Origin of the sequence: Segetibacter koreensis DSM 18137 (assembly GCF_000374045.1) — a bacterium.
GTDB classification, from domain to species: domain Bacteria; phylum Bacteroidota; class Bacteroidia; order Chitinophagales; family Chitinophagaceae; genus Segetibacter; species Segetibacter koreensis.
The window spans coordinates 288,357-346,027 of record NZ_KB893348.1 but is presented as its reverse complement, the minus strand read 5'-3'; the positions used below and the strand labels follow the sequence as shown (position 1 = coordinate 346,027).

Below are 57,671 nucleotides of genomic sequence, written 5' to 3'. Positions count from 1 at the left end.
CATTATGAAAGGTTGCTGGAAACCAGCAAAACGCCCGGGACGATATCACGCAACGATCTTGACCAGGCTCTTGCACAAGTTAACTCTGAAAATGCACGGTTGCAGGGAGCCAAAGCTGCATACGAAGCCATAGCAGCTTCAAAAAATTATTTGAACATCCAGGCTCCATTCAGTGGAGTGATTACCACCCGCAATGTTAATCCCGGTGCCTATGTAGGGCCTTCAGGAAAAGGTTCAGACCAGCCGTTATTTGTTTTGCAGGAACAAAAAAAATTACGACTTGTAATTTCAGTTCCGGAAATATACACAGGTATTTTAACTCACCTGGATGCTGTTTCCTTCAACGTAAAGTCTATACCTGACCATACATTTACCGCTAAAGTAAAACGTTTGGCAGGAGCGCTTGATGACCGTTTGCGGTCTGAACGTTTGGAAATGGACGTAATGAATAACGATAAAAAACTATTGCCGGGTATGTATGCCGAAGTGAACATACCGCTGCCTGCAAAAGACAGCACATTTATAATACCCAAAACAGCACTTGTATCTTCAACAGAAAAGGTTTTTGTAATACGGGTTGTAAACCAAAAGACAGAATGGGTAGATGTAAAGAAAGGGCGTGAAGCAAATGATAAGGTAGAAGTCTATGGAAATTTGAACGAAGGTGATGAGATTATAAAAACAGCTACTGACGAAATCAGAAACGGTGCAGATATAAAGAATATAAGGCGGGTATAAGAACGTAGAATTTTGACATTAACAGGTTTAGATTAGCGAAAAACAGGACCAGGATGGGGCTCAATACTTGGCTGTGAATTATTAATAAAGGGCCAGCCTTCTTTCCATTCAATTTTATCTAATAGCATAACCCTGCGGTTAGGTTGTTTTTTATCGAAAGCGTGATAAATCATCCACGTTTGGCCGGCTTTATCAGTTATAAGATCGCCATTATGACCTGGTCCTACAAATCCTTCCTTGTCGGGATTTTTTCGCAGTAGTAACGTTCCGCCATTTTCCAGTAACAGCTTGCCTTCCTTATCTGCATAAGGCCCTTTAAATGTTGCTGACCGGGCTACTTTTACGGCGTATGTGCTTTTTTCGCCTTCACAGCAACTGCCGGTTGAGCCAAAATAATAATAATAGCTATCTTTTTTATAAATAAAAGACCCTTCATAAGCATTTCCGCCTATCTGAAATTTCTCCCCCTTTACATGCAAACCGTCTGCAGTTAGCTCTACGCCGTAAATACCATTAAAGCTGCCCCATACGATGTATGGTTTCCCTTGTTCTTCAAAAAAGAAGGGATCTATAGAATTATTTACGCCAATCTCTTTGCTAAAAAATAATTTGCCATAATCTGTAAAAGGACCTTCGGGTTTCTTTGAAGCAGCTACACCAATACCCGGATTGGGATCTCCCCACGTAGAATAAGAATAATAAAGAAAATAAGTATTATTATAGAAAGTAGCATCTGGCGCCCATATTCCCCCCTCTGACTTCCAATCAGGTTTTTTAGCCAAGGCATCTCCAACTACTTCCCACTTAACTAAATTTTTAGAACGGATAATTGGCAAAAAATACGCGCCCCCGAAATTTTCATTCTTCCAGCTTGCCTGTGTAGAATAGGCATAAAAAAAACCATCTGTAGATTCAACTAAATTAGGATCTGGGAAATCATGATTAAAAACAGGGTTTTGATAAATTAACTTGCTTGCATTAGTAGTATCAGCAGGAGATTGGCTAATTGTTTTTTCATGGGTACACGAAAAAGCAAACACACTGAAGAAACTAATAACAATTAATTTGACGATGTATTTATTTGTAAAGGTCAGAAACATATAAAGCAAATTATGAGGTGACAAATGGCTAATACAATAATTAATATTTAAGCCGAACTAACACAACTATCGCTCATACATCTGGCGTCACTTTTAATATTTATGTTGTAAACAACACTGCTATCACCACAATTTCTTTTAGCATTACCCAACCTAAGCCTCAACTACACGGGTTTTACTAAGAGCGTCATGTAAAGTCCGGTCTAAAAAAGGAATGAAAAAGCAATCAATAATTGTTAATCGAAGTATTGACCTTAATACAACCTGGTACCACTTGGGTCTTCCGCCCGCTACGTTTCTGACTTTTGACATCGAAAGCCATTTTCCCGGCGTTCTGCTCCAGATCAATTCAAAAACTGTATAGTAAATAACAATAGTCGCATCAAAAAAGATGTAGAAAGGAAAATATGTATATTCCCAATACATAACGTAAAAGCTATACCACTTAAACAAGCCAAAAGACAATAAAAAAATAAGGAATGTATCTACCAAAAAGTTTATAACTCGTGTACCAACGCCAGCTTCCTTCATGTAAATCTTGTTTTTGATAAATTGTCACCTCAATATCAATTTTAATAAATGATTTTTGTATAAGTAAGAATAAAAAAGGTGTAGGCAAAGATATCATGAAAAGAAACGCAGATGTAACTGATATAAATTAATGATGAAGGCCGACCTTTAGAAGATACAGAAAGAATGTGATGCAACTTAAACTACATTCAGCATTGTAATTATATATGCATATCATAATCTGGTAATAAAGCCATTAGACTGACTGCCCTTCACCTATCGCATTAAATACATTTTTCCATATCCTTTATTGAAAAACTTATCTGTATCGACCTTATCGCCATTTGCATCAAGTGTATTAAACTTATCCAGCGAAGCTCCATTAAGATTTGTAATGACCCTGTACAGGTAAACGCCATTTGCCAGTCGCTGCCCGTACTGGTCTGTTCCGTCCCATTTGTATTCGGTAATATTTCTACCTATATGCAGAGGCCCTAATTCCAGCTTTGTTATTTCTTTTACAATCTTTCCTGTAATAGTCATTATTTGTATACGAATGTTTTGAGGCACATCACTGCCGGTAACAGTAAAGACAAATGCAGTGGAAGTAGTAAACGGATTTGGATAATTGAACATGTTTGAGATCATCGGCTTATTATACACTTGGAAACTTACTCTGTACTCTATGTTTCCTGCAGAGTTGCCACTTTTATCTTTTGCCTTTACTATCAGTTCATAAAAATCTCCTTCGCTATCTTGCAAAAAAGCGGGACTAAACTCAATAGTTGCTTCATTTTTACCTGTAGAAAGATCGGCAGGAATAAACCTGACGGTATCGGTTCCAAACGCATAACGAACCGTTGCTCCGTTATTACCGGGATAGCGAACAAAAACAGTTGTCAGCGAGGTATCGTCAAGGGCAAGATATTTTGATTCGTCCTTTAGTTTAATGACAATCTTAGGTCTTGCTGATACTATATCGCCATTTAAAATATGCACTCCGTCAAATGTTACATCCATTAATGGATTGTAAGTATCACCTTTTACAAAAAAGTTTTTATACAGGAAATTATTAAAATGATACTGTTCAGGCTGAGCATTATCAGGATTAACATCTATATATAAAGTGTTGTTGCCGGCAAGGGTTTTGGTATCTATAGGGTAACTGATATTTGTAGTATCACCAGGCTTAAGGTTTTTATGATTAGGCACAGGAATAATAGTCTGCACATTATTTTTATCAAACAATACCATTTTTACTTTTAGACTGTCGGGAAATGCAGCATCTGCTATATTTTTAAAAGCGACTGAAAAATCCATTCTTTCACCAACTTCAAGCGTATCTTTTGCACGATAGTTAATATTTGGGGCAATTGCACCTTCGGGAACAGGATCATACAATAACCGCCAGTACCGTAACTGGTACGGAGTAAGGGCAGCCGTATCTAAATCCTGGTTTTTCATACTTAGTCTTATATATGGATACTGCAGAGGATTTACATTGGTCAGACTAAAATCCTGCTGGTTAGGCTGAAGAGTGTACAGCGTATCCTCCCTACCTGTAGATGTAATGCCGATAACGTTTACAGAATAAACATCACGAGGCCTGCTCTCGACACTTGATCCACGCCACTGTACCTGTTTCCATGCTTTAGCAGGACCAAATTGCGGAGAAGTTATGGTGCCTGCTGAAGAAGGCACATAAATGGTAGTATTGAGCGTTATCCTATCAGATAAGCCATTACTCATTTTTGATACGGGCTGAAAAGATGGATTATTTTTTCTATAGATAAAAGCCCAGGTACGTGGATAGGTATAAGAGTCTATATCTGAAAAACCTGAGGTTTTTAACCTATCATACAAAGTATTTCCTGCTCCATAAACCTGAGCATCGTTTTTCCATACACCCACAAAAGGGTTTTTATCATAAGGTGCATCGAGAATTAGTCTTGCGGTCACATAATACCCGGCAGGTATCCAATCAATAAAATCGCGCATTTTCCTTCTTCCTGAAGTATCCATGTATGAGAACTCAAAATTAAATTCTCTTGTCGGTTTGCAATAAGGGGCACTTTTCATAAACCCGCCTAACTCACCAGATCGCACAACAGATGGTGCTGCCTGGTTGTAAAGCGGCTTTAAAGTAATGGGATCAAATACATTAAAAATTACAGAATGTCCTAAACAAGCACTTTGCGTTTCTAAAATTCCATTTACTGATATGCTGAAGTGACTATCCTCATCGCCACTAACAGGAAAGATTGAGTTAACGATTGTCAGTGTGTTAGGCTGACGGCTAAATTTCCATTTGCGGGATGAACTATCTATCTCGATATTTTTAGTTGAAGATTTTGTATGCTGGAAAAAATGAGATTGGTTAAAACCAGTACTACTTCCTGCCAAATAAACAAAAGAGGAAGTATTCCACCGAATGGCACCTGAAGTGGCAGGTGCAACTCTCCAATAGTAAACGGTGCTGTCGGTAAATGAAACCCCAGGATCAAATTCTATTAGGCCACCGACAGACGTAGTATTGCGGTTTACTTTAAAAGGAGAATTAAATAGCTCGGTAGTATCCATTTCCATCAGGTATTCCCTGCTTTGTACCAAAGGGTTTGCAGTGCTTGCTGAAAGCTTAATATTGCTATGATTTACTATAGAAAAATTATAAGGATAAACAGGGGTCAGTTCATCTTCAAAAATGGTAAATGTTTTTGAAGATGTATTATTCAGCTCATTTATTTCGGCATACTTATTATCAACATCAACAGATACTGATATTTTGTTTTCTCCCTTGTCTCTATTACTAACAATTGGCACTTCTATAGAAACAGAATCGATATATCTTATTGACCTAATCTTTTTGTTGAATATCAAAGTGTCTGTACCATTGGGGTAGATGTGTTTAACCTGAAGTGACACAGAATCACCGGCAGCTTTACCAATATTGTAAACCTGTACTTTTACTGTAAACTTATTATCAGCAACAGAAAGGATATTGGGAACAACTCGTATCTGTGGCTCTTCTACCACAAAATCAGGTTGAGGAAAGCTGTTCATTTTGAGGGCAGGATCTCCATCAAGAGTAGTTTCTTCAGCATGTAATCTACCACCGATATTATCAGTTCCATAAAATGAATTCATTGCCTTAATAGCTTCATTCATATTATAAGTTATGCTTTTTCCATAACCTGTAACACCTATAGATCTGTACAAATTACGATTATAATAATCAAGATAAGTATCAATACCAAAGTGAGTGCTTGCTATAAAACCTATTGCTCCTTTATTTTTTGCCAGTACATACCTTTCAGACAATGTGCCTAACACTGAGAACCTGGAAGTATCAAAAGAATATAGATTTCCTGCATTGCAGCCGCCAACTAGAAACATTGGATATTTGCCAGTATTATTATAAGCAGCAGGATCATCAAGGTTGTAATCGAGCGAAGAAGCGGAAGAGTGACCAAAATAATTTAACAAGCTTATCCCTTGCTGAAAAAGCTGGCTCATTAAACTATTAACTATTGGAGTAACAGGACCTGTAGTGGTTTTATTGAAATTGGTAACAGTAGCTCCATATAGAGTATCTTCAATAATAGACTCATAATTTCTCATAAATGAAGACAAACTAAGATCGAGGTTGGCATCGTTAGCACCCACAACGTGCACAACATTTTTCATCCATGCCTTGCTTTCAATTGTTTGGGAAGTATTTTGTTGAGCCTGTTCATATTGTTTCACCTTATCTAAATAGTCTGCCAGTTCCCTCGGGTACAAAACAGAAATGCGGCTGATAAGCGTATTCATTACAGGATCGAGACTGTTAGAAGCAAGTAGTATGTCAGAAGCAGGATAGCCAAATGTCGGAACCAGGTTGAGCCTGTCTGAGTTTGGATTTAACTCATTTTCCCTGTACTCTGCGTATGTTAAGCCCCTCCCAATTAGGAAAGCATATTTAGGAGCAACCGAAAAGCTCGTTCTCGCAAAACGAAGAAAATTTCGAATTCCCATAGGGTTCTTCTTTATGCCATAACCAAACTGATCAGTCAACTGCTCAACATCGTAGATTTTGGCATTAAAACTACCGCCCGGTACAGAGCTTCTATAGGCACGGTATTGGTCAACCTGGTTAGCACCTGAATAAGGTGTTTGTAAAGACGGATGTGTAATTATGAGGTAATCTCCCTGGTTAGCAGGAATTCGAAAGTCTGTAAAAGTTCTGCGTTGAAATGCTGTTACTGCTGTTGCTGTAGTTACAGCTTGTGAAACTATAACGAAGTTTGCGGGTGCAGAAGAAGGTAATACCACAAACCGTATTTTTCCTTGCGCGGAAACATCCGCTACGTATCTTCTAAAATTTGTTAGGTCATATAAAACCGGCGAGCCGGCGGCAGAATTGAAATTGGAAATTTCAAGGTATTTTGATGATACAGAAGCAGCAAGAGAAAAAGCAAAAGTTGATTGGTTATCAAAATTAAACTGGCGCGGATAGCTTAATTCAACAAAGCCACATACAATCCTGTCATTAACGTTGCCACTTTTATTTGAAATTTTAATAGTAGCATTGCTTGAGGCCAAGGCAGACAGTGGAACAGATAGATTATTATCGATTCTCGCTTCAAAAGAACTAATCTTTTTTGCTATTATTTGTGTACTATTAAGGTCTGCAGTATAATCTCGCTGATTCGGTGCATTTCCTGCTACTGACATGCTAAATATGGCTGCAGGACCGCTTGAAGCAACATGTAAATTAGTAAAGCTGATTGAAAGAGGTGAAGCGGGATAAATATCCTGGCTTGACCACATTTCTCCCTGGTCGTAAGTGCTTGAATACACATATTCACTTCCCGCCACCAGCGCCATTCCCCTATTAATGCGATTTTTAAAATTATTCCTTGCGGAAAACATAAACCAAGGCTCTGCAGGAATTGTATTTCCGGCTACGTTATTTGCCGTCGCTAAAAAACGCAAATTATTTCCTGCTGGATTAATCGTTAAAAAAAAGGCGGCGGTATCCGTTAAAAGGCTTTCTCTGTCCGATAGCTGATTGGCTTCAATCTTATACAAATCCCTGTCGGGTACACCATCATTTTTTTCGCCCCAAAATTCCAGGTAGCCCTCAACACCTAAAGCTCCTGAAACCGCACTGGTATACAATGGCACTTCTTTACCATTTCGCCATAACTGAAAACTTTGAGCAGCTTCATTCGCCAAACCTATTGTGTTTAAGTCACTGCTATTTATGCGGTACAAACCTGTTGAGCCAACTTTAAACTTATAATAAGTCTTATTGTAATCAATCCACTCGTTGTAATAAGACTGGCATATTGCAACAGAGGTTATAAAGATCAGAACAATAAAGACAAAAAATCTTTTCATGCTTTTTTAAATTGTATAACTGCTATGCTTCCTTTATTCGTTGTTTTTCCTTAGATCAAGTTTTAATGAAAAAATGTGTGTATACAAAGGGTTTGATTGATTTGCAAGGTTTGTAAAGGCATAATCTATTCTTACATTTTTTATTTTGAAACCTGCGCCTATTGCAGGTTGAAATATCCATACTTTTTTTTGATTAAGGGTATCACCGTCTGATAACGCTCTTTGAAAATTAGAGACACCCGCCCGAAAGAAAATGCTGTTTTGATAACTCGCTTCAAACCCAACATGTGGGTCTATATTGACAACCTTACTACTAACTACAGTGTTTCTGCGCCCATCAAAAGTCAGATCAAGGTTTGCCTCTGCAGTTAGACTAAATTTATCGTTGAAAGGAAAAATATGTGCTGCACCTGCTATCAATCTTGGTGCAGTAAGCTCCGTAGATTTTACCGGAATGTCGTTTTTGGTAAGGTACAAAACCTGTTTTTCCTGCTCGGTAAAAGAAAAAGACCATGCATTGAAGGTAGTAGTTATGTCTCGTGCAGCTAATCCAAACTGCCAGTTATTTATTTTATACTGTATTCCGGCATCGAGGCCAAACCCCCATGCTGTAGCAAATGAACCTACCTTTCGGTATATTATTTTTACGTTACCACCAAAGCTTAGCTTCTCATCGTCCTCATCTTTTACTTTCTGGGCATACGATAACAAAAAAGCATAATCTGCAGAAGAAAAACTGCTTATATTATTATAATTTATAGAACCATCTGGTTCAACCAGGAATAATGTATTCGGAATATCATCGACTGCAAAACGTAAAAGAGAAAGTGCCACTACTCTTTTTTCGTCATGCAATGGTACTGCTATGCTGGCATAATCGTATTTACCAATGCCCGCAAAGTATTCTGCATGCATTACATTTAGTGACGGATAATCTTTAACCCCAACCAGCCCTGCAGCGTTCCAGTAACCTGCGGTTCCATCATTTACAGAAGCTACCTGCGCACCACCCATTCCAAGCCCCCGGGCACCGGCTCCAATATTTAAAAATTCGTTTGAGTATTTTCTAAATTGCCCCGATACATTCACGCACGCAATTAAAGCAATCGCACAAACAATTAGTTTTTTTAGATTCATTTACAAAAGTTACAAAATCAATAATGATTAATAAAAATAACAGATATATCTAATTTTTATTTAAATCGAATAAAATATAATTTCAATTACTCCTAAAAGATTTTTTTAAGTAATTGATCACCATACCAACAGTACATTTTTTCAACATCGTTGTCACTCCCTTGTACTGCATCTTTCCACTCGGCCCACTTACCGTTTATAATAGATCACATTTAATTATTAATTCATTTAAATGAATCGCATTCAGTTTCACTCATTCGCAATACTGTAAAGGAATATTATGTAACGGTTAAAACACCAATCTATTATAATCGACATATAAATTTTACTTTTGCCCGAAAGCACTAAAAATACATGAACCTGATAGATGAACTACGTTGGCGGGGAATGATCCAGGACATGATGCCTGGAACCGAAGAGCAGTTACTAAAAGAAATGACTACGGCTTACATAGGTTTTGATCCTACTGCCGACAGCTTGCATATTGGAAGTCTTGTTCCAATATTGTTATTGGTTCACCTGCAAAAAGCCGGACATAAGCCAATAGCTCTTGTAGGCGGAGCAACGGGCATGGTAGGCGATCCTAGCGGAAAAAGTGAAGAAAGAAACTTGCTGAGCGAAGAAGTTCTTCAGCAAAATGTGGCGGGTGTAAAAAAACAACTTGAACAATTTCTTGATTTTAATACTACAAGACCAAACGCTGCAGAAATTGCCAATAACTTCGACTGGTTCAAAAACTTTTCTTTTCTCAATTTCATTCGCGACGTCGGTAAGCACATCACTGTTAACTACATGATGGCTAAAGACAGTGTAAAGAAAAGACTGGAAGGCGAAACGGGTATGAGCTTTACTGAATTTACTTATCAATTGGTTCAGGGCTACGATTTTTATTACCTGTACAAACACAAAAATTGCAAACTGCAGATGGGTGGCAGCGACCAGTGGGGTAATATTGTTACGGGTACTGAACTGATTCGCCGTAAAGCAGGCGGAGAAGCCTTTGCATTTACCTGCCCTCTAATAACCAAAGCGGATGGAAGTAAATTTGGAAAAAGTGAAAAAGGCAATGTATGGCTCGATAGCTCAAGAACTTCTCCGTACGAATTTTACCAGTTTTGGTTAAATACTTCAGATGAAGATGCGGCTCGTTATATAAAAATATTTACTTTTTTAAGTCCGGAAGAAGTGAATGAGATATTGGTACAGCATAAGGGAAATGAATATCAGCGAAAACTGCAAAAAAAGCTTGCAGAAGAAATAACTGCATTTGTTCATGGACGAGATGCACTTGCAAAAGCCATACAGGCAACTGATCTTTTATTTAGCAAAGAGACCTTGCAAATTATTGCCACCCTTTCCCACGACGAACTTGATGCGACACTTACTGGTGTTCCCGCTGTAGAAATAAGTAGAGAAAAAATAACTGCCGAAAGCCCAGACATTGTTACTTTCCTTGCTGAAACCGCCGTTTTTGCCAGTAAAGGTGAAGCCAGAAAAATGGTGCAGGGAAATGGGATAAGTCTTAATAAACAAAAAGTGTCAGATGTATCTGCTAAAATTGATTTGTCCTCGTTCATACATAATAAGTATTTATTCGTTCAAAAAGGAAAAACAAATTATTATCTTATAAAAGCTGTTTAAGCTGATTGATATCGTTATGAAGCAACTAATAATAATAGTTGCTTTTTTTATTTCCATTCAGACATCTAAACGAATTCAAAAAAATATAATCAAAGTAAATCATTGTATTTTTTGGTTCATGTCTTAGTTGAAATACTGGTACTAACTTTATAATAACGTGAAGTACCCGAAAAAAATATCTTGGCTCATAACGACTGCTACAGTGTTGAGATTGATTGTAGCAAGTACTGTAGAGCTCGGTAATGATGAAGCCTATTATTGGACCTATGCGCAGCATCTTCAATGGAATTATTTTGATCATCCTCCAATGGTTGGCTGGCTTATAAGACTAACAACCGCTAATCTTTTATTGCATACCGAACTTTTTGTACGCTTAGGAGCCGTTATATCTTCTGCTATTTGCACGTTTCTTATTTATAAAATAGCAACTGTTATTAAAGACTCGCAAGCTGGTTGGTATGCAGCGTTATTATACACAGCTTCCATTTATAGCAGTATTATAGCCGGAACTTTTATTTTGCCAGACAGTCCTCAAATGGTGTTTTGGTTATTGAGTATTTTGTTATTAGTACAGATTGTAAAGTTGCCGATTGATGATTTATACAATCAAAAGCTATGGCTATTGTTTGGCCTTACTGCGGGTCTATGTATTATGTGCAAACTGCACGGCATTTTTATTTGGTTAGGTGTAGCAGTTTATGCAGTTGGTTTCAATAAAAGCTGGTTAAGAAATAAAAATATTTATTTATCTATTGCTATTACTTTAATTATCATCTCTCCCATTATCATTTGGAATATACAAAACAACTTTGTTACCTATTCCTATCATGGCAGCAGAGTAAGCTTATCAGGATCGGCGATTCACATAGATGGATTTGCGAGAGAGCTAGCAGGAGAAATTTTTTATAACAATCCTATTAACTTCTTTTATGCAATAAGTACGATCTGGTGGATTTGGAAAGGGAATCTTACCAGTTACAGAAATGAAAACCGTTTATTATTATGCTGCAGCCTTCCCCTGATTGGGATGCTGCTAATAATATCATTATTTAAAGATACGCTTCCGCATTGGTCCGGACCTGCTTATAGCAATCTCGTTATTTTCTCAGCTATTAGGTTAACATCAGTTTCAGCTAGTGGTAAAATTTTAAAATCATCATTAACGTTTATTGTAATAATCTCGCTTTTAGGAATACTTATAATCAACTTTTTCCCTGGAACTTTGTCTCCCGAAAAATCTGGTGAAAAAATCGGAGATGGTGACCCTACCTTAGAAATGTATGGCTGGAAGCATGCCGCAGTACTGATAGATTCAGTATACAAAAGAGATACTAGCGAAAATATAATGCCTCGCAATGCTTCAATTATCGTCAACAAGTGGTTCCCGGCTGCTCACATAGATTTTTATATAGCTACTTTAACTCGTCAACAAACTTACGCAATTGGAAAACTATTTGATTTACATCAATATCATTGGCTTAACCAATACAAGAGACCCTTAAAACAGGGGGATGCGGCTTATTTTATCATACCCTCTAATCTATACAAACAGGAAGATATAACTCAACTAAAAGAAGACTTCTCCAGTATTTCTTCTCCGTTAGCCATACCAATTTATAGAAGCGGGGTTGTTTGTAAGACGTATTTTATTTTCAGGTTAAAAGGCTATCATTTAAATAACGGCTATAGTCATTAACTCATTTTTCTAATGGCAGGAAAATTGTAAACTTTTTATAAAAACAGTGAGAAAAAATACTTTATTAATTTTCGTAACTCTCTTTTGCTTCGCCTGCAATAACGGTAAAGTTGATGAAAGAAAACTAGATGAAGCGGGAGATAAATTGCAAAAAACAGTCAAAAAAACAGTCGACAGCGCAGGAGCTACAATTAAACGCCTAAAAGACAAGTTAGATAAAGATAGCATGGACACAATTCGTTAATTAAATTAAATTGACTGCCTTGGATAATTCATAGAAAAACAGACAACTGCTGGATTGAGGCGATTAATAGCTCTTATTAAAAAACAAGAGGACGTTTATTTCTAAACACCCTTTTGCTCGAAAATATTTTATTTCTGCAGATAGTCCTCATCTGCTATATTTTTTGTTCTACTAAGTTAAACATCCTTACCATGGCAGTTCTTGTACTTCTTGCCGCTGCCGCACGGGCAAGGGTCGTTTCTGCCAACTTTTGGACCTACAACAATTGGCTGTTGCTTAACAGCTGTAGCGGTAGGATCGAAATAATCGTTTTCATTAGCAGCATAATCCTGGCCGGCAGCGTCAATTGCATCTTTGTTCACCCTCATTTTGCTCATGTCGGTTTTTTGTTCCCTGCCTTCGTGAATTACCCTTTCCGGAGCTTGCTCTTGTTCTACCGGTATACCTGCGTGACATAAGAAAGAAATGATGTCCCTGTTTATCTGCTCATCTAATTTTTTAAATAATCCAAAGGCTTCCATCTTATAAATTACCAGCGGATCTTTTTGTTCGTAAGATGCAGTCTGAACACTCTGTTTCAAATCATCCATTGCTCTGAGGTGCTCTTTCCATGCATCATCAATAAGACTTAATGCTACATTTCTCTCAAGAGCCTGGGTCAGTTCGTACCCGTTACTTTCGAGTGTCTTATCAAGATTGGCAACTACCTGCATTCCTTTACGGCCATCTGTAAAAGGAACAACTACATTTTCAATATGACGTCCCTGTTGTTCGCGAATGTTTTTAAATACAGGTAAAGCATTTGTTGCTACTTCAGCTTTTTTAGCATGGTAATTTGAAATAGCTTCCTGATACAATCTTTCAGTAAGCTCCCTTTCATTTATTTTATAAAGCTCATCCTGTGTAATAGATGTATCGATGCCAAAGTTCACAATCACAGCCATACGGAAACCTTCAAAATCTTCCTGCTGTTTAAACGTGTTAATTAATCCTTCTGAAACGGAATAAAATCCGTTATCTAAATCAAGGGCAAGCCTTTCTCCAAACAAAGCATGGCTGCGTTTAGTATATATAACAGTACGCTGCTTGTTCATTACGTCATCATACTCAAGCAGCCGCTTACGAATACCAAAGTTGTTTTCTTCCACTTTCCGCTGAGCTCTTTCAATGCTCTTGGTAATCATACTATGCTGTATAACTTCCCCTTCTTTATATCCGGCGAAGTCCATCACCTTAGCTATACGTTCGCTACCAAACATACGCATTAAGTCATCTTCAAGAGAAACAAAGAAAATACTTGAACCTGGATCTCCCTGGCGACCTGCACGACCACGTAACTGCCTGTCTACACGACGGCTTTCATGTCTTTCGGTACCAAGAATGGCCAGACCACCTGCTTCTTTAACGCCTGGTCCAAGTTTAATATCGGTACCACGACCAGCCATGTTGGTTGCGATGGTAACATTACCTGCCAGACCTGCTTCCGCAACTACTTGTGCTTCCCTGGCATGTTGCTTTGCATTCAATACATTGTGCGGAATTTGTTTCTGCTTCAACATTCTGCTAAGCAATTCACTCACCTCAACACTTGTAGTACCCACCAGTAATGGACGACCTGCATTCCGATGCTTTTCTATTTCCTCAATTACTGCCTTGTATTTTTCTCTCTTCGTCTTAAATACGAGATCTTGCTCATCTTTACGAATCATGGGCATGTTGGTCGGAATAGTAACAACATCCAGTTTATAAATGTCCCAAAGCTCTGCTGCTTCTGTTTCCGCAGTACCTGTCATACCCGCCAACTTGTGGTACATACGAAAATAGTTTTGCAAGGTGACCGTCGCGTACGTTTGAGTGGCAGCTTCAATTTTTACATCTTCTTTTGCCTCAATTGCCTGGTGCAAACCATCACTATATCGCCGGCCTTCCATAATACGGCCAGTTTGCTCATCCACTATTTTTACCGCACCTTCAATGACTACATATTCTACGTCTTTTTCAAACAAAGTGTATGCTTTCAACAATTGCTGTACAGTGTGAATTCGGTCAGCTTTTAAAGAGTAGTCATTCAGTATAGCTTCTTTTTGATGAAGTTTCTCGTCAGGGGTTAGGGTATCATCGGTGTCAATTGCATTTAGCTGAATACTTATATCAGGAAGTATGAAGAAGTTAGGATCTTCACCGCTTTTTGTAATCATCTGGATGCCATTGTCAGTCAACTCAACGGAATTATTTTTTTCATCTATATAAAAATACAATTCCTCATCGACCTTTGGCATTTCGCGCTGCTGGTCAGCGAGATAATAATTTTCTATCTTTTGCAGTTTTGTACGTACACCGGGCTCACTTAAAAATTTTATAAGCGCACTCGTTTTAGGTAAACCGCGCGATGCTCTCATCAATGCAAGTCCGCCATCCTTTGGGTCATCGTTTCCTTCTGCAAATTTTTTCTTCGCTTCATTTAAAAACTGGTTAGTTACTCTTTTTTGAGCCTCTATCAGTTGCAACACTCTTGGCTTTAAAAGATGATATTCCTGCTCATCTCCGCGAGGTATAGGTCCACTGATAATTAGAGGTGTTCTTGCGTCGTCGATCAACACGCTATCCACCTCATCCACCATGGCAAAATGATGTTTGCGCTGCACCATTTCGTCGGGAGTATGCACCATATTATCTCTCAGGTAATCAAAACCAAATTCATTATTAGTGCCGTAGGTAATATCGGCATGGTACGCCCTTCTGCGCTCAGGGGTATTTGGTTGATGCTTGTCGATACAGTCAACTCTAAGTCCCAGAAATTCAAATATTGTTCCGTTCCACTCACTGTCTCTTCTTGCCAGGTAATCATTTACCGTTACAATATGCACGCCTTCGCCAGCCAATGCATTAAGGTAGGCTGGCAGAGTTGACACAAGTGTTTTACCTTCACCTGTGGCCATTTCTGCTATCTTTCCCTCGTGTAAAACAGAGCCTCCAATCAGCTGCACGTCATAATGTACCATATTCCAGGTAACAGTATTTCCTGCAGCGTTCCAGGTGTTACTATAAATAACATTGTCGCCTTCTATTCGGATGTGTGGTTTACTCACACTTAGTTCACGATCAAAATCAGTTGCTTTCGCTATAATTTCAGTATTATTAGTAAAGCGACGTGCAGTTTCTTTTACTACCGCAAAAGCTTCAGGCTGTATTTCGCTAAGTGCCTCTTCTATTTTTTCATTACGTTGTTTTTTTAATTTGTCAATGTCTTGGAAAATACTATCGCGACCACCAATATCATCAACAGATAAAGCATCGGCTTCTTTTCCGAGATTTTCTATTTCGGTATCAATCTCTTTCAGATGATCTGCTATCCGTTGTTTAAATTCAATGGTTTTGCCACGAAGTTCATCATTGCTTAACGATTGATATCGATTAAAAAATTCATTTGTCTTTTCTACTATCGGAAGCAACATCTTCACATCTTTCTGAGATTTGCTTCCACCAAATAATTTTGATATAAAACCTAACATAATGTATGCGTTGGGTATTGGTATAAATTCTTATTAAAAAATTCTTTTTGTCAAATTTGATGCTAATTGTTTTAATTAGTCAATTTGACAGGAAAGCAAAGTTAACAAATGAGTTCGAGACGAACGAAAAGACGAGAAAGGGAGTAGTGTTAATATTTTTAGACATAAATATGAGTTTTTGAAACTATTTCAAACAGAGGTGCAGGTTTAAAACGTATAAATGAAAGAAATCAACAAAACAATATAGATTGTAGAATATAAATATTAACTTTAGATGTTATTTGGCGATAGTTTTTCTTCTTTAGTCACCCTTTATCAATCGCTATCCTATAATGTAAGATTGTAATTCTTTTCTTAGTCGTAATTGGGCTCGTTACTTACAATATTTTTTCTTTCTTATTAAATTCTAATTGGCCGGAATTGGAAATGAAGTTTAGCTGGGTTATTTATCATAAGTGTTTATGAACTTCTTCAGCAGTTACTGCATCTGTCACATCTGGTATTGCAACCTCCGAAAGATACTGATTATAGAATAATCTGTGTTTTCAGTAAATAAGGCTATTTATTTTTTCTATTTAAACTAACTACTATTATGAAAAAGATTTTTCTACTCACAGCAGCGATGTCTTTTCTATTAATTGCCTCTTTAGGCCAAAACTCCCTGCCCTATTGGAGATTGACCGGCAATAATAATACAAATGGCTCGTCCAAACTCGGCACGACCAATGCACAGAACTTAAGAATAGTTACCAATAACATTGAGAGAATAAGAATAAATGCTTCTGGCAATGTTGGTATTGGTACGACTAACCCTGGGTATAAGTTAGAAATTAAAAGTTCAGTTATTGAATCAAATAATAATACTAATGTGTTGAAATTGACAGGTCGTAATCCCGTGCTGTTGCTTAGTAACGAAAATAATTTTGCTAACGGCTATATAAAATCGTGGACAAATGCACCATACGCACCGTTTACTAATGGCCTCGTTATCGGTTCCACTCCTGGTTATCCGATTTTTTTATCAACTAACTATGGAGCAACCATGGTAGTTGCTGATAACAATAATGTTGGTATTGGCACCACTACTCCTGAATATAAACTTGAAGTTAAGAGTTCGTCTGTTGAAAGTAATGATAATACGAACATACTGAAATTATCCGGACGTAATCCATTAATTGGATTTTATGATGAAAACAACTTAGGCTATGGTTATATAAAATCCTGGACACATGCTCCTTACGCACCTTTTACCAACGGAATGGTGATAGGTTCGAACCCCGGTTACCCAATTTTTTTATCAACAAATTATGGAATGACCATGATAATTGCTGATAATAATAATGTTGGTATTGGTACAGCTAACCCTGCTTATAAATTATCAGTAAATGGAACAGTTCAGGCAAAAGAAGTCAGGGTAGAAACAGGTTGGGCAGATTATGTTTTCGAAAAAGATTACCCGCTTCTTTCATTAGAGTCAGTTGATGATTACATTAAGAAAAACAAACACCTGCCGGGTATAGCTTCTGCAGACAAAATAAATAAAAATGGTCTTGCACTAGGGAAAATGCAAACTAAAACAATGGAAAAGGTTGAAGAAAATACACTGTATATAATTAAGCTGAACAATAAAATAAAGTTACTAGAACAAAAAATAGAAGAGTTAACTAAACTTGTGAAGTAATCTTTTCATACCACATCATGTTTAACAATTAAAACGTAAATGCTATGAAAAGTAAAATATTTCGACTCATATATTTAGTTACAATTGCATTATTAATAATGCTACTCTCAGTATTACCTTGTTACAATGTTATTGCACAAATTAGCACGCCTCAACTTCATCCTAAACTAGAAATACTTGCAAAACCTCAAAGCACTCCTAACTGGATTGATTTTAGAGAAGGAACAACTATTAAACCTTCTACAATTTTTACAGATTTAAAAGATGCCTTTGAGTTATCGGCCAATGATAACATGACTCTTACCAAACAAGATAAAGATGATCTGGGTTTTAAGAATTATCGTTACCAGCAATATTATAAAAACCTGAAGGTTTTGTATGGCGAATTTCTTGTCCATCAGCAACCCGACAATTTTGTAAAATCAGCTAACGGACGAATTATTAAAGGACTCAATCTAAGTAATAACCCACGACTAACTGAAAAACAAGCGCTTGCTAATGCCTTGCAGTTTATGAAAGCTAAAAAGTATTTATGGCAAAACAGCGAGATGGAAAAGGAATTGAAACGCCAGGAAAAAAATCAAAATGCCTCTTACTATCCCAAAGGTGAATTAGTTTTTGCACCGGGTAATTATAACGCCACTTTCCTTGCCTCAGATTATAAACTTGCCTGGAGTTTTAAGATCTATACTGATGATAACAATGTTACCCCAAAAAGTGTTTTTGTAGATGCTATTACCGGACAGGTTATTTATCACACTGATATTGCTATGAATTGCTCCGGCGGCTCCGGCACTTCGGCTTTTAATGGTACAGTTAGTATTAATACCACATTAACTAATTTCTATTTTTCACACAACGACTGCCAGGCAACCAACTTTTATATATATGACTGTAATGGAGGCGGACCGGCAAACAACTTGTATTCTGACGCCGACAATGCGTGGACAGCCACATCTCAACAATCCGCCGTTCAGGCACAATTTGGGGCAGCTATGACTTACAGTTATTATATTGGCGCGCATAGTCGTACAAGCTGGGATAATGTGGCAGGTGATCTTATTGCTTATAATAATGCAAATTACGCTGGTGGCGGAGTAAACAATGCTTGTTGGGGATGCTTTGGTAACAATGCAATTTTCGGGGCTGGTAGTACTTCCGCTGCCACCGATGACTGGAATACCGATGACCTGATGGGTCACGAGTTTACACATGGTGTTACACAAGCTACTGCCAGTCTTGCTTACCAAAAGGAATCTGGTGGATTAAACGAGTCTTTCAGTGATATTTTTGGGGAAATGGTTGAAAGCTGGACGGAAGGCAATTGCGATTACCTTGTCGGTGGTGACAGAGGTGCTATAAGAAGTTTCATTAATCCTAAGGCCTTTGGACAGCCAGATACTTATCTTGGCACTAACTGGTTTTCTACTTCAGGCTGCACCCCTGGCGTAACCAATGATAACTGTGGAGTGCATACGAATAGTGGTGTACAAAACCGGTGGTTTTATCTTTTGTCAGAAGGTGGCAGTGGAACTAATGATCTTGGAAATTCTTATAGTGTTACAGGCATTAATCGTTTTAAGGCAAGGGAAATTGCGTATCGCGCATTATCGGTTTACCTGAGCTCATCTTCACAATACATAGATGCAAGAAAAGCAACACTGGAAGCAGCTTGGGACTTATATGGCCAATGTTCAGCAGAAATAATCGCTGTAGGCGATGCATGGCATGCAGTCGGCGTTGAATCACAGTCGCCCCAATTTGCTTTTAATGTTTGCGGTACTTATCCGGCGTCGGGAACATTTATTCAGGCAATCTCAGAGTTAACTGCAGCAAATGGATGTATTACAGAAATTACTCCAGGCAACACAACAGTCTACTTTACTGCCCGTGATCGGGTAATTCTTTCTCCAGGTTTCAAGGCTGATAATGGTTCAAATTTTGTCGCCTATCTTGAACCTTGCTCTTCCACAAGATGGAGAAATCCTAACCACAATACTATCATGAGCGATGCGGAGAAAGGACTTGACAAACCCGTGGTGAATGAACCAACACCTTCAATGCCAACAACAACCACCTTTAACAGTATTACTATTAATCCAAATCCGGTTCTTTCTGCTTTTTACCTTTCAATCAATTCGAAGCAGAATGAAAGAGCACGGGTAATTATTTATAATTCTGTAGGAGTAAAAGTGAAAGAAAAACAAGGTGTGAATGTTTCAAAAGGCTTCAATAAAATATCTTTTGATTGTTCAAATCTTGCAAAGGGTGTTTACATGGTCGAAATAAATGTGGGAGATGTAAAAACTGTTAAAAAAATAGTCAAAATGTAAATAATATGAGCATTTTGGTTTGGAATTGCTCTTGAAGATGGTTTTGTCGTATTTATAAAAGTAGGGTTACGGAAAATGGTAGATACGACAAAACCTCACACATCTCAAACTAAATAACAGGAGATTTACAATTACATTTTCCCTCTATTAAATACCCACTTTTTAAGCTTTTTAAAAAAATCTTCTTTCCGGGGTTTTGGTAGTCCATCATGTGTCAGCTGGTGCTCATAATGAAAACAAAGCTTTTCTGCATATTGTTTTTCATTGCTATTACCATTCTCTAAAACAGTAATAAAGGGCAAAACATTATCGTTTAGTGTACCATTTACAGAGATCGTCTGATACTCACTTCTGCCTATAGGATGGTTGTTTGTATTAATCTCTGGCTTTCCATTTTCCGCAAAATAATCTGCGTGAAAAATACCGACATTTAATTTCTTCAATCTTTTTGTCCCTCGTCTTTCATTTCGCCACGGATGCTCGCTTTTTTTAATTTGCTCCATTAAAAAGTTCTTATTCCATAAAGTGACCTGGTGAGACATCAGATAGTCTGAGGCAGCATTATCTAACTGTGCAATGTTAAAACCTTCTATAAAAAATGAAGTAGGTATCGTCTTATAAACCTCAGAACTGTGCAGCTTCACCTGTTGCCAATTCTCGCGTATCGTCAGCTCAAAAAGTTGTGTGAAGAAGTTTGTATTAACATCTTTATTAAGCCACATGTCTTCCTGAAAGTAAAGAATATAATTTTCAGGAATTTTCTTTAATAAGATAGAAAGCCTGTCTGTCCATTGCCCTTTTCCTGATTGAATATTTTGAAAACCATCAATCGTTACCCTTTTTTCTTCTGTGGCAAAATAATAGTTACAGGGAATGTCAAAATTCCAATGGCGCGAAAAGAAAAATTCAAAGCCTTTATATAAAAATTCGTACCGGTCGCAACTATGCACCAGTAAAGCGACTTTATTTTTATCAATTGTCATAAAAAGGAACAAAAAGAAAAGAAACAATATTAATGTTTTCTTTTCTTCGGCAAACGATATAATTTTTTTGCTTTGGCAATTAAATCAACAAACTCCATTTGAAGGCGGTTGTGAGGATCGGCAGCGTTTATTGCAAGTGAATAAATTTCGTTCCATGAAAATTGCTTTGCATAGGGAGACTCTTTCAATACCGTTCCCAACATAATAACTGAAGTTGCAAACTGTAAGGAGGAATCAGATTTTTCTAAGGCAAGATAATTTTGCGGTATCTTATACTCTTCATTTATACTTGTATTATTTCCTGGAATTTTGTACGATAAGATCGCCGTCCCGATAGCAAGGCTGCTATTTCCGCTTCTTCCTGAATCTGCCCGATTGATTTCAAAAGCTGCTAACAAAGAGTGACCACTTCCTATCTCTCCACCTTCTAATGTTGTACTTGAGTCAGTTATTGCACTTTTTTTATTATCAAATCCTATTAACCTGTATGTCTTTACAACATCCGGGTTGAACCTGACAGTCAAATGAACATTGTCTGCAACACTGTACAAGGTTTGAGCAAATTCCTCCACCAACACTTTTTCGGCTTCTTTTTCATTATCAAGATACGCAAAGTTGCCATTCCCCTTATTAGCAAGCGCCTCCAGTTTACTGTCTTTGTAATTACCGATACCCACTCCCAGGCATGTCAAATAAATGCCAGTCTTGCTTTCCTTGCTTATTATATCTTCCAGGTCTTTTTCACTGGTCTCGCCAATATTAAAATCACCATCGGTAGCGAGGATGACCCGATTATTTCCGTGAGGAATAAAATTTTCCCTGGCAATTTTATAGGCAATACGTATGGCAGAAGCTCCGGCAGTTGCACCTGCAGGAGTCAATCCTTCAATAGCTTCAATTATTTGCTGCTTGTTATTACCATGGGTTGGCTCAAGCACCCGGGTAGCTTTGTCGCCATAAGTAACAATTGAAACAACGTCTACGCTTCTTAGATTTTCGACTAAAAGTTTAAAAGCACTTTTTAGCAAGGGCAAGCGATTGTCCGCATCCATACTACCGGAAACGTCTATGAGGAAAACAAGATTGGCAGAAGGTGAATTATTAAGCCTTATTTTTCTTGCCTTAAGATTAATAAATAACAGTTGATTTTGTAGATTCCAGGGACATGAAGTAAGATTAGTGTTGACCGAAAATGTCTTTTCAGTGTTAGATGCTGCTTTTGTTTTTAAATTAAAATAGTTAAGCATTTCCTCAATTCTTACGGCATCAGCGGGAGGCTTTTTTTTCGATTTCAAAAACCTTCTGATATTACTATAACTGGCTCCGTCTACATGTACTGCAAAACCGGTTTCAGGAAAATCTTTTGTGGTTACAAACGGGTTTTCTATTGTAGGGGAGTAACTTTCGCCATCGTAAGTGTTTGATTCTTTTAAATCGGGTTGCAAGTTTTTTGTAAGAGAAGAAAGATGCAAAGTTCTCACTGTTACCTTTCGTGGTGACATTTTAAGGGTAAATTTTCCATACTCTGTAGTAACAACGGCAGTTTTTAAAGTATCGTAGCCTTCGAGTGTAAAAGTTATTGTATCTATTTTTAAGCTGGTAGGAATGCCAAATGCTCCGGAACTTCCAGTATAATAGGGATAATTACCTTTTGAAGAAAGAGTTATTCTTGCATCAGCCAATCCCTGTCCTTGTTCGTCTTTTAGTTCTCCGCGCAGGTAATATTGGGAAAAAGCTGAAGTAGATGATAGTAAAAAGAAAATTAATGAAAATTGTCGCAAAATTTTACGTTTTAATTTCTTTTTTTAAGACGTAAATTATTGATTTTAAGTTACTTTTCCAACAGTAAATCTTCTTTAACCTGGTATAATTGTGCTAAATTTCTTCCCAATCCGTTATAATCAAGTCCATAGCCGACAACAAACTTGTCAGGAATTGTAAAACAGGTGTAGTCTATTTTGACCGGGTAGACCGTAGCGGCGGGTTTGTGCAAGAGTACGGCAATCTTTAAAGAAGACGGTTGCTGATTGTATACCTGTGGCAAAAACTGGGTAATTGTTTTTCCTGTATCAATTATATCTTCTAATACAATAATGTCACGGCCCTTTAAATCAGTATCGAGGCCTATGGCTGTAATAACTTGTCCAGAACTCCTTGTACCTTTATATGAGGCAAGTTTTATAAAACAAATTTCTGCCTCGATAGTTATTAATTTAAATAAGTCAGAAGAAAACATAAATGAGCCATTGAGAATAGAAATAAAAAGCGGTCTTCTTCCTTTGTATTCCGTGTTAATCTGAGCGGCCAATACTTTTACCTTCTCAATAATCCTTTCGGCGGAAAGATAGGGCACAAAGCATTTATCATGTACATGTATCATCTCCGTCATCTCGGGAATTTTTGTGCAATTTAATCCCTTATTACATATTCGAAGCGGTATTGTAGCTACTTGCAGCAGCTAACCTTGGAGACGACGGGGCAGGATATTTAAGATAAATTTTTTCACCAGGTGCAGGTTCCATTCCTTTTTGCAAACCATTGTAGTCCATAATAGTTGTCAACTGTATACCTTCTTCTTGTGAAATATCACGTATTGTTTCATTAGCCTCTACAATATGAATATCTTTTGTACCTTTTTTTGATTTCTTTTGAAGAAAAATTAATTGGTCAGAATTAAGAATATCCGTTTGATCGACGAATTCATTATATTCTAGGAGCTTTTTAAACGAGATATTATAGTTATTTGCCAATGCCAGCAACGACGTACCGGCCTCAGCATAAATTACTTTTGAATCGTTTATACTGAAAACTGAATTAGCAGGATAATTTGTCCTTTTCGTTTTGTCTTCTAAAACCCTCATTGCAACCGCAGGTTTTACTATTGTTGATTGCTCTGAACTACTTACACTTACTTCATTATTACCAGTATTATTGCCGTTTGCAAGATTTTCATCATGATTATTTACACCGTTAAGAGCAAGTAAAGTATAATCTTGCAGATTATTTTCTACAATAAGTTTTATCAGTTTTTGAGCATAAGCGGGGTTAGTTGCATAACCGGCACGTTTTAAACCTTTGGCCCAGCCTTCATAATCGGTCGGATCGAGTTTAAAAAGAAAGGCATAACAAGGTCTTGTTCTTAAAAAGTCAGAATGGTCTTTATAAGAGTCCTGAACACAAGAATATTTTCTAAAACATTCATCTTTAGCGTCATCGGTGTGTGAAATTGTTTCACCTGTCCATTCCGATTTACATTTTATACCAAAATGATTATTAGCTAAAGAAGCCAGGTCACTTTGTCCTCCACCCGTTTCTAATATACCCTGCGCAAGTGTCACTGCCGCAGGTACGCCTGTCCTCAGCATTTCATCTATGGCAAGGTCCTTGTAACTACTAATATAAGATTCTATTCTTTGTTTTTCTGTTTGGCCGTAAGAGGCAGAAAATAATAAAATGGCACAAAACAATGCGGGTATAAGCCTGAAGGATTTGGTCATTATTTCTTTTTTATTAAAAGTAGTCCGTCTCTTATAGTTAGCATAACCTGCTCAACTCTCGGATCTTCTGCTACATGTTTATTAAATGCTTGTATTGCTAAAGCATTCTTTCCTTTAATGGGCTCTTCGAGTACCTGCCCGTGAAATAATACGTTATCTGCAATGATAAGGCCTTTTTCTGACAATTTATTCAAAACAAGTTCATAATATTCTATATAACTTGTTTTATCAGCATCAATAAAAACCAGATCCCATTGATAAGGCAACGTCGGTATTATATCTTTTGCGTTACCAACGTGTAAAGTAATAAAATTATTTTTTTGAGCAATATTAAAATTTTTTAATGCGGTGTCTGCATCTTCCTGTCTTAATTCTATAGTATGTAACTGACCTCCTGCTGCAATTCCCTCAGCCATGCATAAAGCGCTATATCCTGTGAAGGTTCCTATTTCTAAAATATATTTTGGCTGGATCATATTGCTGATAAACGATAAAAACCTTCCTTGCACATGACCACTGATCATATGTCCCTGTGGATGATTTTTTACTGTTTCTTCGTTTATTCTTTGCAAAACTGCCTCTTCCGGGGTGGTGTATCGGGCAGCATAGCTTTCTGCTAATGAGGATATAAGTTCTGGTTGCATAGTTCAAAACTAATAAAAATTAATTAGAGGTTATTTTAGTTGTATTATAGTTAATGTTTCAGTAATCGCTTTATTTTTAAGATACAAATCACTGGTTTAAAACGATTTGTCTTTTTCGGTCATAAGATTTTCGTTGAGATATGAAAAATCATTACAAATCGAATATGAGTCAAATTATATTTGTATTTTTGCAATAAGAAAGACGAAATAATTTTACCTCTAAAACTTTTTATGCAAAGTCCAGTTTGCACAAAAAGGGATGTCTTCAAAAAAGGGAGTTAGGTACATCAGATTGTTATAACTGAGTTTCCAAACCATTTCTCACATATAAAAATGCCGCTATGACACGTCCCCTTATTTTAAAACGAGATCATATTACCCGGGCCGATTTTCTTACAGAAGAAAAACCGGGTGGAAAATATACAAAACATACTCCTAGTGTTAACGTAGAAGAGCGAAAAGAGGAATACGTTCTTACACTTGCTGCCCCGGGTTTTCGTCGGGAAGATTTTGAAATATTTGTGAACGGAAATGCAATTTGCATTCAACCGCGAAAATCAAGTCATGTACTTTCACGAAAAGAAGCAAAAAAGACGAGGTGTGAATATAATTTTTCTGATTGGAAAAGAAAGTTTTTCTTGCCGAAGAATGTCGATGCATCTTTTGCTCACGCATTTTATGTAAATGGCGAACTTGATGTTCACATTCCAAAGAATTCACATCCCCTTCAACTAAAATATACAAGAATTGAAGTGTATTAAATTAGTGGTAATACGCTGAGTCATGTAACTGGTGCAGCGTATTACCACAAATTAACTGAGGATGTCATAACGGGAACTATTTGATATCTAATGTTTGTACCACCTGCTTCCTACAAATAATTATTACAACTTCTGCTTTTGTACCAATTCATGTTCAAGCTCAGTGTCGCTTGAAGTATAAGGTTTTTTTGAAATAATGAATAAACCGATAAAAGTTAGCAAACCATTTAAAATAAGTAGTTCTATTCCTATCTGGAAACCGTTGAACCAGTTCGCAGCATTGTCACTGATATAGTAACAGATAGCTGGAGCAATGAGACAAAGAGCAGGAACGGCAACCGACTCAGGAAGCCTGCGTTTGGTAAAGATGCCAAAAGAAAACAATCCTAATAACGGACCATAAGTATAGCCTGCCAGTTTTAATATAATATCTATGATAGATTTATTATCTATCCATTTGAAAATAATGACACATAAAAAGAAAATGACGGCAAAAGTGATGTGAACGGTCATTCTTATTTTTTTCTTTTGCTTTTCATTCCAGCTTTCATTTCTTTTTAAACCTATAATATCAATACAAAAAGAAGAGGTTAAAGCTGTTAATGCTCCGTCGGCGCTGGGAAAAAGCGCTGAGATGAGGCCAAGGATAAAAATAATTCCAATAATAGGAGGAAGATAATTAAAGGCAATTTGCGGAAAAAGATTATCACCGAGAATATTTTTATTATCTAGCAGGAACTGCATTTGAGGTTTACCGCCTACCATTCCCTGATCAAAAGCAGCTCCTTTATTTAGGGCAAATAAATATAGCAACCCACCAAGCACAAGAAAAATGAAAACTACCACGCCCTGCAAAACACTCAGAGAAATCATATTTTTTTGCGAATCTCTCAGATTGTGTACGCTGATGTTTTTTTGCATCATCTCCTGGTCGAGGCCTGTCATAGCAATGGTGATAAATGCTCCTCCAAGAAGTGACTTGAGAAAATAGCCTGAGCTTTTATAGTCGGTATTAATTAATGTATTGTATTTATGGCTTTTAAGTACCGCCCAGGTATCAGATAAAGAAAGGTTTAGCTGGTGCATGATGTAGGTAACACATACTAATAATCCGATAAGCATAAATGAAGTCTGGAGAGTATCGGTAAAAACGATTGTTCTTACTCCACCCTCAAACGTATATAAGAGAATCATCAGGAGAATAATGAATGTTGTTAACCCAAAAGGAACATGCATTTCATCGAGAATAAATATCTGCAACACATTTATTACAAGGTACAATCTTGCTGTAGCACCTAAGGTTCTGGATATAATAAAAAATAAAGCGCCTGTTTTATAAGACGTAAAGCCAAAACGTTGCAACAGGTAGCTATAAATAGACGTCAGGTTCATTTTGTAATACATAGGAAGCAGAATAAACGCTACTACAAAATAGCCTAAAAAATATCCTATAACCACCTGGAAATAGCCAAAACCGCCTATACCTACAGTACCAGGCACGCTTACAAAAGTAACGCCGCTAAGAGAGGTGCCTATCATACCAAAGGCAACAAGCATCCAGTTGCTGCTACGGTTTCCAATAAAAAAAGTTTCGTTATTGCTGTTCCGGCTTGTGTACCATGCTACGCCTAGTAAAAGAAGAAAATACCCGAAAACAAACGTAAACAGCAATGTTGGTGACATAAAAAACTATATAATATTATCGTTACCGTATTGAAGGGCGAAAAGTAGCAAAAAATATTGAGGTAATATTGCGATGTTAAAAAGCAATGGTATGAATACAACTTCTTTAGCAGTCTTTTGCGGTTCCCAATCCGGTTCAAATCCTTTGTTTGAAATACACGCAAAAGAACTGGGAGAATACCTTGGAAAAAGTAAAATCACCTTAATATATGGAGGCGGTGATAAAGGATTGATGGGTGCTGTTGCAAATGCAGCTATGGAAAACGGAGGGAAGGTAACCGGCATTATTCCGGAAATATTAATAGGGTGGGAAAGACAAAAGTTAAATATAACGGACCTGCAGGTAGTTCAGGATATGCATTCCCGAAAAAAAATAATGTACGACTTATGTGATGTTGCTGTTATATTGCCAGGTGGAAACGGAACTCTTGACGAGATGTTTGAAATGCTTACCTGGAATACTCTTAAGATTCACAATAAAAAAATAATCTTACTAAATTCTGCCGGATTTTATAATCATTTGATCAAGCATATCAAACACATGCAGGAATGTAACTTTTTGTATGAAAACTGGCAGGAACGTATTTTAGTAGTTGACTCTCCCGCAGGTATTATCGCCTTTTTGGACGCAGATAAAAATTAAAACCAGTTCTCAAAATCGGAAGTTTAGCTCCGTAAGTATCAATGTAAGGTGAGTTGGTATTAGTGCCCGCATCGATCATTAGCACTGTAAAGAAATTGGTATTGCCAATAACCCTGCTACCATAGCCTATACCCAATAATAGACTCGGCGCTTCTCGTTTAAGGTGATACTCACTTCCAATGCTTCCCGCATTCAAGTCTTTGAAGTTAGTATTAACCCAGTTATATTCTGGTAGCACCTGTAAAAAAAATCCACTAAAAACAAAAAACCTCGCAAAAACTCCTCCGCCATAATTAAAACTTCTTTGCCGTATGCCGTTATTATATTCTGCACGATAAGAGAAATAATTAAAATTAGTTGATATACCTGCATCCAGCCACCTGGCAACAGAATATCCTACTTCTGGATTTGCACCGGTACTAAATCCTCCATTTCCAAGTCCGAGACCAATTGAGCCACCAAAAAAAATATTATCTCTTCTAAACTTGTGGCTGCTTTCTTCTTCATCCTGGCTAAAGGAAGAAACAGATAAGGCAAGTAAACCTACTAGTAAAAAAAGTTTCATTTTTTATGAATTTAGTTACAGGCAAAAAATATTTCCAACATTGGAAATTATAAATAGTTAACCAGTTGTACCGATAATTTTAAAACAACAATGATCGATTAAGATTTTTCGGGAAAAATGAACAATATTAATAAAGAAAGCTTAAAGAGAAAGTGTAATTAAAGGAGCAATTGTTAAATTTTTCTAACAATAAGGATCGCACTATGCGTCTTACGAAGTGCATCGTATATTTGATACGAAACAATTCGTATTACTAACACTTTAACAAAACATCTATGAAACAGGTTTCATTATTTACAAAAATCGTATTAGCACTTGCATTAACAGTAGTCATTATCGGCTTTTCAGCTTTTCGTCAAAAGCAAAATGCTGCCAAAGACTCCTTTCGAAAAGAGCAAAAATCTAATGATGGCGATACCACCTCACCCCTCAAACGCAATCGAAATGGGGCCGATAGAGATTTTCGCAACCTTGACGAGCAAATGAAACAATTGGAAATTCAAATGAAAAAGCTGGAGGAGCAAATGAAGAGTATGGACATGAGCAAATACCAGGCGGAAATTGATAAAGAAATGAAAGAAATAGATATGGAAAAGATAACCGAACAAATAGACGACGCCATGAAAAATATAGATTGGGAAAGAATAAACAAGGAAGTTGCAGAAAATGCAAAAGAAGTAAGTAAGGTAAAAATGGAGGAAGTAAAGAAGCAGTTGGAAAAAGTTAAAACAGATTTGCAAAAACAAAAACTTGACATACAAATAGACCGCGAAAAGATAAAAGTGGATATTGATCGATCTATGAAAGAGGCACGGCGCTCGCTTGAAAATGCAAAGGAAGAAATAAAAAACGTAGAAGAGTTTACAGATGCACTTGAAAAAGACGGGTTAATAGACAAATCAAAAGCATACAAAATAGAAGTCAAAGATGGAAACTTATATATTGACGGTAAAAAGCAAACGAAAGAAATAAGCGATAAATACAGGCAATATTACAAAAAAGACAACTTTACAATTGATATGAGTGAAGGTGATGATTTTAGGATATAGGGTATAAGACAAGGGTTTTTTTATTTTAAATTAAGTAAATATATTTTTAAAAAGAAGTGGTTTACTTAATCACTTCTTTTCTTTTCCAGCCTGTTAAAAGCACCCCGGCAATCACCATTAGTGTACCTGCTATTTGTTCTGCAAATATTTTTTCTCCTAAAATATAATGTGCCTGTACAATGGTAGAGACAGGTCCGATGCCGGAAATAATAGCAACATTATTTGCACCAATTCTTTTTAAACCATTCGATATCATAAATGAGGGAATAACCGTAGACAATATAGCAAGTAACAATCCATACGCCCATAGGCCTGCATTTGAATATAAAGTCTGAATATTTCCTTTGAATAAAAAATGAATGAAAATGCCGGCCGTTGCTGCAAGCATAGCAAAGCCGGTAAACTTATTTGCACCAACTACAGGAATTATTCTTCCACTGCCGGCAATGTAGATAGAATAGGTAACAGCACATATAAAAACCATTAAACTGCCAAAATAAAAATTAGGATTGCCTGTATCCATTCTTATTTCACCATAATAAGCGATAGCGATACCCAGGTAAGTAAGCAGTAAGGCAACCTTTTGTGATGATGACAGCTTTTGTTTGAAAAAGTAAACATTTATCAGTACAGCAAAAGTGGGATACAGGAAAAGGATCAACCTTTCAAGACCGGCCGATATATATTGCAAACCCACAAAGTCAAGAAGGCTTGAAACGTAATAACCAAACAAACCTAAAACAATAACATAGAGCCATTGTTTTTTATTTATGCGAATGTTTTCTTTTTTATTACTGACGACGATAGCAGAAGAAATATAAAATGGCAATGAAAAAACCATACGCAACGTAAGGAGCGTAAGCGCATCAGTATGGGTATTACCGAAGGCTTTTTTTACAATAATGGCCTTTGTCGAAAATAAAACAGCACCTATAAAAGTGATAAGAAAACCTGCGAGAGTTATCTTGTTGTTTTGTACATATTTGTTCATATTAAAGTAAGGTCGATAGCTGCACTAAAACCGGTTATCGACCTTTTACGATAGATTATTCCTTAAACAGACACATTAAAATCTCTCAAAGCATCATTTAAACTGGTTTTAAGGTCTGTGCTTGGCTTACGTTTGCCGATGATTAAAGCACAACTTACATTATATTCTCCGGCAGGAAATTTTTTAGGATAAGTACCAGGAATTACTACACTTCGTGCAGGAACGCGCCCTTTGTATTCAACCGGTTCACTTCCGCTGACATCTATAATTTTTGTTGATTGAGTAAGCACAACATTTGCTCCCAAAACCACTTCTTTTTCTAAAACAACACCTTCAACAACAATGGAACGGCTACCGAGAAAACAGCCATCTTCAACTATTACCGGCGTTGCCTGCAGCGGCTCAAGCACACCGCCGATGCCGACGCCGCCGCTTAAGTGTACGTCTTTACCTATCTGAGCACAACTACCAACAGTTGCCCACGTATCTACCATTGTACCTTCATCTACAAAAGCGCCAATGTTTACATAACTCGGCATTAGTACAACATTTTTTGCGAGGTAAGCACCATATCGGGCAACAGCATGTGGAACAGCACGCACACCTAACTCTTTGTAATTGCTCTTGAGTTTCATTTTGTCATAAAACTCAAAAGGCGGCAAAGTAAATGTTTCCATTTGCTGAATGCCGAAATACATTAAAATTGCTTGTTTGACCCATTCATTCACAACCCAGCCCTCTTGTGTCGGCGAAGCAACACGCAGCCGTCCTTTATCTAATTCTTCAATTACGTCTCTTACAGCCTGGCTATATTCAGGTGTTTTCAAAAGTTCCCTTTTTGCAAATGCTTCCTGTATTAATGATTGTAATTCCATTTTTAAAATTTGTGCGAAATTAATGGGTTATCTAAAAACAAAGGAAATAAGATGCAAAAGGTATTTTCACTTTTATAGAAAAACAAAAAAGCACTGCCGTAACAGTGCTTTGGGATATATGTAGAGTAGTAATTTTTAGGCCTTCAATATTTATTACCGGCTTTAAGGAAGGCAAGTGCATCACTTCCTTCCTGCGCTCCGGTTGATCCTGTTACCAGGATTGTTTTCTCTGCATAACCAGTTAGTTTTGGTCGTTGACAGTTAGTTTTGGTTTGTTAGTCAGTTTTGGTTTGTTTCTACAAGAATAAAATTACCTACAGAGCTTAGAGAGAACAAGATGAAAACATATGAAACGATAAATCAGCAGGATGAATGGTAATAATGCATTTATGAATTGTGAAAGGTCAAAAAAAATTGTAACCGGGTTAATAGCAAAAATGAGACGACGGAAATTATCTACCGTTTCGTAAAGAAAAAATTTCAGGCCCGCTTTTATTTAAAAAATCCTTGTATGCTTTTGAATGATTTATTATTTCTGAATATGATTCAGACAACAGGACGCCATCTTCTGCCCGTACTATTGCCCAGTGTGCCCAACCTTCTTCAGATGGTCTTGGCGCGTCGTAGCCAATAATTCGCATTTCTTTATTGACCAAAAGGTAAGTCGGAAAAGTAATATAATATTCTTTTAGCAAGCTAATTTTCTGAGGTTGGTTACGTGCATAAAACAAGTGTATTCCTTGCATTTTTTTAACGTGTACCATTTGCTTCCAGGCTTGCTTTCGTTCTTTATTATCTATACAAATATTAAGAAACACAATGTTGGTATCGGTTGCAAAAAACTTTTGAAGAGACGTCGAGTAAGGAATTTCTCTGAGGCAGGGAGGACAAGAAGTAAACCAGAAATCAACATAAATAGTTTTGCCAATAAGAGCCGCGGTATTGAAAATATGACCGCTAGTATCTTCCAATTGTAGCGGAACAAAGAGTTTGTTATTTAAAAAGTCGAACCTAGCAACATTGGTATCATATAAAGAACGGCTTTGAGAAAAGGCTTTTGTAAATATAATTACTGTAAATAGGGTACAGATACATTTTCTAATCATATCAAATAATAATGCATCAAACATACAAAATGCATTTTATTCTATGTTTGCAATCGAAGGCGATAAGCTGGATTTGGAAGGATTTTAAGAAGTAGGAGGAAAAACTTTGATGGATTTAAAAATAGAAAAAATAAAATAATTCCGTTTTTTTCAATAAAAGTTCTTTTCTCATAGATCTTACAATTTCAGTTCTAAGAATTCTATAAATACACGTCACACAATATGAAAATAGCTTTCGATGCAAAAAGAGCTTATCAAAATGCTACCGGTTTAGGGCACTATAGCCGAACCCTTATTTCGTCGCTGGCTAGTTTTTATAGTAGTGAAGATTACTATCTGTGTGCTCCCAAAGTGACGAATCGGTTTGCAACTGAAAGGTTTAAAAATGTTGAAAATATTACTCCCGGCGATTTTCTTTCAAAAAAATTTAAATCTGCTTGGAGAAGCAGTTGGGTGAAAAAAGATCTTAAAAAAAGAGGTATCGATATATACCATGGATTGAGCAACGAAATACCTTTTCGAATTCAAAATACATCAGTTCGTTCGGTTGTTACTATACATGATCTTATTTTCGAGCGGTATCCTCAGCAATATAATTGGTTGGATGTGCAGATTTACAGGCAAAAATTTAAATATGCGTGTAGGAATGCTGATCAAATTATTGCTATCAGCCAACAAACCAAAGAGGATATTATAGACCTATATAAGATACCTGAATATAAAATAACTGTATGTTATCAAAGCTGTGAACCCCGTTTTGCTAAGACCATTTCAGAAATGGATAAGCTTAGAATAAAAGAAATCTACGAATTGCCTGATTGCTTCTTTTTGTATGTAGGCTCTATGATAGAAAGAAAAAATCTACTAAATATTTGTAAAGCTTTACATGAGTTGAAAGGAAAATTGGAAATTCCGCTAGTGGTAATAGGTAGCGGGGGAGCGTATAAACAAAAAGTAAAGGAATATTTACGTAAATACGAAATTGACAAAAAAGTGCTTTTTTTATCTGAAACCGACCAGGCAAAAATTTCTGTCAACTTTCAGTCGTCGACAGACTTTCCTGCTATATACCAACTTTCTTCAGGACTTATTTATCCTTCTGTTTTTGAAGGTTTTGGTCTTCCTGTTTTGGAAGCATTGTGGAGTCGGGTACCAGTAATTACTTCCAATATTTCTTGTCTTCCTGAAACCGGAGGAGATGCTGCTTATTATGTAGACCCTCATTCTCCCTCACAAATTGCCGAAGGCATGCTGCAATTAGCTACAAACACTACTTTAGTAAAAGAAATGCAAGAAAAGGGTTGGAAACACGCTCAAAATTTTACAGCTCAAAAATGTGCTGCTGAAGTAATGGAGGTATACCTTCGCATGTAATGACTGACTTTAATTACGATATAGAACACTGCCTTGATGTATTACAAAAAGGAGGTGTCATACTTTATCCCACTGATACCATTTGGGGCTTGGGTTGTGATGCTACTAATAGTAGTGCTGTAAAAAAATTGATACAGATAAAAGGAAAACCTGCAAACAAAGGATTAATTGTTTTGCTTGCATCGGAAAGGGATGTATTGCAGTATGTAGCAGCCCCGGATCCGGAAGTATTTAATTTCCTTGAAAACACAACTAAACCAACAACGGTCATTTATGAACACGGATTAAACGTGGCAGACGACGTTTTAAATGAAGACGGCAGCATAGGTATCAGGATTGTAAAAGAAGATTTTTGCAGGCATTTGATAAAAAGATATAAAAAACCAATTGTATCTACTTCTGCTAATTTGCATGGGCAACCTTCTCCCCAAAATTTTCAAAGCATCTCGACAGAAGTAAAAAATGCGGTAGATTATGTAGTTTCTTTTGCACAAGATTTCAAAAACATTCATTCACCTTCATCTATCATTAAGTGGAAAAATGGTGAAGTTTTTACAATCAGGCCTTAAATATTAGAAACTTATAACATTCTATATTTTTAATGTCAGTTGCGTTGTTATGGCAGAATAATTGTCTTTATTTAATAAACCCCCATATTTTATGAGCCAGAATCAACTACCAATTTCGAGTAACAGTCAGCCTGCTTATTCACATCTCCTTTACGCTTTTGGACCAGAAATCATTAAGAATGATGCTATTTTACCAAATACATCATTTTACACTGACAGTTCAGATTCAGACAGTTCCTTACTTAGATATGATTTTAACTGGGAATATTTCTGCAATGAACTCGAGTTTGAATAGTCGAAGATTTTACAGCTTTATTGTAGAAAGCAGCTTTCCACAACCTTTTTTATAGTAATGATATAAGATTTATCACAATGATTAGGTTTTATCTTTGTGGCGATCATGTTTATACATTGTAGTAAAAAAGAAGAATTTATTCTTAAAAAAATAGGTACTGCCGCTTCCGAAGCGGAAATGCCTGCTTTTCTCATAGGCGGATTTGTTCGCGATAAAATTATCGGCCGACCTACCAAAGATCTCGACATAGTTTGCGTTGGTGATGGTATATCCCTCGCTCACAAAGTTGCTAACCGTTTTTCTCCTGCGCCCCAGGTGGCTTTTTTCAAAAATTTTGGAACGGCTCAAATAAAGTTTGAAGACCTGGAAATTGAATTTGTGGGAACAAGAAAGGAAAGCTACCGCTCCGACAGCCGCAATCCGGAAGTTGAACCTGGTTCTATTGAAGACGACCAGAACCGGCGTGATTTTACAATCAATGCTCTTGCAATAAGTTTAAATAAAGACAATTATGGCGATCTGATCGACCCGTTTAACGGTCTTTACGATATAGAAGCTAAAATTATTCGTACCCCTTTAGAGCCTGAAAAAACATTTAGCGACGATCCACTCCGAATGATGCGCGCCATACGGTTTGCCACACAATTAGGTTTTCAAATTGAAGAAAAAACGTTCAAAGCAATTAAGGACAATAAAGAAAGAATTAGGATTGTTTCCCAAGAAAGAATTACTGACGAGTTGAATAAAATAATGGTCAGCAAAAAACCTTCCATCGGTTGGAACTTGTTGTTTACTTCCGGTTTGTTGCAGATAATCTTTCCGCAAATGGTAGATCTTGCGGGAGCAGAATATATAGATGGCAAAGGCCACAAAGACAATTTTTACCACACTTTACAGGTAATTGATAATATCAGCATTCATACCAAAGATCTTTGGCTGCGATGGGCTGCGCTATTGCATGATATTGCAAAGCCTGCTACCAAACGATTTGAAGAAGGACATGGCTGGACCTTTCATGGTCATGAAGTGGTAGGAGCCCGAATGGTTCCTAAAATATTTAATAAGCTTAAACTTCCTCTTAACGACAGAATGCGTTTTGTTCAAAAAATGGTCGAATTGCATTTGCGCCCCATCGGCCTTACAAAAGAAAATATTACTGACAGCGCCATCCGGCGACTGCTTTTTGATGCAGGAGACGATATTGACTCGCTAATGATGCTCTGCAATGCTGATATAACCAGTAAAAACAAAACAAAAGTTAAAAGATATCTTGAGAACTTTGAACTGGTAAAACAGCGTATGCAGGAAGTGGAGGCCCAGGATAAAATACGTAATTGGCAGCCGCCTATAACAGGTGAAATAATCATGGAGACTTTTGGATTAACACCCGGACGAAATGTTGGAATCATAAAAGATGCAATACGTGAAGCAATTCTTGACGGCAAAATAGGAAACAGTTATGAAGAAGCATATACCTTTATGCTGCAAAAAGGAGAGGAGTTAAACCTTGCGCCTGTAACCTGATGAGATAACCCTTCAAAAGTGTGGTAAGAAGTTTGCACTTGAGATGCAGACTACTATAAGTAGTAACAATTATTTTCCATTCTATTGTTGGTTTTAACAATTAAAATAAAGATTTAGTAAAAATGGCTGTTTTAAAATTTCGCGCATATTATGAAGAAGACGACAGTGTATATCGCGATATCGCTATAAAACATACACAAACCTTTGCAGACCTTCACAATGCTGTCTTAAAGGCTTATGAGTTTGACAACAAACATGCGGCAACTTTTTACCGCAGTAATGATAACTGGCAACGCGGACGTGAAATAACGCTACAGAAATACGATAAGGAGTATAAAGCAGAGCCGTTGCTGATGTCTGAAACAACCATTGGTTCACAGATAAAAGACCCTAATCAAAAATTTATTTATACCTATGACTTTGCCAAAGGCTGGACTTTCTTAATCGAGCTGATAAATGTCAGCAAAGAAGAAAATGCTAAAATTACTTATCCATCTACAGTACGTGCAGAAGGAATTGGACCCGCACAATATGGAACAAAAAGCCTGCTTGGAGATAAATTTGTAGACATTGAAGAAAAGTATGATTTAAGTGCAGGAGCAGAAGGCTTTGGCCGCGAAGGTGACAATGATCACGATGAAGAGTCTGAAGACAGCGAAGACGAGTCGTTTTCAGATGAAGCCGAAGCAGGAAATGAAGAAGAATATTAAAAACAACTTTTGCTGTTATTTTCGTTGCGGGTAATATTTTTAAAACCGCTTTACAATATTGCATTCTCACACGATTATAATTATTTGTGGGCCTACTGCTGTAGGTAAAACTGCTTTTGCTATACAGTTAGCCAGGGCATTACAAACAGAAATTATTTCAGCAGATTCACGCCAGTGTTACAAAGAGATGAATATAGGAGTAGCCAAACCTTCTGCAGAAGAATTGGCTGAAGTTCGGCATTGGTTCATCAATTCTCATAATATACATGAAGAAGTAAATGCCGGTATATTTGAACAATATGCCTTACATGCAGCAGCAACAATTTTTGAAAATCATACAACTGCTGTTATGGTTGGCGGGACGGGTTTGTACATAAAAGCTTTTTGTGAAGGAATGGATGAGTTTCCAGCTATAAACCCTCTTATAAGGCAACAAATAATAGTTGATTATGAGACAAAGGGTCTTGAGTTTTTGCAAAAGCAAATAGCTGAACTGGACCCTTACTTTTGGAAGGTTGCTGAACAGCAAAATCCCCAGAGACTAATACGGGCACTCGAAGTATTTATATCAACAGGAAAATCTGTCACAACGTTTAGAAAAGGTGATAAAAAGAAAAGACCTTTCAATATTATTAAAATTGGACTTGAGCTTCCCCGTGCTCAATTAAATGAGCAAATTAATAACCGGGTAGACAAAATGATGGAAGAAGGCTTGTTAGCTGAAGCTTCAGCATTGTATAAGTACAAATCTTTAAACGCATTGCAGACAGTTGGCTACAAGGAACTGTTTGATTATCTTGACAATCAATGTTCTCTAAAAGAAGCCGAAGAAAAAATTAAAATAAATACCCGGCATTACGCAAAAAGACAAATGACTTGGTTTAAAAAGGATAACACTATAAGCTGGTATAATCCACACAATGTTTCTGCAAAAGATGTTCTTTCCTCAATTAATTGTTAAACGGTAATTTTCGCAGATAAAAGGTCGTTTTTAATAATTTCTCCTATTGTTTTTACTTTTTCTTTTCTGAACTTGTGGATTATAAAAAAATCTTTCTTTCATGAAAAAATGGCTTTTAATAGCGATTACTGCTGTACTTATAAATAGCAGTTTAGTTGCGCAGGCTCCTAGAATTGTATTTGAAAAATACACTTTGCCTAATGGACTCAAAGTAATTCTTCATAAAGACTCTACCGTTCCGGTCGTAGCTGTTACCACTTTGTACCATGTGGGTTCTAAAAATGAGGATACTGCTCACACCGGCTTTGCCCACTTCTTCGAACACCTGTTGTTTGAAGGTTCAGAAAACATTAAACGGGGTGAGTTCATGAAATATGTAACCAATGCCGGGGGTTCAGATAATGCAAACACTACCCAGGACAGAACGTTTTATTATGAATTGCTCCCGAGCAACCAGCTAAAACTCGGTCTTTGGCTGGAAAGCGAAAGAATGATGCATGCAAAAATTGAACAGGTAGGTGTAAATACACAGCGCGAAGTTGTAAAGGAAGAAAAACGTCAACGAATAGATAATCAGCCGTACATGTCATTTCAGTACGAGATTTTCCGGAGGGCGTTCAAGCAACATCCTTACCATTGGACGCCGATTGGCAGTATGCAGGATCTTAATGCCGCAAAACTTAATGAATTTATCGATTTTTACAAGACCTATTATGTGCCCAACAATTGTGTTTTATCCATTGCTGGAGATATAAATATTGAGGAAACCAAAAAACAAATTGAAAATTATTTTGGGCCAATTCCCAAGGGTACCAAACCCATTCACCGTCCGGATGTTACTGAACAGCCATTGGGTGGCGAAGTAAGGGATACTATCGAAGACAACATTCAATTACCTGCTGTTTTCGAAGCCTATCGCGCTCCAAAAGAAACAAGTCCCGAATATTATGCGTTTAATTTATTATCCACTCTTTTGTCTGGTGGCCCATCAAGCCGTATGAACAAAACTTTGGTAGATGAAAAACAAATAGCGCTGCAAGCTGCATCTTTTCCTTATTTTCTTGAAGACGCGGGCCTGTTTATTAATTTAGCTATAGCTAATATGGGCGTAAAACCCGGAGAACTCGAAAATGCAATAGACAGCGTTGTAGATGATCTAAAGACAACACTGGTATCTGAAAGAGAATTTCAGAAAGTAAAAAACCAGGTTCAAACAGCTTTTGTAAGTGCAAATGCTACTATGGCCGGTATAGCTGAAAACCTTGCCAACTATGAAGTATATTTTGGCGACGCAAACCTCATCAATACTCAAATTGATAACTACAATAAAGTCACCCGCGAAGATATTTTAGATGTAGCAAAAAAGTATCTGAATAAAGACAACCGGGTTGTGCTGTATTATGTTCCAAAAGGCTCAAAAACAGCTGCTGCACCAAAGTAATAATTATCCCTGAAATTTCAAAAAAAACAATAATGAGAAAACTTTGCTTATATATTTTTATCCTGCTGCCTTTACTATCATCTGCGCAGATAGACAGGTCAAAACCACCAAAACCTTCTCCTGCTCCTGAAGTTAAAATAGGAGAGCCTTCAACTTTTACATTACAAAATGGACTTAAAGTATTTGTGGTAGAAAATGATAAGCTTCCAAGGGTCTCTGCCTCGCTTACCATAGACCTCGACGGCATTATTGAAGGAAATAAAGCAGGCCTTACTTCTATGGCCGGAGAATTATTAAGACGGGGTACGACTACAATGAACAAAGAAAAGCTGGATGAAGAAATTGACTTTTTAGGGGCAAGTATTCGTACAGCCCCAACTTCAGTGTATGCTGCATCTCTTAAAAAGAACTTTAGCAAAGTAATTTCCTTAATGAGTGATATTGTTCTAAGACCTTCGCTTCCATCTGCTGAGCTTGAGAAAATCCGCAGGCAGGAGTTATCGAATTTACAGGCAGAAAAAGATGATCCTGAAGCTATTTCAGAAAACGTAGTTAACCGGCTCACCTATGGCAAAGACCACCCGTATGGGGATATTACTACAGAAAAAACGATAAATAATGTAAAGCTTCAAGACATTAAAAATTACTTCTCAACTTATTGGAAGCCTAATATTGCCTACCTTGTTTTTGTTGGAGATATAACCCCGGCCCAGGCAAAAGTGCTTGCAGAAAAGAATTTTGGAAGTTGGCAAAAAGGGGTAGTACCTAAAGCTACGTATAAGGAGCCTCAGCCTCCGGCTAAAACCTATATTGGCATTGTAGACCGCCCAGCCAGTGTGCAAAGTTTAATAACTTTTATTACTCCCATTCCCCTAAAACCTGGTTCTCCCGAAGCTATCCCTTCTTCGGTTATGAACAGTATTTTAGGAGGAGGAGCTACAGGACGTTTATTTAATAACCTAAGAGAAAAACATGGGTTTACTTACGGAGCCTATTCGAGCATAAAAAGTGACAGACTTATAGGAGCATTTACTGCGACTGCGTCTGTAAGAAATGAAAAAACTGACAGTGCGGTTGGAGAATTCTTAAGCGAGTTTAAAAAGATTCGCACAGAGCCTTTAAACGATACTGAAGTGGTAAATATGAAAAATTATATTTCAGGAAGCTTTGCACGTTCGTTAGAAAATCCGGCAACGATCGCAAATTTTGCATTAAATATTGCTCGTTACCATCTGCCGCAGAACTATTACCAGGAATACTTAAAAAACATTGCAGCTGTTAGCTCATCAAATATTCATGCAATGGCCAATAAATATATTTTACCTGAACATATGATTATTGTAATTGTAGGTAATGCAAAAGAAATTGCCAAAGGCCTTGATAAATATGGCGAAGTAAAATATTTTGACATCTATGGCAATCCCGTTTCAGCACAACCAGTAAAGAAAGATTGATAACTTATATTGAATGTATTAATAAAAAACGAAGGATACATCTGAAAAGGACGTTAACAAATTGAACGATAGAAAATCAATAAATAGAAAGAAGGTTCAGGAAGTGTATTAATTCCTGAACCTTCTTTAAAACAATTGCAGCTTTGCTAGTCATACTTTTGTTTCTAGCGCATTCCAAATACATCGTCAGTTATAAGCAATTTCCGCTCTTTCCAGTAAGTTTGCATAAGCATGCAAATTTTTAATAACACCTCCAGAATAATTATTACCTGCAATAAAAGACTATCTCCTTATTTGCAACAGGAAGTATCAGACTTAGGATTTTATTCAGATAGAGTATTTGCTACAGGTGTAGAGCTACAAGGAACATTAAGAGATTGTATTCGGCTTAATCTCAACTTAAGATGCGCAAGCCAGGTTTTATTTTCTATAAAAAAGTTTGCTGCCACCAATCCTAATGAATTATATAAAGAATTAGTTGAAATACATTGGGAACAATTAATCCCTACTGATGGATATTTTACCATAACAAGCAATGTTGATAATCCAAATATTAAAACTTCTTTGTTTGCTAATGTAAAAGTAAAAGATGGGATTGTTGACAGAATGCGCGAAATAACAGGAAGCAGGCCTAACTCAGGTCCTAATCTTGACAAAACTGTCTTTCATTTATATTGGAAAGAAAATATTGCTGAAATATTTATAGATACATCAGGCGAAACATTGGCGAAACACGGGTATCGAAAAATTCCTGGTAAGGCGCCTATGCTTGAAGCATTAGCGGCAGCTACTATTATGGCGACAAAGTGGGATAAAAAATCTCCTTTTGTAAATCCAATGTGTGGCTCTTCTACAGTCGCAATAGAAGCCGCTTTGTTAGCTACCAATCGTCGTCCCGGATTATTTCGCGATAATTATGCTTTTATGCATCTTGTAGGTTACGACAAAGGGATGTATGAAAGTGAGCGACAAGTTCTTTTTCAACAAATAATCGAAGCAAAAGAATTGCTCGTTATCGCATCAGATATAAGTGCAGATGCGGTAAATATCTCAAAAATTAATGCCGCAGCAGCAGGAGTAGAACATTATATACGATTTTCTGTAGGAGATTTCGAAACAACCGAAGTACCTGAAGGAAGAGCCGGAGTTGTATTTTTTAACCCCGAATACGGCGATCGCCTTGGTGTAGAATCAGAATTGCAGGAAACATACGCAAGAATAGGTGACTTTATGAAAAAGAAGTGTAAGGGTTATACGGGTTATATTTTTACAGGCAATCTTGAACTTGCAAAAAAAATCGGCCTGAAAGCAAGTCGCAGAATTGAGTTTTATACCAGTAAAATTGATTGCCGCTTACTGGAATATGATTTATATGCAGGTACACGAAACAAAACTTCAACTACTGAAAATGCTTAAATACTGCACCTCGTTATTGCGCCACTATGGAAGGAAGACTTTTATTTCCATCTTCATACAGCAGGTTGAAAACCATACTGTTTACTTTCCATTCATTTGAAACTTTTACCAGTTTAAAGTCATAAGTTCCAATAACAGTCCAGGTATCACCTCCTTCAGCATCAGGTAAATGATGCAATGCGTGCCCTTTGCAAAATGCAACTGCATTAGCTCCTGCAACCGTTATTTCAAAATTTGTTATCACATGGTGTGTGAAGCTAAACTTTGGAAGAAATTCGCTCCAGCCTTTTACAATTTCATCAGATTTTACCTTTTCACCTGGTTTTTTGCTTAAAGAAAAATAGTCAAGGAAAACTTCATGATAAAAAGAGTTACGCACCAGTTCCCAATCCTGCTTGTCAGAACCATTAAAAATATTTGTAATGGTTTTTATAATTATTTGTTCTTCCATGGTTATTGCAGATTTTCCTGCTAATGTAAAAACTAAAGGCAGGAAAACCTGCCCTGGTTAATCCGTTGCTAAAACTCGCTTGCGGTAATTTTTCCGTCACTACTGTCAGGGTTATAGTTTCTGGTCGACAGCCGGTCTTTTTTCCATCTTATGAGGAGGTAATTTTAGAAGAAATAAAGTGATATAATAAAGGAAAATCTCTTTACAAATTCTTTAAACTCTTTTTACAGCTACTTAAAAAAGGAAACTTTTTGGTGTCTTACCTGCAATTCCAGTAGTCTCCTGCGTGTCCATATCAATTTCTTATGGGCTTGCCTCCTTTTAATACACTTTCAATTCTTTCTAAAGTTTTTCTCTCTCCGCACAAGCTCAAAAAAACCTCTCTCTCAAGGTCTAGTAAATATTGTTCGCTTACTAAAGTTGGTTCGCTTAAGTCGCCTCCACACATAACATAAGCAAGTTTGCGTGCAACCAGTGCGTCGTGGTCCGTTGCATAGTTTGCTCTCCACATTCCGTTAATGCAGGCATATAATGCTCCTAAAGCAGAGCGTCCCAATACTTTTATATCTTTTCGCTCGATGGGTGTTACATATCCCTGGTCATACAATTCAATCACACTTTTCTTCGCTTCCGCGATCCTTCTTGCCTGGCTCATTACTATTTCATCAGTACCTTTTCTGAATATTCCTATTTCAAAACCTTCGTGCGCACTTGTTGAAACTTTTGCTGTTGCAATAGTAAAAAAGCGGCTTTTAAGGGTATTTGTTTCCGGTTCATCCTCATGCATTTCGTCTGCGGCACGCAATATAAATTCTTTTGTTCCGCCGCTGGCGGGAATTAGTCCTAGTCCTAACTCAACCAACCCGATATATGTCTCAGCGGATGGGCACAATTTATCAGCGTGTAAGCTTATCTCGCAACCACCCCCAAGTATTAATCCATGCGGAGCAACCACTACCGGAATTGATGAATATCTTAAACGCATAATTGTCTTTTGAAACATTCTTATAGCTAGATCCAGTTCCTCATATTCCTGCTCTACCGCCATCATGAATACCATTCCTACGTTAGCCCCTGCACTAAAATTTTGTCCATCATTAGCCACCACCAGGCCTTTAAATTTTTCTTCAGCCAGCGAAATTCCTTTATTTATTCCTTCGAGAACTTCTCCTCCAATTGTATTCATTTTCGTTTTCCATTCCAGTGACGCCACATCATTACCAATATCATACACTGTGCATACGCTGTTTTTCCAAACAACTTTATCACTATAATTATTTAAAATAATAAAGGACTCGCTGCCCGGAACCAGTCTATATGTTTTCGCTGCAACATCATAGTACTGCCTCTTGCCATTTGCAACTTTATAAAAAGTCTGAAGACCCGTTGCAAGCATTTCATCAACCCATGCCGCTGGTTGATAACCTGCAGCTTTCATGGCTTCAACCGTTTTTGCTACCCCCAGCAAATCCCATGTTTCAAAAGCGCCTATTTCCCAGCCGAAGCCGTCCATCATTGCATCATCTATCCGGTAGAGCTCATCGCTTATTTCGGGTACACGGCGAGAAATGTAGCTGAACAGATTATAATGGAAGTGCCTGTAAAATTCGCCTGCTTTATCCTGTGCTGCTGAGAGCATTTTTATTCGTGTCTTTAAATCTTCCACAGATTTCGCCGCTTCAACGCTTGCAAACTTTGGCTTTTGTCTCGGCTCATACTCCATTGTTGCAATATTCAAGACATATATATCTTTTTCTCCTTTTTCGTTGCGTGCAGGCATTTTTTTAAAAAAACCCTGTCCTGTTTTATCACCTAACCAATTGTTTTCGGTAATCTTTTTCAACCATGAAGAAATTGTAAAAGTATTACGAGCTTCATCATTTTTGCAGTTTTCTGCAATGCCTGTAGCCACCTTAACCAACGTATCAACTCCTACTACATCAGCGGTACGGAAAGTAGCAGATTTTGGTCGTCCGATAATGGGTCCTGTTAATGCATCCACTTCATCAATAGACAATTCCATTTTATCCATTAATTTAAAAATGGACATGATACTAAAGACACCAATTCGGTTTGCAATAAACGCAGGTGTATCTTTAGCGAGCACGGTAGTTTTTCCTAAAAACACATCTCCATAATGCATTAAAAAATCAGTGACTTCTTTGTCAGTATAAATTGTAGGAATAATCTCAAGCAGGCGCAGATACCGTGGTGGATTAAAAAAATGTGTTCCGCAAAAATGCTTTTTAAAATCATCACTTCTGCCTTCAGCCATTAAATGAATGGGAATGCCTGAAGTGTTGCTTGTAATTAATGTTCCCGGCTTTCGATACATTTCTACTTCATCAAAAACAGCTTGCTTTATATCAAGTCTTTCCAACACAACCTCAATCACCCAATCACAACTGGAGATATCTTTCATATTGTCTGTAAAATTGCCGGTAGTAATGCGTTTAATGGCATCTTTTGTATATACCGGCGAAGGATTACTTTTTACGGCAGCAGCCAAAGCATCATTTACTATCCTGTTTTTTACATTCGTATTATCAAGAGCTAAACCTTTGGCCTGTTCGGCTGCATTCAATTCTTTCGGAGCAATATCAAGCAGCAAAACCTGTAAACCTACTCCTGCAAAATGACAAGCTATGCGGCTTCCCATGACACCGCTTCCTAATACAGCAACTTTTTTAATCGTTCTTTTCATGAAAAGGGATTGATTATATTACTATAAAGCTAAATAAAAGTTAGGTGGTTATGTTACTTAAAAGAATGAACGTTTTAGTTTGAAGTAAGGATAATAAGAATTCAAAGTAAAGAGAGTACTATAATTATTCGCACTACAAACTTTATTGAGTTGTAATGAGTTTTAAAAATGTATTCTTGCTATTCAATGTTTAATTATGATTTTGCTTTAACCCTCCTTTCTTTTAATTCTCTCCATGTTGCTAATATAATTCCTTCTTTTTGCAGCGTTTTTTTCAATAATGGATCCATCATTGCCAGCATATCTCCTTTTCTGGTAGGGCCGCTACCTGATATCTGCTTAAAAATTTCTGACGTGGCCGTGCAGTGCATAATCATCATTGTAATGCCCGGTTTTAAAGATTTTATTGCCTCTATATATTTTCCTGTTTTAAAAGCCTGTAGTTTCTTATCATCGTTTACAATTTCGGCAGGAATTTTCCAATCGTAACTTTCATTATCAAGATCATCTAAAACCGGTAATCCTGCATTCCAAAGCATTTTACCTATTTGTCGCATTTGTTGCAGTTGAGCTTCGGGCAAATTCATTTCCTCTTTTATTAAAGTGTTGTGACCGACTGGCACCATTACCGGAATATGCATTTCAATTCCGAGCTTAATATACCGCTCGGTAAAAGCTGGCGTTGCAAGTAAAGTTCCCATGTGAGTATCAAAATGTGTTGGCTGAAAACCCATGCTTTGCGCCCGGTCAATTTGTGCTCTTATTTCTTTTTCAACTTCATCTGCACTTGCGTGCTTTACTACATCTTCCACTGATCGCCACATATCACCTTCCGGATCTACCAGCCCGGGTACTGCCGCTTTTCCCGAAAGGGGTGCCCACCTGTATTCGCTCCATTCGGATGTAAGGGTAAGATGAAGGCCTGCATCTGTTTGAGGATGTTGCTTTAAGTAATGAACAAAAGCGGGAACCCATGGACAAGGCATCATTACACTACATGAGTTAGCAACGCCTTTTGTCATTGCATTAATGGCTCCTTCGTTTGAATCGAAAGACATGCCGGCATCATCTACATGCAAAATCAATACTTTGGCGTTTTTAGGATATCCTAGCTTTTCTGCATAAGTACTTTCAGTAGTTTGAGCCGAAACAGATAATGAAATAACGTATAATGAAAACGAAAGTAAAAGTTTACATGTGGGCATAAGCAATGGTTAAAAGTTAGCAAACAAATATCGCATAAATATTTGCTTCAATTATTGTATTTAATAAGTGACTACTTTTAGCGAATAAAAAAATATTTCTTTCGTGTTATGAATGTTCATACTTTCAAACATTCTAACCAATCTTCAAAATTTTTAACGCGATATGGGAGATCTTCAGATTAAAAAGCAGCCCAAGAAGTATGATGCCGTCATTGTTGGTTCAGGTGCAGGTGGGGGCATGGCTGCCTATGTTTTAGCTAAGGCCGGTTTAAAAGTATGCTTAATAGAAGCAGGGCCTAATTTTGATCCTGCTGTAAATTCAGCGCAATTGAAAAATCCGTGGGAATCACCGCGAAGAGGAGCAAGTACAAAATTTCGTCCGTTTGGCGACTTTGATGGTTGTTACTGGGGTTGGGAAGTAGATGGCGAACCTTATACGCAGGCAGAAGGAACTAAGTGGGAATGGTGGCGAGCAAGAATGGTGGGTGGACGAACCAATCACTGGGGTAGAATTTCATTGAGATTTGGACCAAAAGATTTTAAACATAAAAGCATCGATGGCCTGGGTGATGATTGGCCTATCAGTTACGATGATGTAAAACCTTACTACGATAAAATTGACAGGTTGCTTGGTGTGTTCGGAACAAATGAAGGTCGGGTAGATGATCCAGACGGAATTTTCCTTCCTCCTCCTAAACCAAGATTACATGAATTGTTTATAAAGAAGGCGGCAACAGGAATTGGTATTCCTGTTATTCCATCGCGCTTATCCATTCTTACAAAAAAGATAAATAACGAGCGTGGCGAATGTTTTTATTGCGCACAATGTGGCAGAAGCTGTAAGGTTTATGCTGACTTTTCATCTTCCTCTGCATTGGTTATTCCGGCAATTAAAACCGGTAATGTCGATTTGGTTACAAATGCAATGGCACGTGAAGTATTAACCGACCGGGAAGGATTGGCAACAGGCGTATCTTACATCAATAAAGAGGATATGCAGGAATACCAGGTAAGTGGCCGTACAGTTATTCTTGCTGCCAGTGCATGCGAATCAGCAAGATTGATGTTAAACTCAAAATCACAAAGACATCCTAATGGCATAGGCAATTCAAGTAATGTTGTAGGTAAATACCTGCATGATTCTACAGGTGCAGATATGGGTGGTATCATTCCTGAGCTGTTTGATCGCAAACGTTATAATGAAGATGGCGTTGGCGGTATGCACGTTTATACGCCATGGTGGCTGGATAATAAAAAATTGGATTTTCCCCGTGGTTATCATATTGAATATGGCGGAGGTTTTGGAATGCCGCTTTATGGTTTTAACTGGGGCATCGAAAACCTGAATGGCACTTATAAAATTAAAGGTCAGCAAAAAGAAGCAGGCGGTTACGGAGCATCCTTAAAAGAAGATTATCGTTATTTCTTCGGAGCCCACGTAGGAATGGCCGGCCGCGGTGAAGCTATTGCACGAGAAGATAGTTATTGCGAAATTGATCCCAACGTTGTCGATAAATATGGCATACCTGTTTTACGCTTTCACACCACTTATACTGACTATGAAATAAAACAGGCTAAGCACATGAAAGAAACTTTTGCTGAGATTCTTCATTCAATGGGCGCTGTTATTACATGGGGCGGAGATGACGGTCCTGAAAACAATTATGGTCTTCATGCTCCTGGAAATATCATTCACGAAGCCGGTACCGTACGTATGGGAAATGATCCAAAACGTGCCCCACTCAATAAATGGGCGCAGGCGCACGACTGCAAAAATTTATTTAATGTAGATGGGGGAATGTTCGTATCACAAGGTGATAAAAACATAACGTGGACAATTCTTGCTTTGTCAATGCGTACCAGCGAATATATCGTTGACCAATTGAAAAAGCAAAATATCTAACTTTTATTGTATTCACTTTAATTCTGTATTTAGCTTTTTGTTCTATAGAAAGCTAATAGCAATTTAAAAATCAAAAATTATGGACAGACGGCAATCGATAAAAGCCTTATTGTTAGGTACCGCATCGTCAGGTGTATTGATAGAAGCATGTAAGAATAGCGATAAAAAAGTTACGGAAAATACTACAGTGCAACCCTTTACCGGTCCCGAACGGATGGCAGAGGAAAATGCACATTACAAAGAGTTAACTGCAGAACCCAAATTTTTTACTGATCACGAGATGGCGACCATTGCCATTCTTGCAGATATAATTATTCCAAAAGACAATATCAGCGGCAGCGCAACTGATGCGAAAGTGCCCGATTTTATAGAGTTTATAGTACATGAAAAGACTGAACACCAAACACCCATGCGCGGAGGACTGCGCTGGATGGACATGTATTGTTTGAATAATTATGGAAAAACCTTCAGGGAATGTGATGACAAGCAAAAGATTGCCCTGGTAGATCAGATCGCTTATCCTAAAAAAGTAAAACCAGAATTGAAACAAGGAGCAGCTTTCTTTAGCCTGATGCGCAACCTCACCTCAAGTGGGTTTTATACTTCAGAAATAGGTGTGAAAGATGTAGGATACATGGGTAACCGACCTAATCAATGGAATGGCGTACCCGATGATGTTTTAAAACAATATGGTTTGAGCTATACCGAAAAAGAATTGAAGGAATGTGTAAGTTTTAATAAGGTGTAACAAAAATAATTTAAGAGAGGTAATTTAAGTAGTTGCCTCTCTTAAATTTATCATTAGTATTCTGTATCCTGAAAATAACTTTCCGTATTTCCTTTACCGATTGTTCTATAATTCTATGTACGTTTAGCCACAGGTAATTTGCCTGTATTTACCCAGTCTTATTCAAATTAGATGCTCAATAAAAAGAACTGACAAAAATAATATTAGAATTAGCTTACTCCGCTGCCTTCATCTATTTTCTGCTCCGGATTTATAAAATGTAACTTTCCTGCCGTGTCTTCGGCCATTAGTATCATTCCGTTACTTTCAATTCCCCTCATTTTTCTTGGGGCTAAATTTGCCACAATAGTTACTTGCTTTCCAACAATTTCTTCCGGTTGAAAATGCAAGGCAATTCCTGAAACAATAGTTCTTGTTTCAAATCCCAAATCAATCTGCAGCTTCAAAAGTTTGTCGGCTTTCTGCACTTTTTCAGCGCTCAGAATAGTTCCAACCTTTAAATCAATTTTTGCAAAATCATCAAATGTGATCTCAGGCTTTACTTTGGTACTTTCAGGTTGTTCATTATTGACTGCAGTTTGTTGATTGTCTGTCACCGGTGCTTTTCCTGCTGTATCTTCTTTCTTACTTTCTTCCACTTTTTTACTTTTTTCTTTTAGTTTTTCTAATTGAGCATTTATCTCGGAGTCTTCTACTTTTCTAAATAATATCTGTGGCTCTCTAAGGCTATAACCAATACTGAGCAACTTAGCTTTGCCAGCGTTTTCCCAGTCGAGCATTTTATCTACCACCTTCATCATGTAGCATAATTTCTTTGCGGTAAACGGTAGAAACGGATTGATAAGAATAGCAAGATTGGCTGTCAATTGTAAACAAACATGCATGCAATTGTCTATTAACTTTTGTGCTTCTACCGTTGGTTGTCCCTCTTCTGTCGTTTGTCTTGCAACTATCCAGGGCTGCTTATCCTGCATGTACCGGTTACCCTTTCTGGCAAGGTCAATTACCTCAAATAAAGCGTCGCGAAATCGGTATCCTTCTATAAAATTCTCAACTTTGGCTGTAGTGTTTTCAATATCAGCAAACATATTCCTGTCTGCATCATCCAGAACATCTGCATGCAATCGCGGCACTTTACCTTTACACAGCTTATGCATCAATACAAAAGTGCGGTTAACAAAGTTTCCGAAGATATTACCAAGTTCACTGTTGTTTGCCTCCTGAAAGCCCTTCCATGTAAATTCACTGTCCTTTGTTTCGGGAGAAATTGTAGTCAGGTAATAACGTAAAACATCGGCCATGCTTTCACCATTATCTTTCTTAACCCAGTCATTAATATATTCCTCCATTTCAATGCTCCATCCGCGGCTGGTACTCATTTTATCACCTTCCAGGTTCATAAATTCATTTGCGGGAACATTGGCAGGCAAAATATTTCCATGCAGCTTCAACATTACAGGGAAAATAATGCAATGAAAAACAATATTGTCCTTACCTATGAAATGAACAAGTTTGGTATCCTTGTCATACCAGTATGGTTTCCAATCTTTAGAATTATCAATTGCCCATTGTTTAGTCGCACTTATATATCCTATTGGTGCATCAAACCACACATACAATACTTTTCCTTCGGCATTTGGAAGGGGCACTTTTATCCCCCAGTCAAGGTCGCGGGTTACTGCCCTTGGTTGCAGGCCAGCATCTAACCAACTTTTGCATTGGCCAAGCACATTTGTTTTCCAATCGTCTTTATGCTCCTCCAATATCCATTCTCTCAAAAATGCTTCATGCTTATTTAAAGGCAAATACCAATGAGTTGTTGTTCTTTTTACAGGCGCATTGCCGCTTAAAGTACTACGCGGGTTAATTAGCATTTCAGGACTCAATGATGTACCACAAACCTCACACTGGTCGCCAAATGCATTGTTATTGCCGCACACCGGGCATGTGCCTACAATATAACGGTCCGCTAAAAATGATTGAGCCTCTTCGTCATAAAATTGTTCCGTTTCCTTTTGTTCCAGGTCTCTATTGTCGTTCAAGGCAGTAAAAAATTCCTGCGCGGTTTCATGATGTATGGGAGCAGTTGTACGATGATAAATATCAAAACTTATCCCTAAATCTTTAAAATTCTGCTTAATGATTTCATGGTATTTATCCACTATTTCACGAGGGGTTGTTCCTTCCTTCATCGCCTGTATAGTAATAGCAGCTCCGTGCTCATCACTTCCGCAGACAAAGACCACGTCCCTTTTTTGGGCCCGCAGGTAGCGAACATATATATCAGCCGGAATATAAGCACCGGCAAGGTGACCTATATGTTTCAGTCCGTTTGCATAAGGCAAAGCCGATGTAATTGTATATCTTTTAGGTAAATTCATTATGTACTTAGCTTTATAACTTTTCCCATCATCCGTTGCGTCGCACTCTTTTACTTTATTTCAAGATTGAACGAAGCATAGAAACGCAAGCGGCTGCAAAAATAACTAATAACCGGGGAAGGGGAAAATGAAGTTGTATGTACGATAATAAACGGGATAAAGAAAGCATTCTATCAGTGCTTTTTTATAAGCCTTTTTGTTGTTTTTACATTTCTTAAAATTGTCTTATTTCCCCAGCCAGTTTTTAAATTCGGTAACTTTTTCCCTGCTTACAATTACTTCTTTCTCAGAGTCGGGTTTTAGTTGTAGCGACAAGCGATTTCCAAAATAATCATGTATTTGTACCATACTGTTTACGGAAATATAAAATGAACGGCTTATGCGAAAATACTCATCCGGGTTAAGCATGTCATCCAGTTCATCCATAGTGTAATCAACAACATACTTTTTATTATCAAATGTTTTAAAAAAATTCAATCTTCCTTCACTAAAGAAGTAGGCGATATCATCCACTTCTATTGAAACGAGTTTTTGACCGTGTTTTACTAAAAACCGTTTTCGATAATCTTTTGTTTGAAGCTTTTGCTGTAGCTCTTTCAACAAATAATCGATATTAACAGGTGGTGTAGCAGTTTCGGCAGAATATATTTTTTTAATCTGCCTGAATTTTTCTAATGCAGCATCAAGATCTTCTTTTTGCACCGGTTTTAGTAAATAATCGACGCTATTTACTTTAAAGGCTTTTAGTGCATATTCGTCGTAAGACGTAATAAAAATAACAGGGCTTTTTACCTGCACGTGATTAAATATTTCGAAGCTTTGACCATCGGCAAGTTCAATATCCATTAGAATCAAATCGGGTGCAGTGTTGCTCTCCAGCCATTCCACCGTGCTTTGAATACTGTCAGTCTCACCCACCACTACAGCAGTTTCGTCAACATTTGATAATGTTTTTTTTAATTTTTTTACGGCTAAATCCTCATCTTCTACTATTAAAATTTTCATATCAATACTTTTTATCACGATTCACGTAAAACTAATTTTTCATCAATTGTTTTGCTCCAAATCAGGGGTAGCACTACACTAAATGTTTTTAAGTCTTCCAGCACCTGGAAGCCCGGGTAATTCAATAAGGAATATTTCGTTCTTATATTTTCAAGGCCAATTTTGTTTGACGGCGCTTTTACAGTTTTTGCCTGTAGATTGTTGGTAACTACTAACTTATTGCCGGTTGTAGTAAAAATATCAATTGTCAGGGGCTTGTACTTAGAAACTGTATTGTGCTTCACAGCATTTTCGACCAACATCTGAAGACTTAGAGAAGGCAGCAGGTATTGCCGGTATTTTTTGTCAATCTCAACTTGTAACTGCACTGCTTCACCATGCCTCGTTTTAAGCAATCGATAGTAGGATTCTATAAATTGTATTTCAGTTTCTAAAGTAGTCAGGCTGTCTTCATTGTTGCGGAGCAGGTATCTGTACACTTTGCTTAGCTCATCTAAAAAAAATTCTGCCTGGCAACGATCTTCAGAAATGAGGGATGATAAGGTATTAAAGCAATTAAACAAAAAATGGGGATTTACCTGGCTTTTTAGTGTTTCAAACTCTTGCTGAATTGTTAGTTGCTCAAGTTTTTCTTTTTCTGCCACGCTGCTTTTCCATTGCTTTATTGTATAATCTGCTTCCCACATGGTAGAGGCTATCATTGTTAAACCTACTCCACAATACAACGCATATTTAAGTTGGTTAATCTCTAACCTGTAACCTAAAAAGTGAATGGCGTCATACGTATAGAACAAGCTGATAAATGTAGCAGCGATCATACAAATATGTGCAATTGCCAAAATAGTCAGCCTCAGGGTGGTCTGGCGAATATCGGGGAATTCTACTCGCAGCCAGTGCATTACAATAACGTGCAGGTACCACGAAACAAAGCCTTGCAGGTAGATTATGGGAAAAGAAAAAAGCCAGATTCTGTAATCAGTAAACATTCTGTCTTCAAACAAAAGATAGTTGAGCAGTACACACAAAAATGGCATCATTATTATAAATGATACACTTTCAACTTTGGTAGGTTTCATCTGCTTCATGCAGCAACTATTTCAGTGTTTGGGATGAGAGGCAGTTGAATTGTCCTTTCTGCTACGGTTTCTTCTATCAAAATATTCTGCTGGCACAAGAGACGGAATTTGTTTGCTATATTTTCCAATCCTTCTTCAGAAATTTCTGTACTGTTTACTTTAGGCTGTATTGTATTTTTTATAATTAAATTATTCTCCCGGCTCATTACTTCAATATACAACGGAGTGTTTTTGCTTACTGTATTTTGATTCACTGCATTTTCAAGAATCATCTGCAGTGTTAACGGTGGTATACATTGATGTAAAACTTCTTCAGGTATATCAATTAACAGGTGTAGTCCATCGGTATGCCTGGCTTTTAGCAAAAAGTAATACGATTCTATAAAAACTAACTCTGTTTCAAGTGATACCAACTGTTCGTCATTATTGCGTAACAAATACCGGTACACCTTGCTCATATGATCTAAGAAATCTTCTGCCTTGCCAGGGTCTTCCTGTATAAGACTGGATAACGTATTAAGGCTATTAAAAAGAAAATGAGGATTCATCTGGCTTTTCAGTCCCAGCAGCTGGCTCTGCATATATTCTTTCTTCAATTGTTCTGTTTCGGTAACAGTTGCCTTGTACTTTTCAAATTTGGAAACACCTTCATGAAGAAAAGTTAGAAATATATTTATGACGATAAATGAGATAAAACATTTTTTGAAATCGGTTTCGTGAAAATCATAACCAAAAAAGTCGATAAGATCATAGCTGGTCAAAACAATAGATATAAATACACCTGACATTAAAATAAAAAGAGGAATGCAAATGGCTAATCTCTTCCATAACTGGTCATCACCCGGAAGGCGGTTTCGAAGGGAAACGGCAACAAAGCCATAAAACAAAAAAGCCATAGAAAGCAGTATGAAGGTCACTGCCGTGGCTACGCCGAAGATTATTACATTATTAAAATATCTGGTATTGAAAAGAAAATAATTTAAAACTATAGCCATAGGAAACATGGTGGCTACCATGATATAAAAATCCTTGCTTGTATAAGTAGGTATGGTTAATTTTTTAAACATTCAGATACAATTTACTACCTTTTGACTGCCTTTACTCAGCTACAATATAACTTGAAGATTTACAAGCATGAATTGGGGTAAAATAAGTATGAATTGTATAAGAATTCTTTGTATTGTAGGTTTTAGCCTGATATTTTTTACTAAGTTTAAAATAAAAACATTGAGGGCAGGTGCAAATATTTATGAGGCATTTTCTAAAAGCAAAAACTTTTGTATGTCCATTGTAACAAGCCAGACCTTAAAGAAATTTCAGCTATATTTATTTTAAATTAACAAGGCACGATTTTTCAGTTAGAAGTTTAATTACAATACGATTCAAACGCCTAATTGCGTTGCAGTATATTTATGTTTACTTCAATACAGTAGAAATTGAATTTTTCGCCTGTTCACTTTTATAATGAATAAAAATATGCAAATGAAAAAATGTAGAATTTTATATAGTTTCTGTTTCGTTTTTTTTATGAGTTGTGATTCTAGTAATGCAGGTCATAGTAAAAACGCCGATAGCACCGTAGGTTCTCCCGTAACCACAGCTGCAGAAACCGGAAAATATACTCTTTCTGTTGCTTTCCCTGCCCTTGAATTTGAACAACCTGTAGAACTGACAAGTCCGAATGATAATACAGACCGGATTTTTGTATTAGCCCAAAAGGGAATAATACATGTATTACCAAATAAACCAGATGTAAAAAAATCTACTGTTTTTTTAGACATTTCGGGGCAAGTTGAAAGTGGGGGAGAAAAAGGACTGTTGGGATTAGCTTTTCATCCTGATTATAAAAACAATGGCTTTTTTTATGTAAACTATACAAAAGGCGACCCTTTAGAAACAGTTATATCAAGATTCAAAGTAAGTGCCTCGGACCCAAATGTAGCAGATCCAAAAAGTGAGGTGATATTACTTAAATACAGACAGCCTTACGAGAATCACAACGGGGGAAAAGTTGCTTTTGGTAACGATGGCTTCCTGTACATTGCGGCAGGCGACGGTGGAAGTGGAGGTGATCCTGGAAACCGTGCCCAGAACAAAAAAGAGTTATTAGGCAAAATTCTAAGAATTGATGTAAACAATCCTTCGGGAAACGTGCCTTATAGTATACCTGCTGATAATCCTTTTAAAGGAAATAAAGATGGATTTCGTGAAGAAATTTACGCTTATGGAATGAGAAACCCATGGCGCTTCAGCTTTGACCGAGAGACAGGAGCTTTGTGGGCCGGCGATGTAGGCCAAGATAAAATTGAGGAAGTGGATCTTATAGAAAAAGGTGGTAATTATGGCTGGCATATAATGGAAGCGGATGAATGTTTTAAATCTGATAATTGTGATAAAAGCGGATTAATAGACCCTATATGGAGCTACCATCAGGGAAGCGAAACAGGCCGTTCGGTAACGGGCGGTTATGTATGCCGGGATAAAAATTTAGGTGACCTGGATGGAAAATACATTTTTGGCGATTTTGTTTCCGGAAACATTTGGGCATTGACTTATTCGGGCAAAAAAGCAGTAAAAAATGAACTAATTACAAGGCTTTCAGACGGTTTATCTTCCTTTGGTGAAGACAGCAATAACAACTTATATGTTTTAGCCTACGGCGCCGGCAAGATTTATAAGATTACCAGCAAACAATAGGGCTGATACCAATTTTAACTATCAAATTCTTTTAGACTACTTCAGTTAAACAAAATACACGAGAGTAGCTTTGAGCCTCGTTACTTCTTGAATTTTTAAATCATTTTTTCGGTGCAATTGAAGAAAAAGCAATAAAATTTATTTTATCCTTGAATCTTTTGAAAAAAAAAGTAATTTTAGATAGCTAATAATCATTAGACAGGTTAATTAAAATATGACTTATATGAGAGGCGTCAACAGGGTGATACTTATCGGAAATCTTGGAAAAGATCCTGATGTACAATATCTGGAGGGAAATATAGGTGTGGCAAAATTTAGCCTTGCAACTACTGAAACATACAAAGACAGGGGAGGAAAGCTTGTTTCACAGACTGAATGGCATACTGTTGTATTGTGGCGTGGCCTGGCAGAACTGGCACAGAAGTATCTGCACAAGGGCAGTCTCGTATATATTGAAGGTCGTTTAAGAACACGTAGCTGGGAAGATAAAGAAGGGAATAAAAAATTTGCTACAGAAGTAGTGGGAGACAACTTAATCATGCTTGATAAGCGTGGCGAAGGTCATACTTTTACTAATGGAACTCATCATGAAAATCTCGAAGGAATAAGCAATTCAGAAATACCACCTGTTGGCGAATCCTCTGAAGATCTACCTTTTTAAGTATAAAAAATAAAAATTAATATCTTCGCAAAAGGTATGGCGTGTGTAAAAAACGCTAATTTACTAACTTAACCACGTTGCTTTGGACTATCACCCGGCATTTTTTAATTTTCTCGATACTGCGAATCCTGCTGTACTTAGTTCTCAGGCAATTACTGTCTCAGTCTTTTTGCTGATTATTTTATTATTAATCTCTTTTTTCGTGGCAGGTGCGGAAGTAGCATACTTTTCACTTTCGTACAAAGACATTAATATGCTTAAAACTAAACAGCAGCCCGCTTATAAGCGTATTGTTGATTTGTTAGAAAATCCTAAAACACTCCTC

Annotated in this window: 45 protein-coding genes (2 of these 45 cut by a window edge); 23 read left to right on the top strand and 22 right to left on the bottom strand. The window is 37.2% G+C overall.

Annotation, left to right across the window (positions count from 1 at the left end):
* Positions 1–738 carry the 3' portion of an efflux RND transporter periplasmic adaptor subunit gene (locus B154_RS32840; RefSeq protein ID WP_018616319.1) on the top strand. The gene continues 393 nt to the left of window position 1, outside the view, so the window shows 738 of its 1,131 coding nt (coding positions 394–1,131); its start codon lies beyond the left edge, outside the window; its stop codon occupies positions 736–738.
* Positions 739–770: 32 nt separating this feature from the next.
* Here B154_RS32840 and B154_RS0120905 read toward each other — a convergent pair whose 3' ends face one another.
* From B154_RS0120905 to B154_RS0120890, 4 genes are all read right to left on the bottom strand, one after another.
* Positions 771–1,838 (bottom strand): family 43 glycosylhydrolase, encoded by a 1,068-nt coding sequence (locus B154_RS0120905; protein ID WP_083934999.1) that lies wholly within the window; start codon positions 1,836–1,838, stop codon positions 771–773.
* A gap of 153 nt (positions 1,839–1,991) precedes the next feature.
* Complete coding sequence (locus B154_RS0120900; RefSeq protein WP_018616317.1) at positions 1,992–2,369, bottom strand: RDD family protein; 378 nt, start codon at positions 2,367–2,369, stop codon at positions 1,992–1,994.
* Between the two features lie 255 nt (positions 2,370–2,624).
* Entirely contained in the window at positions 2,625–7,730 is a 5,106-nt protein-coding gene (porU2, locus tag B154_RS0120895; RefSeq protein ID WP_018616316.1) for a putative type IX secretion system sortase PorU2, read from the bottom strand.
* Positions 7,731–7,763: 33 nt separating this feature from the next.
* Complete coding sequence (locus tag B154_RS0120890; protein ID WP_018616315.1) at positions 7,764–8,867, bottom strand: putative type IX sorting system protein PorV2; 1,104 nt, start codon at positions 8,865–8,867, stop codon at positions 7,764–7,766.
* A gap of 354 nt (positions 8,868–9,221) precedes the next feature.
* Between B154_RS0120890 and tyrS the strand changes: the two genes are divergently transcribed.
* From tyrS to B154_RS0120875, 3 genes are all read left to right on the top strand, one after another.
* On the top strand, positions 9,222–10,508 hold the full coding sequence (gene tyrS / locus B154_RS0120885) for a tyrosine--tRNA ligase (protein ID WP_018616314.1): 1,287 nt from the start codon (positions 9,222–9,224) through the stop codon (positions 10,506–10,508).
* Between the two features lie 202 nt (positions 10,509–10,710).
* The gene (locus B154_RS0120880; protein ID WP_157580899.1) at positions 10,711–12,204 is read left to right on the top strand and encodes an ArnT family glycosyltransferase; all 1,494 of its coding nucleotides are present in this window, start codon (positions 10,711–10,713) and stop codon (positions 12,202–12,204) included.
* Between the two features lie 46 nt (positions 12,205–12,250).
* Positions 12,251–12,448, top strand: coding sequence for a hypothetical protein (locus B154_RS0120875; RefSeq protein ID WP_018616312.1), 198 nt, complete (start codon positions 12,251–12,253; stop codon positions 12,446–12,448).
* A 176-nt stretch (positions 12,449–12,624) separates the two neighbouring features.
* On the opposite strand, the gene secA is transcribed toward B154_RS0120875, so the two are convergent.
* Positions 12,625–15,960 (bottom strand): preprotein translocase subunit SecA, encoded by a 3,336-nt coding sequence (secA, locus tag B154_RS0120870; RefSeq protein WP_018616311.1) that lies wholly within the window; start codon positions 15,958–15,960, stop codon positions 12,625–12,627.
* A gap of 592 nt (positions 15,961–16,552) precedes the next feature.
* Here secA and B154_RS30945 point away from each other — a divergent pair.
* Entirely contained in the window at positions 16,553–17,641 is a 1,089-nt protein-coding gene (locus tag B154_RS30945) for a hypothetical protein (protein ID WP_157580898.1), read from the top strand.
* Positions 17,642–17,685: 44 nt separating this feature from the next.
* On the top strand, positions 17,686–19,974 hold the full coding sequence (locus B154_RS30940; RefSeq protein ID WP_018616308.1) for a M4 family metallopeptidase: 2,289 nt from the start codon (positions 17,686–17,688) through the stop codon (positions 19,972–19,974).
* A 131-nt stretch (positions 19,975–20,105) separates the two neighbouring features.
* Here the strand turns inward: B154_RS30940 and B154_RS0120850 are convergent, their stop codons facing one another.
* The 5 genes from B154_RS0120850 to B154_RS0120830 are packed head-to-tail and all read right to left on the bottom strand — an operon-like array spanning position 20,106 to position 25,098.
* Positions 20,106–20,957 (bottom strand): hypothetical protein, encoded by an 852-nt coding sequence (locus tag B154_RS0120850; RefSeq protein ID WP_018616307.1) that lies wholly within the window; start codon positions 20,955–20,957, stop codon positions 20,106–20,108.
* A gap of 29 nt (positions 20,958–20,986) precedes the next feature.
* Positions 20,987–22,738, bottom strand: a complete 1,752-nt coding sequence (locus B154_RS29305; RefSeq protein ID WP_018616306.1) for a YfbK domain-containing protein — start codon at positions 22,736–22,738, stop codon at positions 20,987–20,989.
* Between the two features lie 50 nt (positions 22,739–22,788).
* Positions 22,789–23,346: a hypoxanthine phosphoribosyltransferase gene (gene hpt, locus B154_RS0120840; RefSeq protein WP_018616305.1), complete on the bottom strand. Its 558-nt coding sequence runs from the start codon at positions 23,344–23,346 to the stop codon at positions 22,789–22,791.
* Positions 23,347–23,377: 31 nt separating this feature from the next.
* On the bottom strand, positions 23,378–24,454 hold the full coding sequence (locus B154_RS29300) for a glucosaminidase domain-containing protein (protein ID WP_018616304.1): 1,077 nt from the start codon (positions 24,452–24,454) through the stop codon (positions 23,378–23,380).
* Positions 24,454–25,098: an O-methyltransferase gene (locus B154_RS0120830; protein ID WP_018616303.1), complete on the bottom strand. Its 645-nt coding sequence runs from the start codon at positions 25,096–25,098 to the stop codon at positions 24,454–24,456. Before B154_RS0120830 ends, B154_RS29300 begins: the two co-directional genes overlap by 1 nt.
* Positions 25,099–25,439: 341 nt before the next feature.
* On the opposite strand from B154_RS0120830, the gene B154_RS29295 reads away from it, so the two are divergent.
* Positions 25,440–25,859 (top strand): Hsp20/alpha crystallin family protein, encoded by a 420-nt coding sequence (locus B154_RS29295; protein ID WP_018616302.1) that lies wholly within the window; start codon positions 25,440–25,442, stop codon positions 25,857–25,859.
* Between the two features lie 123 nt (positions 25,860–25,982).
* On the opposite strand, the gene B154_RS0120820 is transcribed toward B154_RS29295, so the two are convergent.
* Positions 25,983–27,542: a sodium:solute symporter gene (locus tag B154_RS0120820; protein WP_018616301.1), complete on the bottom strand. Its 1,560-nt coding sequence runs from the start codon at positions 27,540–27,542 to the stop codon at positions 25,983–25,985.
* 91 nt (positions 27,543–27,633) lie between these two features.
* Here B154_RS0120820 and B154_RS0120815 point away from each other — a divergent pair, with 91 nt between their 5' ends.
* Positions 27,634–28,185, top strand: coding sequence for an LOG family protein (locus B154_RS0120815; protein ID WP_033412214.1), 552 nt, complete (start codon positions 27,634–27,636; stop codon positions 28,183–28,185).
* Here the strand turns inward: B154_RS0120815 and B154_RS0120810 are convergent.
* A complete protein-coding gene (locus B154_RS0120810) occupies positions 28,154–28,750 on the bottom strand; it encodes a hypothetical protein (protein WP_018616299.1) in 597 nt (198 codons plus the stop codon). The genes B154_RS0120815 and B154_RS0120810 overlap by 32 nt on opposite strands.
* 275 nt (positions 28,751–29,025) lie before the next feature.
* Here B154_RS0120810 and B154_RS0120805 point away from each other — a divergent pair, with 275 nt between their 5' ends.
* On the top strand, positions 29,026–29,799 hold the full coding sequence (locus tag B154_RS0120805) for a hypothetical protein (RefSeq protein ID WP_018616298.1): 774 nt from the start codon (positions 29,026–29,028) through the stop codon (positions 29,797–29,799).
* A gap of 61 nt (positions 29,800–29,860) precedes the next feature.
* On the opposite strand, the gene B154_RS0120800 is transcribed toward B154_RS0120805, so the two are convergent.
* The 3 genes from B154_RS0120800 to B154_RS0120790 all read right to left on the bottom strand — a co-directional run bounded on the left by B154_RS0120800 (position 29,861) and on the right by B154_RS0120790 (position 32,795).
* A complete protein-coding gene (locus tag B154_RS0120800) occupies positions 29,861–30,790 on the bottom strand; it encodes a DMT family transporter (RefSeq protein WP_018616297.1) in 930 nt (309 codons plus the stop codon).
* Between the two features lie 62 nt (positions 30,791–30,852).
* Positions 30,853–31,665 (bottom strand): 2,3,4,5-tetrahydropyridine-2,6-dicarboxylate N-succinyltransferase, encoded by an 813-nt coding sequence (locus B154_RS0120795; protein ID WP_018616296.1) that lies wholly within the window; start codon positions 31,663–31,665, stop codon positions 30,853–30,855.
* A gap of 452 nt (positions 31,666–32,117) precedes the next feature.
* Positions 32,118–32,795, bottom strand: coding sequence for a TlpA family protein disulfide reductase (locus tag B154_RS0120790; protein WP_018616295.1), 678 nt, complete (start codon positions 32,793–32,795; stop codon positions 32,118–32,120).
* Between the two features lie 198 nt (positions 32,796–32,993).
* Between B154_RS0120790 and B154_RS0120785 the strand changes: the two genes are divergently transcribed.
* The 9 genes from B154_RS0120785 to B154_RS0120750 all read left to right on the top strand — a co-directional run bounded on the left by B154_RS0120785 (position 32,994) and on the right by B154_RS0120750 (position 42,515).
* Entirely contained in the window at positions 32,994–34,145 is a 1,152-nt protein-coding gene (locus B154_RS0120785; RefSeq protein ID WP_018616294.1) for a glycosyltransferase family 4 protein, read from the top strand.
* A complete protein-coding gene (locus B154_RS0120780; RefSeq protein ID WP_018616293.1) occupies positions 34,145–34,714 on the top strand; it encodes an L-threonylcarbamoyladenylate synthase in 570 nt (189 codons plus the stop codon). The genes B154_RS0120785 and B154_RS0120780 overlap by 1 nt, the downstream gene beginning before the upstream one ends.
* A 91-nt stretch (positions 34,715–34,805) precedes the next feature.
* Positions 34,806–35,009, top strand: coding sequence for a hypothetical protein (locus B154_RS32835; protein ID WP_169337684.1), 204 nt, complete (start codon positions 34,806–34,808; stop codon positions 35,007–35,009).
* 105 nt (positions 35,010–35,114) lie between these two features.
* Entirely contained in the window at positions 35,115–36,533 is a 1,419-nt protein-coding gene (locus tag B154_RS0120775) for a CCA tRNA nucleotidyltransferase (protein ID WP_018616292.1), read from the top strand.
* Positions 36,534–36,655: 122 nt separating this feature from the next.
* A complete protein-coding gene (locus B154_RS0120770) occupies positions 36,656–37,243 on the top strand; it encodes an IS1096 element passenger TnpR family protein (protein WP_018616291.1) in 588 nt (195 codons plus the stop codon).
* 58 nt (positions 37,244–37,301) lie between these two features.
* Positions 37,302–38,204 (top strand): tRNA (adenosine(37)-N6)-dimethylallyltransferase MiaA, encoded by a 903-nt coding sequence (gene miaA, locus B154_RS0120765; RefSeq protein ID WP_018616290.1) that lies wholly within the window; start codon positions 37,302–37,304, stop codon positions 38,202–38,204.
* 100 nt (positions 38,205–38,304) lie between these two features.
* The gene (locus B154_RS0120760; RefSeq protein ID WP_018616289.1) at positions 38,305–39,645 is read left to right on the top strand and encodes a M16 family metallopeptidase; all 1,341 of its coding nucleotides are present in this window, start codon (positions 38,305–38,307) and stop codon (positions 39,643–39,645) included.
* A 32-nt stretch (positions 39,646–39,677) separates the two neighbouring features.
* Positions 39,678–41,099, top strand: a complete 1,422-nt coding sequence (locus B154_RS29290) for a M16 family metallopeptidase (RefSeq protein WP_018616288.1) — start codon at positions 39,678–39,680, stop codon at positions 41,097–41,099.
* 231 nt (positions 41,100–41,330) lie between these two features.
* Positions 41,331–42,515 carry a THUMP domain-containing class I SAM-dependent RNA methyltransferase gene (locus B154_RS0120750; protein ID WP_018616287.1) on the top strand — a complete coding sequence of 395 codons (1,185 nt, stop codon included), beginning with the start codon at positions 41,331–41,333 and terminating at the stop codon, positions 42,513–42,515.
* 13 nt (positions 42,516–42,528) lie between these two features.
* On the opposite strand, the gene B154_RS29285 is transcribed toward B154_RS0120750, so the two are convergent.
* The 3 genes from B154_RS29285 to B154_RS0120735 all read right to left on the bottom strand — a co-directional run bounded on the left by B154_RS29285 (position 42,529) and on the right by B154_RS0120735 (position 46,875).
* Positions 42,529–42,966: a nuclear transport factor 2 family protein gene (locus B154_RS29285; protein ID WP_018616286.1), complete on the bottom strand. Its 438-nt coding sequence runs from the start codon at positions 42,964–42,966 to the stop codon at positions 42,529–42,531.
* A 295-nt stretch (positions 42,967–43,261) separates the two neighbouring features.
* Positions 43,262–45,670: a 3-hydroxyacyl-CoA dehydrogenase/enoyl-CoA hydratase family protein gene (locus B154_RS0120740; protein WP_018616285.1), complete on the bottom strand. Its 2,409-nt coding sequence runs from the start codon at positions 45,668–45,670 to the stop codon at positions 43,262–43,264.
* 194 nt (positions 45,671–45,864) lie between these two features.
* On the bottom strand, positions 45,865–46,875 hold the full coding sequence (locus B154_RS0120735; protein WP_018616284.1) for a polysaccharide deacetylase family protein: 1,011 nt from the start codon (positions 46,873–46,875) through the stop codon (positions 45,865–45,867).
* Positions 46,876–47,038: 163 nt separating this feature from the next.
* Between B154_RS0120735 and B154_RS0120730 the strand changes: the two genes are divergently transcribed.
* Both B154_RS0120730 and B154_RS0120725 read left to right on the top strand, forming a co-directional pair.
* Entirely contained in the window at positions 47,039–48,778 is a 1,740-nt protein-coding gene (locus tag B154_RS0120730; protein WP_018616283.1) for a GMC family oxidoreductase, read from the top strand.
* Positions 48,779–48,857: 79 nt separating this feature from the next.
* Positions 48,858–49,526, top strand: a complete 669-nt coding sequence (locus tag B154_RS0120725; protein WP_018616282.1) for a gluconate 2-dehydrogenase subunit 3 family protein — start codon at positions 48,858–48,860, stop codon at positions 49,524–49,526.
* Positions 49,527–49,735: 209 nt separating this feature from the next.
* Here B154_RS0120725 and metG read toward each other — a convergent pair whose 3' ends face one another.
* The 4 genes from metG to B154_RS30935 all read right to left on the bottom strand — a co-directional run bounded on the left by metG (position 49,736) and on the right by B154_RS30935 (position 55,055).
* Positions 49,736–51,907: a methionine--tRNA ligase gene (gene metG, locus B154_RS0120720; protein WP_018616281.1), complete on the bottom strand. Its 2,172-nt coding sequence runs from the start codon at positions 51,905–51,907 to the stop codon at positions 49,736–49,738.
* A 225-nt stretch (positions 51,908–52,132) separates the two neighbouring features.
* Complete coding sequence (locus tag B154_RS0120715) at positions 52,133–52,912, bottom strand: LytR/AlgR family response regulator transcription factor (protein WP_018616280.1); 780 nt, start codon at positions 52,910–52,912, stop codon at positions 52,133–52,135.
* 14 nt (positions 52,913–52,926) lie between these two features.
* Complete coding sequence (locus B154_RS29275; protein ID WP_018616279.1) at positions 52,927–53,997, bottom strand: sensor histidine kinase; 1,071 nt, start codon at positions 53,995–53,997, stop codon at positions 52,927–52,929.
* On the bottom strand, positions 53,994–55,055 hold the full coding sequence (locus tag B154_RS30935) for a sensor histidine kinase (protein WP_018616278.1): 1,062 nt from the start codon (positions 55,053–55,055) through the stop codon (positions 53,994–53,996). The genes B154_RS29275 and B154_RS30935 overlap by 4 nt, the downstream gene beginning before the upstream one ends.
* A gap of 415 nt (positions 55,056–55,470) precedes the next feature.
* Between B154_RS30935 and B154_RS0120695 the strand changes: the two genes are divergently transcribed.
* The 3 genes from B154_RS0120695 to gldE form a co-directional block, all read left to right on the top strand.
* Positions 55,471–56,685, top strand: a complete 1,215-nt coding sequence (locus B154_RS0120695) for a PQQ-dependent sugar dehydrogenase (RefSeq protein WP_018616276.1) — start codon at positions 55,471–55,473, stop codon at positions 56,683–56,685.
* A 214-nt stretch (positions 56,686–56,899) separates the two neighbouring features.
* On the top strand, positions 56,900–57,346 hold the full coding sequence (locus B154_RS0120690) for a single-stranded DNA-binding protein (protein ID WP_245542632.1): 447 nt from the start codon (positions 56,900–56,902) through the stop codon (positions 57,344–57,346).
* Positions 57,347–57,428: 82 nt separating this feature from the next.
* Positions 57,429–57,671: the 5' portion of a gliding motility-associated protein GldE gene (gldE, locus tag B154_RS0120685; RefSeq protein WP_018616274.1), read on the top strand. The gene runs 1,101 nt beyond the window's last position; 243 of the gene's 1,344 nt are visible here — the first part of the coding sequence; its start codon is at positions 57,429–57,431; the stop codon falls past the right edge of the window.

Coding starts and splice junctions, on each gene's coding strand:
- B154_RS0120905 (WP_083934999.1), bottom strand. CDS start 1,838: ATGTTTCTGACCTTTACAAATAAATACATCGTCAAATTAATTGTTATT.
- B154_RS0120900 (WP_018616317.1), bottom strand. CDS start 2,369: ATGAAGGAAGCTGGCGTTGGTACACGAGTTATAAACTTTTTGGTAGAT.
- porU2 (WP_018616316.1), bottom strand. CDS start 7,730: ATGAAAAGATTTTTTGTCTTTATTGTTCTGATCTTTATAACCTCTGTT.
- B154_RS0120890 (WP_018616315.1), bottom strand. CDS start 8,867: ATGAATCTAAAAAAACTAATTGTTTGTGCGATTGCTTTAATTGCGTGC.
- tyrS (WP_018616314.1), top strand. CDS start 9,222: ATGAACCTGATAGATGAACTACGTTGGCGGGGAATGATCCAGGACATG.
- secA (WP_018616311.1), bottom strand. CDS start 15,960: ATGTTAGGTTTTATATCAAAATTATTTGGTGGAAGCAAATCTCAGAAA.
- B154_RS30945 (WP_157580898.1), top strand. CDS start 16,553: ATGAAAAAGATTTTTCTACTCACAGCAGCGATGTCTTTTCTATTAATT.
- B154_RS30940 (WP_018616308.1), top strand. CDS start 17,686: ATGAAAAGTAAAATATTTCGACTCATATATTTAGTTACAATTGCATTA.
- B154_RS0120850 (WP_018616307.1), bottom strand. CDS start 20,957: ATGACAATTGATAAAAATAAAGTCGCTTTACTGGTGCATAGTTGCGAC.
- hpt (WP_018616305.1), bottom strand. CDS start 23,346: ATGACGGAGATGATACATGTACATGATAAATGCTTTGTGCCCTATCTT.
- B154_RS29300 (WP_018616304.1), bottom strand. CDS start 24,454: ATGACCAAATCCTTCAGGCTTATACCCGCATTGTTTTGTGCCATTTTA.
- B154_RS0120830 (WP_018616303.1), bottom strand. CDS start 25,098: ATGCAACCAGAACTTATATCCTCATTAGCAGAAAGCTATGCTGCCCGA.
- B154_RS29295 (WP_018616302.1), top strand. CDS start 25,440: ATGACACGTCCCCTTATTTTAAAACGAGATCATATTACCCGGGCCGAT.
- B154_RS0120820 (WP_018616301.1), bottom strand. CDS start 27,542: ATGTCACCAACATTGCTGTTTACGTTTGTTTTCGGGTATTTTCTTCTT.
- B154_RS0120815 (WP_033412214.1), top strand. CDS start 27,634: ATGAATACAACTTCTTTAGCAGTCTTTTGCGGTTCCCAATCCGGTTCA.
- B154_RS0120810 (WP_018616299.1), bottom strand. CDS start 28,750: ATGAAACTTTTTTTACTAGTAGGTTTACTTGCCTTATCTGTTTCTTCC.
- B154_RS0120805 (WP_018616298.1), top strand. CDS start 29,026: ATGAAACAGGTTTCATTATTTACAAAAATCGTATTAGCACTTGCATTA.
- B154_RS0120800 (WP_018616297.1), bottom strand. CDS start 30,790: ATGAACAAATATGTACAAAACAACAAGATAACTCTCGCAGGTTTTCTT.
- B154_RS0120795 (WP_018616296.1), bottom strand. CDS start 31,665: ATGGAATTACAATCATTAATACAGGAAGCATTTGCAAAAAGGGAACTT.
- B154_RS0120790 (WP_018616295.1), bottom strand. CDS start 32,795: ATGTTTGATGCATTATTATTTGATATGATTAGAAAATGTATCTGTACC.
- B154_RS0120785 (WP_018616294.1), top strand. CDS start 32,994: ATGAAAATAGCTTTCGATGCAAAAAGAGCTTATCAAAATGCTACCGGT.
- B154_RS0120780 (WP_018616293.1), top strand. CDS start 34,145: ATGACTGACTTTAATTACGATATAGAACACTGCCTTGATGTATTACAA.
- B154_RS32835 (WP_169337684.1), top strand. CDS start 34,806: ATGAGCCAGAATCAACTACCAATTTCGAGTAACAGTCAGCCTGCTTAT.
- B154_RS0120775 (WP_018616292.1), top strand. CDS start 35,115: ATGTTTATACATTGTAGTAAAAAAGAAGAATTTATTCTTAAAAAAATA.
- B154_RS0120770 (WP_018616291.1), top strand. CDS start 36,656: ATGGCTGTTTTAAAATTTCGCGCATATTATGAAGAAGACGACAGTGTA.
- B154_RS0120760 (WP_018616289.1), top strand. CDS start 38,305: ATGAAAAAATGGCTTTTAATAGCGATTACTGCTGTACTTATAAATAGC.
- B154_RS29290 (WP_018616288.1), top strand. CDS start 39,678: ATGAGAAAACTTTGCTTATATATTTTTATCCTGCTGCCTTTACTATCA.
- B154_RS0120750 (WP_018616287.1), top strand. CDS start 41,331: ATGCAAATTTTTAATAACACCTCCAGAATAATTATTACCTGCAATAAA.
- B154_RS29285 (WP_018616286.1), bottom strand. CDS start 42,966: ATGGAAGAACAAATAATTATAAAAACCATTACAAATATTTTTAATGGT.
- B154_RS0120740 (WP_018616285.1), bottom strand. CDS start 45,670: ATGAAAAGAACGATTAAAAAAGTTGCTGTATTAGGAAGCGGTGTCATG.
- B154_RS0120735 (WP_018616284.1), bottom strand. CDS start 46,875: ATGCCCACATGTAAACTTTTACTTTCGTTTTCATTATACGTTATTTCA.
- B154_RS0120730 (WP_018616283.1), top strand. CDS start 47,039: ATGGGAGATCTTCAGATTAAAAAGCAGCCCAAGAAGTATGATGCCGTC.
- B154_RS0120725 (WP_018616282.1), top strand. CDS start 48,858: ATGGACAGACGGCAATCGATAAAAGCCTTATTGTTAGGTACCGCATCG.
- metG (WP_018616281.1), bottom strand. CDS start 51,907: ATGAATTTACCTAAAAGATATACAATTACATCGGCTTTGCCTTATGCA.
- B154_RS0120715 (WP_018616280.1), bottom strand. CDS start 52,912: ATGAAAATTTTAATAGTAGAAGATGAGGATTTAGCCGTAAAAAAATTA.
- B154_RS29275 (WP_018616279.1), bottom strand. CDS start 53,997: ATGAAGCAGATGAAACCTACCAAAGTTGAAAGTGTATCATTTATAATA.
- B154_RS30935 (WP_018616278.1), bottom strand. CDS start 55,055: ATGTTTAAAAAATTAACCATACCTACTTATACAAGCAAGGATTTTTAT.
- B154_RS0120695 (WP_018616276.1), top strand. CDS start 55,471: ATGAAAAAATGTAGAATTTTATATAGTTTCTGTTTCGTTTTTTTTATG.
- B154_RS0120690 (WP_245542632.1), top strand. CDS start 56,900: ATGACTTATATGAGAGGCGTCAACAGGGTGATACTTATCGGAAATCTT.